The sequence below is a fragment of the Pseudarthrobacter sp. CCNWLW217 genome (assembly GCF_037203985.1).
Classification (GTDB): domain Bacteria; phylum Actinomycetota; class Actinomycetes; order Actinomycetales; family Micrococcaceae; genus Arthrobacter.
In genome coordinates this window covers 166,824-218,412 of record NZ_JBBCBT010000006.1, presented here as the reverse complement: position 1 = coordinate 218,412, position 51,589 = coordinate 166,824, and the positions used below count along the sequence as shown (strand labels likewise).

Genomic DNA, 51,589 nt, shown 5'->3' with positions numbered 1-51,589 from the left:
CAAAAAATACGCCATCCTCGCACCACTCACACCCCTCTTGAACCGCATCAACACGCTAATTCAACAGGGAATTGATGACCACGCCCTCATGGCCCGCGGCGAGCGCATCGCGGGACACCCGCTCAGCAACGTCCGCATCCGCCGTGATCACCCCCGGGATCCGGTGCGCCGGGGCGATGCGCTCAAGGACGCCGATCCGCGTGGCGAGCGGCTCATCGAGGAGGTCGCGCCCGTCGATATGCAGCACGTCGAAGAACCACGGGTGCAACACCGCGGCGCGCGCCGCATCCGCCCCGAACCTCGCCATGGTCTCCTGGAACGGCCGCGGGCCGCCGTCCTCGTCGAGGGTGAGGGTCTCGCCGTCGAGGATCACCTCACGGACCGGCAGTGCGCGCACTACCTCCACTACTTCGGGCAGCCGGTGGGTCACTTCAGCCAGGGTGCGTGTATAGATGCGCACATCGTCGCCGAGCCGATGCACCTGGATGCGGGCGCCGTCGAGCTTGTATTCCACGGACGCCTCCCCTGTTGCCTCCAGGGCTTCGCTGGCGCTGGCCGCAGTGGAGGCGAGCATGGGCTGCACCGGACGCCCGACGACGAGGCCGACGGCGTCAAGCTGGGCTGCTGTGCCCGTCATGGCCAGCAGGGCGGTCTGGCCGAGATCGCCGGAGAGCATCGCCGCGCGGCGTACGGCCTCCACGGGCCGGTCCGCGGCGCGGGCAACGGCGTCCGTCAGCACGCCCTCAAGTGCCCCAGTACGCAACTCACCGAGCAGCACGCCCGCAATGAAGGACTGCTCACGCTCGGTGGCTGCCGCCGTAAGGGTCCGGAGGATCGCGGCGCGTTCCGCCGCGGATCCGGCGCCTGCGATGAGGAGCAACCGGTCCAGTGCCGTATCGACGTCGGCAACGGTCAGGCTCGGCTCGGCGGCCGGCTCCCCCATGGCCGCCGACATGCCGCGCCAGCCGATCCCCACGCGGCCCTGCCGTGGCTTGGCGATCAGCAACCCAACGGCCGGCGCGATGTCCACGGGCCCAAGGCGGCGCAGCAGGCCAGCCAGTGCGTCGATCTTTGCGAGCCGGGAGCGGGTAGACGCGACGGCATCCGAGGTCCTCACGAGCTCGTCGAGCAGCATGGCACCAGTCTGCCACGCCGTCCGATAACGGGCACACGTGTAACTGTCGATGCTGGACAGGGCCGGGACCGCAGTTCCAGACTGGACGCATGGGAATCATCGTCGCGAACCTGTTCATCACCCTCGACGGCGTCTACCAGGGCCCCGGCGGCCGGGAGGAGGACACCGAGGGCGACTTCGCCTTCGGCGGCTGGCAGGCACCAGTGTCCGACGACGAGGCAGGCGCGGCCATCGGCGCCGAGATCGAACGCATCGACGCCCTGCTCCTGGGCCGGAAGACCTACGATATCTTCGCCGCCTACTGGCCCCACCAGTCCGACGACATTGGTGGCACCCTCAACAGCGTGCCCAAGTTCGTCGTTTCCAACAGCCTGACTGATCCGGCCTGGTCTGGCACCACGGTGCTGCCGAATGCCACCACTGCGGGCCGCCTCCGCGAGGAGTACGACCAAGTCCATATGTTCGGCAGCGGTGTCCTCATCCGTTCACTCCTCGCCGCGGACGTCCTGGACCGCCTCCACCTGTGGCTGTATCCGGTCACTTTGGGGCAAGGCAAGCGCCTCTTTGACGCCGGAACCATTCCCGCGACCTTCCGCCTCGCCGAGCCGGCGCGCAGCTTCCCGAAGGGGGCGGTGTCGCTGGTGTACGAGCGCGCGGGCGACGTCGAGACCCAGGAGATGGGCGCATAGTGCCGTAACCGGCCCAACCATGCACAACGGCACAAAAAACCGGCCCAGCAGATGCTGGACCGGTTTTTTGTGCAATGACGTACTGCGGTGGCCCTGGGCCCACGTCGTCCGTGGGCCCACACCGGCGAGGGCCCCAAGTCGAGCGAAGCGAGACTTGGGAGCCGGTGGGGACTAGTGGCTGTGGCCTGCGTGCTCGTCTTCTTCAGCGGGCTTCTCCACCACGAGGGTTTCGGTGGTGAGGACCAGCGCGGCGATGGACGCCGCGTTGCGCAGTGCTGCACGGGTGACCTTGACGGGGTCGATGACACCGGCGCCGATCAGGTCCTCGTACACGCCGGACTTGGCGTTGAAACCGTTGTTTGTCTCAAGCTCTGCAACCTTGGCCGTGACAACGTAGCCGTCGAACCCGGCGTTCTGGGCGATCCAGCGCAGCGGCTGGACCAGGGCGCGGCGGACGATGCCCACAGCAGCAGCGGCGTCGCCCTCGAGGGCCTTGACTGCAGGGTCCTCGTCGAGTGCCTTGAGCGCGTGGATCAGCGCGGAACCGCCGCCGGCGACGATGCCTTCTTCGAGGGCAGCGCGCGTGGAGGACACTGCATCTTCGATGCGGTGCTTCTTTTCCTTCAGCTCAACCTCGGTGGCTGCGCCAACCTTGATCACGCCGATGCCGCCGGCCAGCTTGGCCAGGCGTTCCTGGAGCTTTTCCTTGTCCCAGTCGGAGTCGGTGCGGGTCAGTTCGGCGCGCAGCTGGGAAACCCGGGCTGCGACGTCTTCTGCGGAACCGGCACCGTCAACGATGGTGGTGTTGTCCTTGGTCACCGTGATGCGGCGGGCGGTACCCAGCACCTCGAGGCCAACGGTATCCAGGCTGAGGCCCAGTTCCGGGGAGACAACCTGCGCACCGGTGAGGGTGGCGATGTCCTGCAGCATGGCCTTGCGGCGGTCGCCGAAGCCCGGAGCCTTGACGGCAACCACGTTCAGGGTGCCGCGGATACGGTTGACGATCAGCGTGGAGAGTGCTTCGCCTTCAACGTCTTCGGCAATGATGAACAGCGGCTTGGAGCTCTGCAGTGCCTTCTCCAGCAGCGGCAGGAAGTCCTGGACCGAGGAGATCTTGCCCTGGTTGATCAGGATGAGGGCGTCTTCGAGGACGGCTTCCTGACGTTCTGCGTCGGTGACGAAGTACGGGGACAGGTAGCCCTTGTCGAACTGCATGCCCTCGGTGAGGACCAGTTCGGTCTGCGTGGTGGAGGACTCTTCGATGGTGATGACACCATCCTTGCCAACCTTGCCGAAGGCTTCGGCGAGGAGCTCGCCGATTTCGTCGCTCTGGGCCGAGATGGCTGCAACGTTGGCAACCTGGGTGCCTTCAACCGGGCGGGCGTTCTCGAGCAAGCGGGCTGCAACGGCTTCGACGGAAACCTCGATACCGCGCTTGATCTGGCCAGGAGCAGCGCCGGCAGCAACGTTGCGCAGGCCTTCCTTGACCAGGGCCTGGGCCAGCACCGTTGCGGTGGTGGTGCCGTCGCCGGCAACATCGTTGGTCTTGGTGGCTACTTCCTTGGCCAGCTGGGCGCCAAGGTTCTCGTACGGGTCATCCAGCTCAACTTCGCGGGCAATGGTGACGCCGTCGTTGGTGATGGTGGGTGCTCCCCACTTTTTGTCGAGGACAACGTTGCGGCCACGGGGGCCGAGCGTCACCTTGACAGTGTTGGCGAGCTTGTCGATGCCGGCTTCAAGAGACCGGCGCGCAGCGTCGTTAAACGCAAGCTGCTTTGCCATGGTTGTGTCCTTTCAAGACAGAACCCCGCGCAGCTGACCAGCGGAATGCATGGTCAGCGGCACGGGGATCCAAAGAGTTACTTTACGACGATCGCCAGGACGTCGCGGGCGGACAGCACGAGGTACTCGGTGCCGCTGTGCTTGACTTCGGTTCCGCCGTACTTCGAGTAGATAACGACGTCGCCTTCAGCAACGTCCAGGGGAACGCGGTTGCCGTTGTCGTCAAAGCGGCCGGGGCCTACTGCAACAACTTCGCCTTCCTGCGGCTTCTCCTGTGCGGAGTCCGGGATGACCAGGCCGGAAGCCGTGGTCTGCTCGGCTTCGAGCGGGCGGACAACAATACGATCCTCAAGAGGCTTAATAGAGACCGACACTCGGACCTCTCCTTTTCGTCAGCAAATTCATGGACTGGAGAGCTGGGGCGCCGTGGCTGGCAAACCGTCGTCGCGGTGCCGGCAGCAGCCTGGCTGGCAGCTCTTCATGTGTTAGCACCCTCCTAGGGAGAGTGCTAATGACGACTCTATGTAAGGGGTTAGCACTCGGTCAAGGCGAGTGCCAGAATTTTGCCTCGGGTGAACAAGATCAGCGGCCTGCGAGGTCGTCGAAATCAACGTCCTCATCGCCTTCGTTGCCCTCATCACGGCCGTTGCCCCGCCGAAGATACAGGACGACGGCGCCGGCTACTGCGGCCAGCAGGGATATCACCAGGAGGATAACGCCGCCGAGCCGGGCCGCGGAGTACAGGTCCCTGATCTCGCGTGCCTCGTCCGTCGCGTCCTGGATATCCTTGCCGCCAACGGAGTACACGGTGGCGTTGAAGGTGTCCAGGAACAAGATGATCACCAGCAGGGCGGTGCAGACAATCGCCACGGCAACCCCGGCAATCAGTGCGGGACGGGCGAACTTCACCAGGCCTGGGGTGTTCGGATGTGGCTGTTCGGACGGCTGTAGGCCTGCGCTGTCTTCCATGCCTTCAACCCTATCGGCATCTCACCGTGGCGCTCCTCCACTACTCTTGAACGCATGGCTCAAGCACCGCAGGACCAGATCGCACCACTGCTCACGAGCGAAGGCTGGGACCTGCTGGCGTCCCTTGGCCCCTACCGCGAAGACACCTCATTCGAGCTGAATTCAACGCTTCGCAAGGCTGGCCACTCGCCCGCCCTGGTATCCGCGGTCCTCACGCAGTCCCGGCTGCGCACGAAGGCGGAACTGAAGTTCGGCGAGTTCGCCCGGAGCATGCTCTTCACTCAGGCCGGGCTGGAGCAGGCCACCCGGCTGAACGTCGCTGCCCGGCACGCCGAGCGTTTCGCCCACGCCGGCATCAGCCATGTGGCTGACCTCGGCTGCGGGCTCGCAGCCGACTCCTTGGCGCTGGCCTCGATGGACATCACCGTCACCGCCGTCGAAATGGACGAGACCACGGCCGCCTGCGCCACGGTGAACCTCATCCCGTTCCCCAACGCCACCGTGGTGCACTCCGATGCGACGTCCGTGCCGCTGGACGGGATCGACGGCGTCTGGCTGGATCCGGCCCGCCGCGTCACCTCCACGTCCGGAACCACACGGATCTGGGATCCGGAAGCTTTCTCACCGCCGCTGTCCTTTGTGGAGTCGCTTGCCGCGTCAGGCCGTGCGGTCGGGGTCAAAATGGGCCCCGGGATGCCCCACGAATCCGTGCCGGCGGACTGCGAGGCCCAGTGGGTCTCGGTGGGCGGCGACGTCACTGAGGTGACGCTGTGGTTCAACGCGGTGCGCAGGCCAGGCATCCGACGGGCCGCACTGCTCCTGGGTCCCCAGGGTGCCGCCGAAATCACCAGCGCCGAAGATTTCGGCGCTGGTCCCGCGGCACCGGTGGGCCCGGTGGAGGGCTACCTGTACGAGCCCGACGGCGCGGTGATCCGCGCAGGGCTGGTGGCGGACGTCGCCCTTGAACTGGGCGGGCACCTGGTGGACGAGCACATCGCCTACATTTGCGCTCCTGACCTGGTGGACACGCCGTTCGCGCGGGCCTACAAGGTTATGGAGGTCATGCCGTACAACGTCAAGGCACTCAAGGCCTGGGTCAAGGACAACGGCATCGGCGTGCTCGACATCAAAAAGCGCGGCACGTCAGTCACCCCGGAGGAACTGCGGAAGCAGCTATTTGCCGCAGGTAAGGGCGGCAAGAACAGCAAGAAGGCCGGAAACAAAACAGCCACCCTGGTCCTGACCCGCATCGGGGAGGACCGGGTGGCCATCGTGGTGGAACCGGCCTGAGAGCTACTGGGCGCGAGTGAATTCCTCCGCGGCCCTGACCTGCTCGTCGGCGGGCCGGACGCCGGTGTAAAGCACAAACTGCTCCAGTGCCTGGATGGTTGCTACTTCGGCCCCGGTGATCACTGGCTTTCCTGCGGCGCGCGCCGCCCTGATCAGCGGCGTCTCAGCGGGGAGTGCCACGACGTCGAACACCACTTTGGCTGCCGCGATCGTGCCTTCGGGGAAGGACAGGGAGTCCGCATCCGGACCGCCTTGCATACCTCCCGCCATACCAATAGGCGTGACATTGATGATCAGGTCCGCCGTGCCGCCGTCGAGCGCTGCGCGCCAACGGAACCCGTAGAGGTCGGCGAGGGCCCGCCCGGCGTCCTCGTTGCGCGCAATCACGGTGACGTCGGTGAAGCCGGCGTCGCGGAGGGCCGCCACGGTGGCCTTCGCCATGCCGCCGGCACCCTGGACCAGGACTGAGTAGCCCACGGGAACCGCGTGCGACCTAAGCAGCTGTTCAATGGCCGTGTAGTCCGTGTTGTAGGCCTTGAGGTGCCCGTCCGTGTTCACGATGGTGTTCACCGAATCGATGGCCTTGGCCGAAGGGTCCATCTCGTCCACGAGCGCGATCACGTCCTCCTTGTACGGCATGGAAACCGCACAGCCGCGGATCCCCAGTCCCCGGACGCCCGCAATGGCCTGGGCGAGGTCCGTCGGAGCGAAGGCCTTGTAGATCCAGTTCAGGCCCAGCTGGTCGTAGAGGTAGTTGTGGAAGCGGGTCCCGTTGTTGCTGGGCCGCGCCGACAGCGAGATGCAGAGGGTCATGTCTTTATTAAGAATGGGCACCGGTCCATTAAACGTGATTCAACCCAACTAAGTAGCAGCAGATGTCGTTATGAGGGTCCAAAACGACATCTGCTGCTACCCAGTTGGGTTAGGGGGGGCAGCCGGTGCCGGCCGGGAAGCTTCCGACGGCGGCGGGCAGCTTCCCCCGGGCCGTCGCCTTGCCTGCCAGCACGGCCGCCAGTGCGTCGAAGGCACCAGCGCTGCGTCCGTACAAGGCAACCTTGACCGGAGCCGCGGAGTCCTGCAGCGGCCAGGGCGCGTCGAGCGACACTGCGATGTCACCACCGGCAGGAGCACCGCCATAGCCGATGAGGCTGACTACAGGCCCCCCGCCAATAGCCAGCCCGGCCCTCGCAGCAGCGGCCTCGAACCGGGCCCTGTCCTGGGGCGAGCCACCGGACACCTGGACAGCGCCGGGCACCAGCGGCCCGCTGCAGGGTCCGGCCACCACTGTCACAGCGGCGGCGGAAACCCTGGCGGAGAGGTCCTGACCGCTTCCGGGGGGCGTCCCAGGGAAGGATGCAGGGGTCCTGCCACGCCAGACCATCATGGTCACGACCCGTTGCGCGGCTTCGTCCAAGCGTGCCGGCGACAGACGCCCGCCGGCCACGGCGCCCACGATGGACGCGTGGGCCTGTCCAACGTCCGTGGGCATCAGCAGCAGGTCGGCCCCGGCGGCGAGCGCAGCCACGGCAGCGGAGCCGTCCGGAAACTGCTTCTGGACAGCACCCATATTGAGGGCGTCCGTTACTGCTACGCCCTTGAAGCCCATGCCCCGGAGCGCGGCGTAGGTGTGCGCGGACAACGACGCCGGCACGCCAGGTTCCAGCGCAGGTACGGCGATGTGCCCCGTCATGACCATGGGCACACCGGCGGCGACGGCGGCCCGGAAGGGCTTCCAGTCGCGGGCTTCGAGGTCGGCAACAGTGGCTGGCTGCACCGGCAGGTCCTGGTGCGAGTCCACGGTCACCGAGCCGTGACCGGGGAAATGCTTCACTGTTGGGAGGACACCTGCCTCCTGCATCCCTTGGGAGAAAGCCACGCCCAGTGCCCCGGCCGTATCTGGGTTCCCTGACATGGACCGCGCACCGATGGTGGGATCCGCGGGGCCGATCGTGACGTCCGTGTCCGGTGCGAAGTCCACGTTGAAGCCCAGCGGCGCGAGTTCGGACGCCACCGCACGGCCGGCGTCCTTCGTGAGCGCAGCGTCCCCGCCCGCACCATAGCTCATGGGCGCCGGCCATTCAGTCAGGGGCGCACCGAGCCGGGACACCACGCCGCCCTCCTGGTCCACGCCAATGAGGCCGGGCCACGTCCGGCCGTCCGCGCGGGCTGCGGCAGCCAGGCGTGCGGTGGTGGCTGCCATGGCCGCCGGATCTACCTGCTTCTGCGCATCCACGGGAACGTTGTCCCCCATGATGATCGAGCCCGCCAGGTGCAGGCGCTCGATGGTGGCGGCGTGGGCTGTAGCGTCCGCGCCGGTGAAGAAGGGCATCAGGACCTGGCCGGCTTTCTGTTCCACCGTCATGGCGGCCACCGCCGCCGCGGCCGCATCCTTGTCGCGCTGCAGCGGACCCCAGCCGAGAGGCCTGGCCCCGGGATCAGGTGAGGCAGAGGGCGACGGCGGTGCCGGCGTCGTCGTTGGTTTGGCTGCAGACGGCGGCGGGCTGGGAGTGGAGGACTGGGAGGAAGGGGTGGGCGCCGGAGTGGGGACGCCCGTACAGGCGGCCAGGGTGGCCACTGCTGCCAAAATGAGGGTGGTTTTGTGAAAACTGTCACGGGTCCGCGGGAACAAGGCCATCAATACGATGCTACCCCTGCACTAGACTTGAACCACCCGTTCGCCCGTCCGGCCGCCGCCTGCCAGGGCAGTCCGCCGGGGCGGCGTGCGCCAGGGACAACCGAACAGTTAGGGGAACGCATGAAGATTGATTTCGCTTCATCGAGGCAATCAACTCTTGGTGTGGAATGGGAGCTGGCGCTCGTGGACGGCCAGACCGGGGAGCTCGCCTCCGTGGCCAACGAAGTACTCCGTGGCGTCGCCGCCAAACACCCGGAACTGAACGAGGACGACGAACACCCCCACATCAAGCAGGAACTGCTGCTGAACACAGTGGAGCTTGTCACCGGCATCTGCGAGACGGCCGGCGAAGCCAAGGAAGATCTCAGCAGGTCCCTGGCCGCGGTCCGCGAAATCACCGACCCCATGGGCGTGGAAGTCTTCTGTGCCGGGAGCCACCCCTTCAGCCCGCCCCAGCTGCAGCCCGTGACCGACAAAGCCCGGTACGCCAAGCTGATCGACCGTACCCAATGGTGGGGCCGGCAGATGGTCATTTATGGTGTGCACGTCCATGTGGGCCTTGACCGGCGCGAGAAGGCCCTTCCGGTGCTGGACGGCCTGGTCAACTATTTCCCGCACTTCCAGGCACTGTCTGCGTCGAGCCCGTTCTGGGGCGGCGAGGACACCGGCTATGCCTCACAGCGGGCGCTGATGTTCCAGCAGCTGCCCACCGCGGGGCTGCCGTTCCAGTTCGCCACCTGGGATGAATACGAGTCCTACGTCCAGGACATGTTCACCACGGGCGTGATCGACACCCTGTCCGAAATCCGCTGGGACATCCGTCCGGTTCCCAACCTGGGCACCATCGAAATGCGCATCTGCGACGGCCTGGCCACGCTGGAGGAAGTGGGCGCAATTGCCGCCCTCACACAGTGCCTGGTGGACGAGTTCTCCACCACTCTGGACAACGGCGGAACCATCCCCACCATGCCGCCGTGGCACGTCCAGGAAAACAAATGGCGTGCCGCCCGCTACGGCATGGAGGCCATCATCATCCTCGACGCCAAGGGCAGGGAGCAGTTGGTCACGGACCATCTGCTGGAGACCCTGAACCGGCTGGAGCCCGTGGCAGCCAAGCTCGGCTGTCCGGACGAGCTCGCCGACGTCGAGAAAATCATCAGCCGCGGCGCCGGCTACCAGCGCCAGCGCCGTGTGGCCTCCGAGAACGGCGGGAACCTGCAGGCCGTGGTGCTGGACCTGGTCAAACAGATGCGTAACGGCCCCACGGCCTGACCGCTGCGCGAGCTCTCTTAGCGTTGCTCTATCACTTGTGGTCCCTAAACCCTCGGTTTAGGGACCACAAGTGATAGAGCAACCGGGGAAATTCAGGCGGGAAGCGAAACCGCGGTGACCGGCATCGAGGAGTCCGGCGCGAAGCGGATCCCGCTGGGCGCCACTCCGGCCATGACCAGCTGTGCACCCAGGGCTGCGACCATGGCACCGTTGTCCGTGCAGAGGTCCAACGGCGGGACGTGCAGCTTGATCCCGGCGGACGCGCAGCGCTGGCCGGTCAGCTCGCGCAGCCTGGAATTGGCGGCGACGCCGCCGCCGAGCAGGACGTCCTTGATTCCGTTCTCCCGGCAGGCCAGCACGGCCTTTGAAGTGATCACGTCCACCACGGCTTCCTGGAAGGCAGCCGCGATGTCTGCCACCGGAACGTCTTCCCCGCGGGCTTCGAACTGCTCCACGCACCGGGCCACCGCGGTTTTGAGGCCGCTGAAGGACCAGTCATAGCGGTGCGGACCCGGTTCGTCGGCAGAGCCCATGTACTTGGACTGGGTGAGGCCGCGCGGGAAGCGGATGGCCTTGGCGTTGCCGGTCCTGGCCAGCTTGTCGATGGCGGGACCGCCCGGATAGCCGAGGCCCAGGATGCGGGCCACTTTGTCGTAGGCTTCGCCGGCGGCGTCGTCGATCGTGGAGCCCAGTAGCTGGACGTCGTCGGTGATGCTGTTGATTTTGAGGATCTCGGTGTGGCCGCCGGACACCAGGAGGGCGCCGAGGTTCTCCGGCAGCCGTGGGGCGCTGCCTGGCTGGCCGTCGAGCAGGCCCACGCCCACGTGGGCCACCAGATGGTTGATCGCGTATAGCGGCTTACCGGTGGCCACGGCCAGGGCCTTGGCCGCGCAGACGCCCACCATGAGGGCGCCTGCCAGTCCGGGTCCCGACGTGACCGCGATGGCATCCACGTCCTCCAGTTCCACACCGGCGTCGCCCAGGGCCTGCCGCAGCGTGGGCACGAAGGCATCCAGGTGTGCCCGGGAGGCAATCTCGGGGATCACTCCGCCGAAGCGCACGTGTTCGTCCATTGAGGAGGAAACCGTATTCGTCAGCAGCGTCGTCCCGCGGACAATTCCCACTCCGGTCTCGTCGCAGGAGGATTCGATGCCCAGCACCAGGGGCTGCGAGCGGTTCATGGCTGGTCTGCTTCCGTTGTGGTGGGTTCGTCCGGTGTCAGCTGGAGCCGCATGATCAGGGCGTCCACGCCGTCGCGGTAGTACCCGCGGCGCACATGGATCTGCTCAAACCCGAAGCGCAGGTACAGCTGCTGGGCCCGGGGGTTGTCCGCGCGGACCTCAAGCAGGACGTCCTGGGCGCCGCGCCCTGCTGCTTCCTCGATCAGCCGGGTCAGCAGGGCCGAGCCGATCCCCCGCCCCTCGAATTCAGGGACGACGGCGATGGTCTGGACGTCCGCGATGGGCTCGATGCACATCAGGCCGGCGTAGCCCACGATCCCGGAAGCCGCTTCGGCCACCAGATACCGGCGCGTGTCCGTCTGCGACAGCTCGTCGAAGAACATGTGGAGGGGCCACGCATCTGCGGGGAACAGCCGCTGTTCCAGGGCGTTGACCGTGGGCACGTCCTCCAGCGTCATGTCGCGCAGGACCACCCCGTCAACTCCGGGCACGGCCGGGGTGCTCACAGCGCCCGCTTCCGCGGCCCGGGCACCTGCGCATCGGATTCGCGGAGGTACAGGGGCGTTGAGTCAGGCAGCTCACCGCCAGCGGCGAGCCGCGCCAGCGCGAACTGGCCAAGGTACAGGGCATCGGGCTGTTCGGCGCTGAAGGCAGCGTTGGCCTTCAGTACGTCGGAGTACAGCCCTGCCCCGGCGCCGTAGGCGGGCAGGTCGGGGAGGTCCGCGGCGAAGCCCACGTGCGGGCCGTCCTCCAGCTGAGGCAGCTGGCCGTCCTGCAGGCTGTAGCGCGCCCAGTAGACCTCTTTCCGGCGTGCGTCCGTTACCACTAGGAATTCGCGCACCGCGTCAGTGGATTCGGCGACTTCCAAGGCAACAGCGTCCAGGCTCATCATGCCGTGCAGGGGCTTGTTCCAGACAAACGCCAATGTCCGCGCGGTGGCGATGCCGGACCGCAGGCCGGTGAACGGACCAGGACCCACGCCGGTGACGATGGCATCGACGTCGCTGCCTGAGACCCCTGCCGAGGCGAGCAGTTCATTAATGCCCGGCGCGAGCACCTCGGCGTGGCTCCTGGTGTCCTCGGTGGCGAAGCTGGCCACAACGCCCTCCAGCGCGTCATCGGACACCAGTGCGGCGCTGGCAACGGCGGATGTGTCGATGGCAAGAATAAGCATCAGGATGTCCCTTCGATGATTTCGCCGAGGACAGACCTTGACGCCCAGCGCGGACCGAAGCCGCGCATCACGATAGTGCGGGGCTCGTCATCGTCGTCGGTGTCAAAGTCCAGGACGTCGGGTTCACCCTCATGGGCTCCAGCCATAGCATGCGGTTGCGTTGGCGGCACACCGATAGCGCGGTGCAGGTCAATTTCGAGGCGGCTTTCGCTCAGGTGTTCCACCCGGCCGCGGCCCCATTCCACCACTGTCACGGCCGAATCCATGGTGTTTTCCAGGTCGATGTCGTCAATCTCCGACGCCGAGCCCAACCGGTATGCGTCCACGTGCACCAGGTCCGGGCCGCCGGGACGGGGACCGTCGGTCAGGTTGGGGTGGATCCGCACCAGTACAAAAGTGGGCGAGATGACGCCTGACCGTACGCCCAGCCCCTCCCCCAGGCCTTGGGTGAAGGTGGTCTTCCCGGCCCCCAGTTCGCCGGTCAGCACCAACAGGTCCCCGGCGTCCAGCACCGACGCCAAAGCCGCGCCGAGCTCATGCGTCTGGTCCGCCGTCGACACGCTGACGGTCCACTCCCAGTTGGCGCCGGGTTCCGGGCTGGCGCCGGCAGCAGGAAGGCTCATGGCGTGGGCTGCTTCGCGGAGACAGGCACGGCGGACTCGTTGATGAACTGGCGCGGAACCCGCGGGCTGATCCGGGTCACGATCTCATAGTTGTTGGTTCCGGCGGCGCGCGCCCAGTCATCTGCGGTAGGCCCGCCGTCGGAGCCGCTGCCAAAGATTTGTGCCTCGGCACCCAACATCCCGGCACCGGCCGGTCCCGCGTCGCCGAGGTCGAGCACCATCTGGTCCATGGCGATCCGGCCCACCACCGGATAGGTATGCCCAGCCACCCGGACTGGACCGCCCGTGGCTACGCGAGGTATGCCGTCCGCGTAGCCGACGGGGATCAGGGCCAGGGTGCTGGGGCTGGTGGTGTGGTAGCGCAGTCCGTAGGAAACCCCCTGTCCCTCCGGCACGTGTTTGCACTGCGACACGAGGGTCCGCAGTGTCATGGCCGGGCGGAGGCCCAGTTCGGCGGACGTCTGGCCTTCGAACGGGGAGAGGCCGTAGATGCCCAGGCCCACGCGGACGAGATCGAAGTGGGTGTCCGGCCGGGACAGCGTGGCCGGGGTGTTCGCAAGGTGGCGGACTTCCGGGTCCACGCCCGCATCCTCGGCCACGGCCAGCACCTCACGGAAGGCAGCGAGCTGGTGGTCCGTCTCGGGCCGTTCAGGCTCATCGGCGACGGAGAGGTGCGAGAAAATGCCCACTACCCGAAGGAGTCCTTGGTCCTGGTATTCGAGGGCCTCGCCCACCAGGTGGTCCCAGCCGTCCAGCGTGACGCCGTTCCGGCCCAAGCCCGTGTCCACCTTGAGGTGGATCCGGGCTGGGCGTTCCTGTTCGCGCGCGGCGGCAACAATCCTGTCCAGCTCCCAGCCGGAGCATCCGATGTCGATCCCGGCCGCCACTGCCGCGCCGAAGTTGCTTTCGGTGGTGTGGAGCCAGGCCAGCATCGGCGCATCGATGCCCGCGGTCCGGAGTGCGAGGGCTTCGGAGATGTGGGCGACGCCCAGCCATGAGGCCCCTGCTTCAAGGGCGGCACGGGCCACGGGAACCGCGCCGTGCCCGTACGCGTCGGCCTTCACCACCGCCATGACCTTCGCGGGCGACGCCGCGTCGGCGAGCCTGCGGACATTGTGGCGGATGGCGTCCAGGTCGATGATGGCGGAGCGTTCGTAGAGCGGATCCGCTCCTGGGGCTGCGCTGAAGTCACCGGTTGCTACGGGGTAAGTCACCTTAGTGATTCTAGTGCGGGCGGCCCAGCCGCATTTCACGGCCGGCTAAACGCTTGTCCCGGGAACCGGTAGCTCAGTGCCCAGGGACCCAGCGTCTCGGTGCCTCAGGCGCCTCAGGCGTCGGAAAGGTGGGCGATCGTGGCGGTGGCCCGGCGCTGGGCGGCCAGTGGAACGTCCCGGACAATCTCTTCGAGGAAGCCGTAGCGGCGGAGCCACTGGCTGCTCTGGCGTTCCCGCCGCGCGTTGGCCCGCTGCCACCAGTCGGCAATGTCCCCCCAGCCCGGAGCAGCCAGGGAGCCGCCCACCTCCTGCACGGCCAGTGACGCGCACAGGTTGGCGAAGCGCAGCCTGTTGCCCAGCGGCCAGCCCGCGAGGCTGCCCACGATGAACGCGGCGTCAAAGCAGTCACCGGCGCCAGTGGGATCGAAGGCCGAGACCGGCAAAGACGGAACCCATTCCTCCTCGCCCGTCTCCGAGTCCACCGCCATCGCCCCCTGCGCGCCCAGCGTCACCACTGCCACCGGCACGCGGTCCGCGAGAGCATAGAGCGCTGCCCAGGGATCATCCTTGCCGGTGAACGCCATGGCTTCGCGCTGGTTGGGCAGGAACGCGTGGAAGTACTGCAGGTTCTCCAGCCGGACCGGCGACCACTTGCCACTGGGGTCCCATCCGACGTCGCCGAAAAGCTTCACTCCGGACTCGTGGGCCGCAACGGCCCAGGGCTCGATTTCGAGGTCAAGTTCGGCGATCCCTGCGAGCGCCGGGGGCGGCGGCCCAATCAGCTCGGACGACGTCACGGGAGCCGGGTGTCCGTGGGTCACGAGCGAGCGGTCCTTTTGGACGCTCAGCGACACCGTGACCGGCGAGTGCCACCCCGGGATGCGCCGGGACAGGCTGAGGTCCACATGTTCCTGCCCGGCCAGGATTTTCCAGTTGTAGTCGCCATAGCCGTCGTCGCCGAACGCTGCCGCCAGGCCCGTTTTCAGGCCCAGCCTCGCCGCTGCGATGGCCTGGTTCGCCACGCCGCCGGGACAACTGCCCATTCCCTCGCTCCAGATCTCCGTTCCCGGTTCCGGCGCGTGGGGCAGTCCGGTAAAAATGATGTCCTGGAATACCGTGCCTGCGAGGATCAGGTCGAACTCACCGTCCGACGGCGAGCGGACGGCGGAGAGCGGGTCGAAGCGGCGGGCGGGGATCGCGTCCATGTCCGGCACGATACGCCCTGCCGCCCGCCAGCGATAGGGGCGGCCCGCCGTCGGGCCTAGACTGCTGGTTATGCGGCTCATGATCGCCGGCGGCGGCGGATTCCGGGTTCCCCTCGTGTACCGGGCGCTGCGCTCTGGCGCCTTCGCGGGGATGGCCGGCGAACTGGTGCTGTACGACGTCGACCCCTCCCGCCTCAGCGCCATCAAGGCAGTGCTCGAATCCATGCCCGCCCCGCCCCCAGGCGTTGAGGACCAGCCGCTTACGGTCCGCACCACCACGTCGCTGCCAGACGCGCTTCGCGGCACGGACATGGTGTTCGCCGCAATCCGGCCCGGCGGGACGGCCGGACGCATCGCAGATGAGCGTGTAGCGAAGGACCTGGGCCTGCTGGGCCAGGAAACCACCGGGGCCGGAGGGATCTCCTACGCCCTGCGCACCATTCCCAGGATGCTGGAACTAGCCCGCCAGATGGGCGAACACTGCCCGGATGCCTGGCTGATCAACTTCACCAATCCAGCCGGGATGGTCACCGAAGCCCTGTTGCCCGTCCTCGGGCCGAAGGCGATCGGCATCTGCGACTCGGCCGGCGCGCTGGTGCACCGTGCCGCGCGCGCCGTCGGAATTCCGCTGCAGGACGGAAGGCTCGACGGCGTGGGCTACTACGGGCTCAACCACCTCGGCTGGCTTTACCGGCTGGAGTCCGGCGGGCGGGACCTACTCCCCGGCCTGTTGTCAGACCCGGCGGCCCTTGGCACCTTCGAAGAGGGCCGGCTGTTCCCGCAGCCGTTCCTTGAGGGACTCGGTGCGCTTCCCAACGAGTACCTCTACTACTACTACCGGCGCGACAGCGCCGTGGCTGCCATGGGGGCCATGCCGCAGACCCGCGGCGAGTCCATCCACACGCAGCAGGCTGAGCTCTATCCACAGCTCGCCGCGGCCGGCGCCCGCGCCTACCGGCTCTGGGACGCCGCCCGCTTGTCGCGGGAGGAGGGTTACCTGGCCGAGGCCCGGATGCAGGGTGAGCAGCGTGCGGAAGAAGATCTCGCCGGCGGCGGCTATGAACGCGTGGCCCTGGCGGTGATGCGCGCTTTGGCGGGCGGCACCGGCGACGCCCAACTGATCCTCAACACCCGCAACACTGTTCCGCCCACGGGGGCAGCCCCTGCCCAACCGGCCATTCCGGGACTGCCGGCGGACGCCGTCGTCGAGGTCCCCTGCACCGTGACGGCCGACGGCGCGGTGCCGCTCCCGCAGTCGGCGCCCCGCCGGGAGCAACTGGGCCTGTTGCACCGGGTCAAGGCGGTGGAACAGCTCACCGTTGGGGCTGCCACGCACGGCGACCGGGCCGCCGCCCTCGACGCCTTCGCCCGGCACCCACTGGTGGACTCAACCCACCTGGCGGGTGAGTTGCTCGCCGGCTATGAGCGGGCGTTCCCGTCGCTGCAGGAACTCTGGCGCTGAGCACCTGTGGCTGCATTCACACACGCCACGTGGCCGCCGGGCTCCTGGCGGGAGGCCGGGCGTTAACGTCAGGAGTAGTGTTTTATCGGATGCATAACTGAGGGCGCGCATGCTGCGCCGGTGCTGGAAGGAGTTGCCGTGGCGCTGATTCGCAGGGTCGCCTTGCTCTCCCTCCACACCTCGCCGATGGAGCAGCCTGGCTCCGGCGATGCGGGCGGGATGAACGTCTACATCCGCGAACTTGCCTCCGCCCTGGCCGAAACCGGCGTGGAGGTGGAAATCTTCACCCGTTCCACCTCGGCCAACCAGCCCGCCGTCGAACATCCCGGTCCCGGGGTCTGCGTCCACAACGTCCTGGCCGGCCCTCCTCATAAGGTGCCCAAGGAGGAGCTTCCAGGCCTCCTGCACAGTATGGTGGCCGAGATCGAGCAGATCCGCCAGCGCCAGCCGCACGGCCGCTATGACGTCCTCCACTCCCACTACTGGGTCTCCGGCATCGCCGGCCTGGAGCTGTCCCAGCTTTGGGGAGTGCCGCTGGTCCACACGATGCACACCATGGCCAAGGTCAAGAACCTGCTCCTCGAATCCGGGGAGCAGCCGGAGCCGCGGCGGCGCGAGGTGGGCGAACACCGGATTGTCGACGGCGCCGCACGCCTGATTGCCAACACCAGCGCGGAGGCCGAGGAACTGGTTTCCCACTACGGTGCCGACTACGACAACATCGATATCGCCCCGCCGGGCGTTGACCTGGGCACGTTCACACCGGCCTTCCGTGCACGGTCGCGCTCTGAGCGGGGCATCCCGGCTGACACCTTCCACCTGCTGTTCGCCGGGCGCATCCAGCGGCTCAAAGGTCCGCAGATCCTGGTCAAGGCGGCGGCGAAGCTTCGCTCACGGCGCCCCGACATCAAGCTGCGGCTCACCATCCTCGGTGCGCTCAGCGGCAACAAGGACTTCAATCTGCGCCACTTGGTCTCGGATGCCGGAATGGACGACGTCGTCACGCACCTTCCCCCGGTGGGTGCACCGGAGTTGGCGGCCTGGTTCCGGGCCGCCGACGTCGTGGTGATGCCCTCGTTCAGCGAATCATTTGGGCTCGTCGCGCTTGAAGCCCAGGCCTGCGGGACGCCGGTGGTGGCCACCCGGGTGGGTGGGCTGTCCCGGGCGATCTTTAATGGGCGGACAGGACTGCTCGTCGATGGCCACCACGCCGAAGACTGGGCCGATGCGCTGGAGGCCCTGTACGACGATCCAGTGACTCGCGAGGACATGGGCCGGGCGGCCGCCATCCGGGCCCAGAACTCGGGATGGCAGCGCACCGCCGCCATCACGCTGGAAAGCTACCATGCCGCCGTCGATAACCACCTGGTAGGCCGCCTGATCCCGGCAGCCCCAGCACCCTGAGGCAGACGCCACCGCGCCCGCCCGAACCGCCTAACGAAGGACAAAGATGTCTGAACGGATTCCGCTCACCGACCTTGAAATCGCGCGCCAGGCGAAGATCAGGCCCATCGGCGAGGTGGCGGCAGCGGCAGGAATCAACGCGGACGCGCTGGAACTGTACGGACGGTACAAGGCCAAGATCGACCCCGCCCGGCTGGACGCTCCTGCCCCGGCCGGCAAAGTGGTGCTTGTCTCCGCGATGTCCCCCACGCCTGCGGGCGAAGGGAAATCGACTACCACGGTGGGCCTAGCCGATTCACTGGCCCGGGCCGGGCACAAGGTTATGATCGCCCTCCGGGAACCCTCGCTCGGACCTATCCTGGGCATGAAAGGCGGCGCGACCGGCGGAGGCTATTCCCAGGTCCTGCCGATGGACGAGATCAACCTGCACTTCACCGGCGACTTCCACGCCGTCACTTCAGCCAACAACGCCCTCATGGCACTCGTGGACAACCACATTTACCAGGGGAACGAGCTGGGCATCGATCCCCGGCGCATGACGTTCAAGCGGGTCCTGGACATGAACGACCGGTCGCTGCGGGAAGTGGTGATCGGGCTCGGCGGGCCCACCCAGGGTGTCCCCAGGCAAGACGGCTTCGACATCACCGTGGCATCGGAGATCATGGCGGTTTTCTGCCTCGCTACGGGCCTGGCTGACCTGCGCCGGCGCCTGGGCCAAATCACCTTCGGTTACACCTACGGACGCGAACCCGTTACCGTGGCGGACCTCGGCGTGCAGGGCGCGCTCACCCTGCTCCTCAAGGAAGCGATCAAACCCAACCTGGTTCAGACCATCGCCGGTACGCCGGCTCTGGTCCACGGCGGCCCATTCGCGAACATCGCACACGGCTGCAACTCGCTGATCGCAACCCAGACGGCCAGGCGGCTGGCGGACATCGTGGTCACCGAGGCGGGCTTCGGCGCCGACTTGGGTGCGGAGAAGTTTATGGACATTAAGGCCCGGAACGCGGGGGTAGCGCCGTCCGCCGTCGTTGTTGTTGCCACCGTCCGGGCACTGAAGATGCACGGCGGCGTAGCCAAGGACCGGCTGACGGAACCCGGCATCGAAGCGCTGCAGGCCGGCGTCGCCAACCTCCGCAGGCACGTGCGCAATGTGGAGAAATTCGGAGTGACGCCGGTGGTGGCCATCAACAAGTTCTCTTCCGACACGGCTGAGGAGCTCGACTGGCTCCTGGAGTGGTGCGCGGCGGAAGGAGTCCAGGCCGCGGTGGCGGACGTCTGGGGACGCGGCGGCGGTGGGGACGGGGGCGACGAACTGGCGGCCAAAGTGGCGGCCGCAGTTGCTGCGCCGAACAGCTTCCACCACTTGTATCCCCTGGACCTGCCGGTGGAGGAGAAAATCAGGACCATCGTCCAGGAAATCTACGGAGCGGACGGCGTGGACTTCTCCGTTCCTGCCCTGAAACGGCTGGCAGATATCGAGAAGAACGGCTGGTCCGGGCTGCCCGTCTGTATGGCCAAGACGCAGTACTCGTTCACCGACGAGGCATCCCGGCTGGGGGCGCCGAAGGGCTTCACCATCCACGTGCGCGACCTGATTCCCAAGACCGGTGCCGGGTTTATCGTGGCCCTCACCGGTGCGGTGATGACGATGCCCGGCCTGCCCGCCGCGCCGGCCGCGATGCGCATGGACGTGGACGACGCCGGCAATCCGGTAGGCCTCTCCTGATCATCAGCTTCCATACCGGTTTGCTCTATCACTCTGAGCCCTTATTTGACCCCTTTGTGTGCCAGAACTGATAGAGCAAGTCGGGCTGTGGATATCTTCTGCGGGCATTCGTGTATTCGGGCAACAATTGTGCTCATGCGCCCGTCCTCACCGCTGCCAGCTTCCCTTTCCTCGGTTCCGTTTACCGTGCATGAGGCACGGGCCGCAAGCCTGAGCCGGGGAAGGCTTCGTTCCTCCGACATTGCCTCCGCCGGGCGACTGCTCTATCTGCCGGCTGGGTGGGACTTTGAAATCAGAGGGCTCGCGAGGGCCTTGTCCGCAGCTACGCCGGGGGCCTGGATCTCGCATGTGACAGCGGCCTGCATCCTGGGACTGTGGCTGCCCACCTGGTTCCGCGACTACCGGGAACTCCATTTGAGCAAACCAAGACAGCTGCCGCCAGTACGGCGAAAGGGCGTGGTTGGCCACACCGTCCTGGCGTTTGATGAAGAGGTCATGGAGCTGGACGGGATTCGAATCTCCACACCGGCCCGGACCTGGCTTGACCTTGCTGGCATCCTGCCCTTGGAGGACCTGGTGGCCGTGGGCGACCAGCTGGTTCGGCAGCCGTTGCTTGGCCTTGAAGACCGTCGCGATCCGTGGTCGACGCTTACGCAACTGCAGGAAATGTTGAAGCGGCACCCAAAACTGAAGGGAATCGTTAAGGCGAGGGAAGCTGCAGAACTCATCCGTTCCGGCTCGGACTCTGCGCCCGAAACCTTCCTTCGGCTGGCCTTGACGGCGGCCGGCCTGCCGGAGCCGGAACTGCAACTGCGTGTTGAGCGTGAGAACCGCTGGTCGCCGGCCGCAGACATGGGGTACCGCGCGCAGCGTATTGCCATCCAGTACGACGGCGGCCATCACCTTACGCGCGAACAGCAGTCCATCGACAATCGCCGGGACGAATCATTCAATGCCGCAGGCTGGCGGTACTTCAAGTTCAACGCCGACGATTTGGCCAACGACTTCCGGGCGGCGGTACGCAAGGTTCGAGCGGCTCTGCACACGCGTTAAACGCCCGTTGCCCTATCAGTTGTGGTTGTTAAACCCCTGGTTTGGGGACCACAAGTGATAGGGCAACGCGAAAGCGTCCGGGGTGGGTTAGCGGTCCAGGTCGCCGCGGATGAAGGCCTCGACCTTTTCACGGGCGAGGTCGTCGTTGAACTGCTCGGGCGGGGACTTCATGAAGTAGCTCGACGCCGACAGCAGAGGGCCGCCGATGCCGCGGTCCAGCCCGATCTTGGCGGCGCGGATGGCGTCGATGATCACGCCGGCTGAGTTAGGTGAGTCCCAGACCTCCAGCTTGTACTCAAGGGACACCGGGGCGTCGCCGAAGTTGCGGCCCTCGAGGCGGACGAAGGCCCACTTGCGGTCATCGAGCCACTGGACGTAGTCGGACGGGCCGATGTGGACGTCCTTGGCAGCCAGCTCGGCTTCGACGTTCGAGGTAACAGCCTGGGTCTTGGAGATCTTCTTGGACTCGAGGCGGTCGCGCTCCAGCATGTTCTTGAAGTCCATGTTGCCGCCCACGTTGAGCTGGTAGGTGCGGTCCAGCGTCACGCCGCGATCTTCGAAGAGCTTGGCCATGACGCGGTGCGTGATGGTGGCACCGATCTGGCTCTTGATGTCATCGCCCACGATCGGCACACCAGCGGCAGTGAACTTGTCAGCCCAGGCCTTGGTGCCGGCGATGAACACGGGAAGCGCGTTGACGAAAGCAACCCCGGCATCGATCGCTGCCTGGGCGTAGAACTCAGCAGCTTCCTGCGACCCAACGGGCAGGTAGCAGACCATGACGTCGGCCTGGGCATCCTTGAGTGCCTGGACAACGTCAACGGGCTCTGCCGGGGACTGTTCAATGGTCTCAAGGTAGTACTTGCCGAGGCCGTCCAGGGTGTGGCCGCGCTGCACGGTCACGCCGGTGGGCGGGACGTCGGCGATCTTGATGGTGTTGTTTTCGCTGGCGAGGATTGCATCCGCGAGGTCAACGCCGACCTTCTTGCCATCCACATCGAAAGCGGCCACGAACTGGACGTCGTTGACGTGGTACTTGCCGAACTCCACGTGCATCAGGCCGGGGATCGTGGCCTCGGGATCGGCGTCACGGTAGTAGTGCACACCCTGGACGAGCGATGCGGCGCAGTTACCCACACCGACGATTGCAACACGAATCGGATTTGAAGACACGGAACTCCTTTGAGGACAAAACTTCAGCCGCCGGACGGTCATTGCCGGACCACGTACGACGGCGGACAGCAGGCAGCGCCATTCGGCGCCTTTTCATAGTACCCAACCGGGCGGGGGCCGGGTTTGTTCCCCGGCCCCCGCCTGTGGTTTCCATCGTGTGCAGAGAGTAAGTGTTACGTCGTCTGCCAGAGGTTGATGTCAGATTCCACAGCGAACTCGTCGATGGCGGCGAGTTCGTCAGTGGTGAACTTCAGGTTGTTGATCGCGGACAGGGTGTCCTCCAGCTGCCTGACGCTGGAGGCGCCAACCAGGGCAGAGGTGACCGGGGTGCCCTTCGGCTGGTCGCGCAGGATCCAGGCGATGGCCATCTGCGCCAGGGACTGGCCACGGCCTTCAGCAATGCCGTGCAGCCCGCGGATCCGGTCCAGCTTCTCGTCAGTGATGGCGTCCTCAGACAGGAAGCGTGCCTTGGCTGCACGGGAATCCGCGGGAATCCCGTTGAGGTACCGGTCCGTGAGCATGCCCTGGGCCAGCGGGGAGAACGCGATGGAACCGGCGCCCACCTCTTCGAGCGCCTCGTACAGGTTCGGCGTGCCGTTCTCCGTCCACCGGTTCAGCATGGAATAGCTGGGCTGGTGGATGAGCAGCGGGGTGCCGAGCTCTTTGAGGATGCGTGCGGCCTCGATGGTCTGCTCGGGCGTGTAGGACGAGATGCCGGCGTAAAGCGCCTTACCCGAGCGGACGGCGTAATCCAGGGCACCCATGGTCTCTTCCATCGGCGTCTCGGGGTCCGGACGGTGGCTGTAGAAGATGTCCACGTAGTCCAGCCCCATCCGCTGCAGCGACTGGTCAAGGCTTGAGATGAGATATTTGCGGGAGCCCCACTCGCCGTACGGGCCCGGCCACATGTAGTAGCCGGCCTTCGTGGAGATGACCAGTTCGTCGCGGTAGGGCTTGAAGTCGTCCGCGAGGTGGCGGCCGAAGTTGGTTTCGGCGGAGCCGTCCGGCGGACCGTAGTTATTGGCGAGGTCGAAGTGGTTCACGCCGAGGTCGAACGCGCGGCGGAGGATGGCCCGCTGTTCATCGAACCGCTTGTCGTCGCCGAAGTTGTGCCAAAGGCCCAGCGAGATTGCGGGGAGCTTCAGTCCGCTGCGGCCGACGCGGCGGTAGGGCATGGATTCATAGCGGTTTTCCGCGGCTGAATAAGTCATACGCTCCATCCTGCCAGCTGTGACGCACGCTACAGTCAGGAACGGCCTTGTTACGCCGCGGGCTGACACAAATCAGCCCGCGGCGCAGCCGGAACTATTGAGCCTTCACGACGGCGGCACTCCACGGCCCGAGGGCCAACGCACCGTTATCAGCGGCAGGCACCTCCTCGGTGGACAGCAGCACCGTTCCGTCCACGCGGTCAAGCGAAACCTTTTGCTCCGAGAGGTTCAGCAGCACCTCAACGGAGCCGCGGCGGAAACGCAGCCAGCCGGCGTCGTCGTCGAACTCCACCGTGGTTTCGGCAAACCCGAGGCCGGCCAATTCCTGATGCTCGCGGCGCAGTGCCGCGAGCGAACGGTACAGCTCCAGGAGCCTGGCGTGGTCGCCCTGCGCGGCCTCGGCCCAGTTGAGTTTGGAACGGCGGAAGGTTTCCGGGTCCTGCGGGTCAGGTACGACGGCGGGATCCCACCCCATCCGTTCGAACTCGCGGATCCTGCCTTCCGCGGTCGCCTTGCCCAGCTCAGGCTCGGGGTGCGAGGTGAAGAACTGCCAAGGTGTGGAGGCACCGAATTCCTCTCCCATGAACAGCATGGGCGTGAACGGCGACGTCATGGTCAGGACCGCAGCGACGGCCAACTGCCCGTAGGACAGGGATTGGGAGAGCCTGTCCCCCGTGGCGCGATTGCCGATCTGGTCGTGGTTCTGGTTGCAGACCACCAGGGCCGCAGGCTGCACGAGCGAGGCATTGATCGGCCTTCCGTGGTGCCGGCCGCGGAAGCTTGAGTAGCTGCCGTCGTGCAGGAAGCCGTCCGTGAGCACCTTTGCGAGAACCGAGAGTGACTGGAAGTCCTCGTAGTAGCCGGTGGTCTCCCCACTGACGTTGACGTGGACGGCGTGGTGGAAGTCGTCGCTCCACTGTCCGGCAAGGCCATAGCCGTTGGCGTCGCGGGGGTAGATCAGCCGCGGGTTGTTCAGGTCCGATTCGGCGATCAGGGTCTTGGGCAGGCCCGTTTCAGCCGAGACAGCATCGCCAAGCGCGCCGAGGTCTTCCAGGATGTGCACGGCCCGCTCGTCGCGGAGCGCGTGAACGGCGTCGAGTCGCAGGCCGTCCACGTGGTAGTCCCTCAGCCACAGCGCGGCGTTGTCCAGGATGTACTCGCGGACCACGTCCGAGCCATGGCCGTCCAGGTTGACTGAATCGCCCCAGGTGTTGGCGTCGCCCTGCTTGAGGTATGGCCCGAACCGCGACAGGTAGTTGCCGCTGGGTCCCAGGTGGTTGTAGACGACGTCCTGGATGACCCCGAGGCCGGCTGCATGGGCCGCGTCCACAAAGCGCTGGTAGGCCGCGGGCCCACCGTAGCCCTCGTGGACGGCGTACCACTGGACGCCGTCGTAGCCCCAGTTATGGGTCCCGTTGAAGCCGTTGACCGGCAGCAACTCCACGAAGTCGATGCCCAGGTCGGCAAGGTAGCCAAGCCTGCCGGCCGCTGCCTCAAGGGTCCCTTCCGGGGTGAAGGTCCCCACGTGGAGTTCGTAGATGACCGAGCCGCGGAGATCCTTGCCCTGCCAGCCGGCATCCTGCCAGTCATGGTCGCCGGGGCTGAACGTCCGGGACAGGGCGTGGACCCCGTCCGGCAGGCGCCGGGACCGGGGATCCGGCAACGGATGGGAGTCCCCGTCCAGCAGGTAGCCGTAGTCCACTTCGCCTTCCGTGGGGGCGTCCGGCGCGGACCACCAACCGTCGGCGCCGGGCGCGGTGTCCAGCTTCGCCATGGGGTAGTGCTGCCCGTTTGCCAGCAGGGTCACTGCTGAAACGTTTGGCGCCCAGACGTCAAAGCGGCCGGATCCGGTGTGGGTCAGGCTCATGAGTCGTCTCCGTCCGTAGTGACCAGCAAGGCCACCGGGTAGGTACCCAGGACGTCCGCGACTGAAACGGTGCCGGGCCCATGGCTCTTGCCGGTGAGTTCGTCCCGCATGGCGCTGGAAAGGTCGACGGCGGTGTCCCGCCATCCGCCGTCGGCTTCCAGCCCGGCGGGAAGCCGGGTGGCCAGGGTCAATGCCCCACCCCGGTCAAAGGCAAGAAGGTGGCCCGCTGCCGCCCCTGAGGCTTCGACAGGGACGTAGCTGTCGAAGAGCCCGGGGTTGTCGCGGCGCAGGCGGAGGGCACGGGAGGTGACCAGCAGTTTGCTGGCCTCCGTTCCCGCAGCGGGCAGGAGTCCGTCGTCCAGGCGGGCCAGTTCCTCTTCCCGTTGAGCGAAATCCACCGGGCGGCGGTTGTCGGGGTCGGTCAGTGACCGCTCCCAGAACTCGCTGCCCTGGTACACATCCGGAACTCCGGGCATGGTCAGCTGGATCAGCTTGGCCGCCAGCGAGTTGGAAGCAGCGAATGCATCGGTCCTCGCTACGAAGTCCTCGATCACTGCAGTGACACGGGCGTCGTCGAAGGCTGCGTCCACGGCGGCCCTGACTGTCGCTTCGAATTCCTCATTGGGCTCGGTCCACGTGGTGGAGTTTCCTGCCTCCCTGGCGGCCTTTTGCGCATAGCCCTGCAGCCGCTCGCGGGAGGCCGGCCACGCGCCGAAGACAGCCTGCCACAACAGGTTGGCGAAGGGGCCGTCGGGCACCGGCGCCAACTCCTGGAGCGTGGCGAGCGTGGCCGTCCAGTCGCCGGGAACCTCAGCGATGACCGAAATCCTTGCGCGGGCATCCTCGCTGCGTTTGGTGTCGTGCGTCGAGAGCGTGGTCATGGACTCCGGGAGTTCCTCGTGCCTCCGCCGCATCCGGTGGTGGAACTCCTCGGGGGTCAGCGAAAATTCCGTGGGTTCAGCCCCCACTTCGGTGAGCGTGCCCAGCCGGGTGTAGCGGTAGAACGCAGTGTCCTCCACACCCTTGGCCATCACCATGCCCGAAGTCTGTTGGAAGCGGACCGCGATTGCGGTGGTGGGATCCAGAAGGAGCGGCAGGAGCGTCCCGATGGCCACTTCGAGGTCCGGCCGGTGCGCTGCTGCCTGCTCGCAGGCATCCTTGAGCACTTCCGCCCCCACCGGCAGGTAGGACCGGTAGACCGGGAAGGAGGCGATGATTTCGGCGATGGCATCCGCTGCCTGGTCCTCCGCCAGCCCGTGGGAGCCTGGAACGAGCCGGGCAAGCCGCAGGACTTCGGACCGCAGGATGCCGTCAGCAATCATCCGCTTCGTGCCGCGGATCATGGCGGCATAATCCGCCGGTTCACCGGTCCCACGCAGCTGCGCATCCAACGCATCCAGGGCAGCCTCGCCGGCCGGGTCCACCAGGATCCGGTCAACCTCAGCTAGGGCGTCGTAACCGGTGGTCCCTTCGCAGGCGAACTCCCCCGGGAGGACCTCGCCGGGTTCCAGGATCTTTTCCACCAGCACGTACGCCCCACCAGTGAGGTCCTTGAGCCAGCGCAGGTAGCCGGCTGGATCTGCCAGTCCGTCCGGGTGATCCACGCGCAGGCCGTCCACCAGGCCCTCCCGGAACCAGCGGGCCACTTCGGCGTGGGCTTCCTCGAAGACCCTGGGGTCTTCGACGCGGATGCCGGCCAGGGTGCTGACCGCGAAGAACCTGCGATAGTTCAGTTCGCTGTCCGCCCGCCGCCAGGAGACCAGCTCATAGTGCTGGCGGTCGTGGACATCCCTCGGCGAATCACCTTCGGTATAGGAGCCCGCCGCCAAGGGGAAACGGTGGTCATAGTAGCGGAGTTCGCCATCCGTGACCTTGAGCTGGTCCACATCGTCATCGGAGCCCAGCACGGGTATCCGGATCCGGCCGCGGCCAAAGTCCCAGTCGACGTCGAACGCGTCCGCGTAACGCGAATCCCGCCCCTCTGCCAGCAGCGACCACCACCAGGGGTTCTGCGGTGGTGACGCCACACCCACGTGGTTGGGGACGATGTCCACCAGGACGCCCATGCCGTGTTCGCGGGCAGCCCTGGACAGGGCAAGCAGCCCGTCCGGGCCGCCGCGCTCAGGGTCAACCGCGGAGGGGTCGGTGACGTCATAGCCGTGGTCCGACCCCTGCTCAGCCGTCAGGATGGGTGAGAGGTAGACCCAGTCAACACCGAGGGACTTCAGGTATGGAACCTTGGCCGCTGCGTCAAAGAGGGTGAAGCTGCGGCGGATCTGCAGCCGGTATGTCGACGCCGGAATCCTCATTTTGCAGGGCCTTTCGGCTTGCTGACCTTCTTCGTTTTCTTTGGCTCCGGTACGGTCGGCGTGCTCAGCGCTTCGGTCTCGCTGGTGCTTGTCTGGGTCAGCGCAGCCAGGGACGCAGCTACGGAGTGGTCCGGTTCCGCCTCCTCCACCATGTGGGCCCTCAGGACTACCAAGGACTTGGCGTCAACAGGAATGGACTGGCCGGCCTTCACAGGTGCCGTGTCCGCGTTGTGGCCGGCGGTGTCGATGATGATGTCCCATGCAGGTGCGTATTCGTCATTGGGAAGAACGAACTTCACCATGTCGTCATGTGCGTTGAAGTACAGCAGGAAGTTCACATCGGTAATCCGGCGTCCTCGGACGTCCTTGCCTTGGATCCCGTCACCGTTGAGGAACATGCCTACCGAACGGCCGAAACCGCTGTCCCAGTCCTCAGGTTTCATGGTGTCGCCGTCGACGTCCAGCCATACGATGTCAGGCAGCCGTTCGCCTTCCCCCCTCAGCACGGGGCGTCCATCGAAGAACCGGCTCCGACGGAACGTGGGGTGCTTGGCGCGCAATGCGTTGACGGCGGAGGTGAACTCCACGAGGGGCTGGTCGATGTTCTCCCAGTTGATCCACGTCAGTTCGGAGTCCTGGCAATACCCGTTGTTGTTGCCCTGCTGGGTGCGTCCAAGCTCGTCGCCGTGCAACAGCATGGGGACACCCTGGGACAGCAGCAGGGATGCTATGAAGTTCCGCTGCTGGCGGGCGCGCAAGCCCAGGACAGCCGGATCGTCGGTGGGACCCTCGGCCCCGCAGTTCCAGGAACGGTTGTGGGATTCGCCGTCGTTATTGCCTTCGCCGTTCGCCTCGTTGTGCTTCTCGTTGTAAGACACCAGATCGGAGAGGGTAAAGCCATCGTGGGCCGTCACAAAGTTGATCGAAGCCACGGGGCGGCGGCCCGAGTGCTCGTAGAGGTCTGCGGAGCCGGTGATGCGTGAGGCGAATTCGCCCAGGGTGGCCGGCTCGCCGCGCCAGAAATCGCGGACGGTGTCGCGGTATTTTCCGTTCCATTCCGTCCACTGTGGCGGGAAGTTGCCCACCTGGTAACCGCCGGGCCCAACATCCCACGGCTCAGCGATGAGCTTGACCTGGGACACTACCGGGTCCTGCTGGATGAGTTCGAAGAAGGTGGAGAGTTTGTCGACGTCGTAGAACTCCCGGGCAAGGGTGGAGGCGAGGTCGAAGCGGAAGCCATCCACGTGCATTTCCGTGACCCAGTACCGCAGTGAGTCCATCAGCAGTTGCAGGGAGTGCGGCTGGCGCACGTTTAGCGAGTTGCCGGTACCGGTGTAGTCCATGTAGTGCTTTTCGTCGCCCTCCATCAGCCGGTAGTAGGAGGCGTTGTCGATGCCCTTGAAGGACAGCGTGGGGCCAAGGTGGTTGCCTTCGGCGGTGTGGTTGTAAACCACGTCCAGGATCACTTCGATGCCGGCCCGGTGCAGGGAGCGCACCATGGCCTTGAAGTCCTGGACCTGCTGGCCGGTGTCGCCGGTGGAACTGTAGGTGTTCTGCGGGGCGAAGAAGCCGATGGTGTTGTAGCCCCAGTAGTTGTTCAGGCCCTGGTCCTGGAGTGTGCCGTCATTGACGAACTGGTGCACCGGCATCAGTTCGATGGCGGTGACGCCGAGCTTCTGCAGGTGCGAGATGACGGAAGGGTGCGCCACCCCGGCGTAGGTGCCGCGCTGCTCCTCGGGGATCTCGGGGTGCAGCTGGGTCAGGCCCTTGACGTGGGCCTCGTAGATCACCGATTTGTGGTACGGAACCCGGAGGTTGTGGTCGCCGTCCCAGTCGAAGAACGGGTTGATGACCACGCCCATCATCATGTGCGGCGCGGAGTCCTCGTTGTTGATGGAATCCGGCTCGCCGAGGTTGTAGGAGAAGAGCGACGGGTCCCAGTCCACCTGCCCGTGCACTGCCTTGGCGTACGGGTCCAGGAGGAGCTTGTTAGGGTTGAACCGGTTTCCGGAAGCGGGGTCGTACGGACCGTGGACACGGTAGCCGTACTTCTGCCCTGGCTGCACCTGGGGGATGTAGCCGTGCCACACGTAGCCGTCCACTTCGTCCAGACCGAAGCGCGTCTCCACGCCGTCGTCGTCGAAGAGGCACAGCTCTACCTTTTCAGCACGTTCGCTGAACAGCGCGAAGTTCGTGCCGGTTCCATCAAAAGTGGCTCCCAGCGGATAAGCCGATCCGGGCCAGATTTCCATGCATGCTCCTCATCGTTGTTCGACCGCGCAGTCCGGACTTCCCGGTCCACGCCGCCGTGCAAAACCTATGCCTACCGTAACGGGTGGCTGTGACTGTTACGTTTCCGGCCGCCTATTAACTAAGCATGCTGACTTTACCCCAAGCTGCAGGTAAGGCATCCGCGATCCGGCCGGCCGTCAGTGGCCCGCCCCCGGACGCAGCGGCTCCGGCGCGGCCGTGCAGGCTCGCAGCCAGGGCGGCAATGGCAGCCCAGCGTTCGTCCGGATCGATGCCCGCATCACGGAAATGGCCGACGTCGGGCCCCAACTGTGCGAGCAGCGCACCAATGATTCCGGCCAGGACATCGCCGCTGCCGGCGGAGGCAAGCCAGGGCGTGCCGTCCGCCTGGCTGTAGAAGTCCTGGAAGGGGGACGCCACCAGGGTGGTGGCGCCTTTGAGGAGGACAGTGGCCTCCGTAAGCCCCGCGGCCAGCCGGACGGCCCCAAGAGTGTTCGCCTCCACTGCGGCGCGGCCCGAGTATGGATGGTCAGCATCCAGCCGCTGCAGCAGGGACGCCAGTTCGCCGGCATGGGGCGTGAGGACCACCTGAGGGGCAAGGATCAGTGGCAGGGCTGGGAGGGCACCGGCATCGGCGATAGTGGGCAGCCCCGAGTCCACGGCGTCACGCGCGCGCTGGAGCTGTTCGTGGTCATCCGGGCCCATACCGGAGCCCACCAGCCAGGCCTGGACATGGGTGCTGGCCACCGATCCGGTGCCGCACACGACCTCGGGACAGGACTGCCTGACCAGGTCGGCCACCTCGGGCGGGCCGAGGTACCGCACCATGCCCACGCCCGCGGCCAGGGCACCCCGGCAGGTCAGTGCGGCCGCTCCGGGATAGGTGGCGGATCCGGCCACCACGCCCAGGACGCCGCGCGAATATTTGTGGGATCGCCGGGCGGGCTGCGGGAGGAGCCGCGCCAGGTCGGCGGTTTCGAGCCGATGCAGGGCCGGCCATGGGAGATGCTCTTCGATTCCGATCGGGATCACCTCAAGGCGGCCGGCGTGGTCCGCCCCGGGATCGGCCAGCAGCCCTGCTTTCGCGGCCCCGAAGGTGACGGTCAGGCCGGCGGACAGTACCGGGCCGTGGACCTCGCCGGTGTCGGCGTCAACCCCACTGGGCACGTCGCAGGCCACCACAAGGGGTGCGTGTTGGCCGGACAGCGCGGCCACCAGTGCCGCCGGCGTTCCGCGAAGCCCTCCTTGGGCGCCCGTCCCCAGGACAGCATCGATCACGACGTCGGCGCGCCCCGTTTCGGCGGTCAGCTGGCTAAGCGTGGCGTCGGTGAGCCAGTGGACGCGGCCGCCGGCACGCTCAAAAGCAGCCAGCGCCTCCGGGTGCGCCGAATCAGCGGTGAGTACCGCCGTCGTTCGCATTCCCCGGGCGGCGAGGAAGGAAGCGGCGAAGAGACCGTCGCCGCCATTGTTCCCCTTGCCCGCCAGGACAGCCACGCTGGCACCGTAGAGCCGCTGGCCCCGGGCCTGCAGCTCGCGGACCACCGCGTTGGCGAGGCCGTGCGAGGCGCGCTGCATGAGGGCAGCCCCCAGGCCTGAGGCCAGCAGTGGCTGTTCGGCTTCCCTGATCTGGGTTCCGGTGTAGGCGCTGATCATGGCGTCAGGTCCGCAGGCCGGTTGAGCCTTGAGGCTCTCAGCCTTCAGCCAGGACAGTGGCCGTGGCTATCCCGCCGTCGTGGCTCATCGAGAGGTGCCAGCGCTTGACACCCTTGGACTCAGCCACCGCAAGCACAGTGCCCTTGACCTGGATGGTGGGCCCGTTCTGGTCCAGGCCGATCCAGCAGTCCTGCCAGTTCATGCCAGCCGGCGCGCCGAGGACCTTGGCCACAGCCTCCTTGGCTGCGAACCTCGCTGCCAGGGACCGGGTGTTCAGCTCCCGCTCCGCGGGGACAAACAACCGGTCCCGCAGCCCGGGGGTGCGTTCAAGCTGACGGCCGAACCGCTCGATGTCTACAACGTCTACGCCTATGCCAACAATCATGCGGCTTATTCTACGGTGACGCTCTTGGCCTCCCGGTGCGCCGTGCCCGGCATGCCGGGTCCCGTGCGGCACCGGGACCTGCGCAAATGCGTCACTTTTGGACCTCCGGCGCAGAGGGTACCCCGTGATTCCGGGCGACCCCTGTTTGAGTACCGGTAATAGTTACGCAAACCCGTTAGGAACAGGCACGAACGCAGAACGCCCCGGGCAACTGGCCCGGGGCGTTCTGTGGGAATCAACCGACTTGCTGACGTTCAGCCTGCGGTTACTCTACGGTGACGCTCTTGGCCAGGTTGCGTGGCTGGTCTACGTCGTACCCCTTGGCCGAGGCGAGTTCCAGGGCGAAGATCTGCAGCGGAACCGTGGTGAGGAGGGGCATCAACAGCGTGGGCGTCTCCGGAACGTAGAAGACGTGCTCGGCGTAAGCCTTCACGGCCTCGTCGCCTTCTTCAGCCACAACCAGGGTGCGGGCGCCCCGGGCGCGGACTTCCTGGATGTTGCTGACAACCTTGGCGTGCAGGGAATCACGGCCGCGCGGCGAGGGGACCACTACGAAGACCGGCTGGCCTTTGTCGATGAGGGCGATGGGGCCGTGCTTCAGCTCGCCGGCGGCAAAGCCCTCGGCGTGGATGTACGCGATTTCCTTGAGCTTGAGCGCGCCTTCCAGGGCAACCGGGTAACCCACGTGGCGTCCCAGGAACAGGACGGATTTCTCGTCCTTCATGCTGCGGGCCAGTTCGCGGAGCGGTCCTGAGTTGTCCAGGATGGTCTGGATCTTCGCGGGGATCTTGGACAAGTCTGCCAGGACGTCCTTGATCTGCCCGGAGAAGATGTTGCCACGCAGCTGCGCGAGGTACAGGCCGAGGAGGTAAGCGGCGGTGATCTGGGCCAGGAAAGCCTTCGTGGAGGCCACTGCAATTTCCGGACCCGCGTGGGTGTACAGCACAGCATCTGATTCGCGCGGGATAGTGGACCCGTTGGTGTTGCAGATCGAGATGGTCTTGGCGCCCTGCTCCCGGGCGTAGCGGACGGCCATCAGGGTGTCCATGGTTTCCCCGGACTGGCTGATCGAAACCACCAGCGTGTTGGCGTCCAGGATCGGATCGCGGTAGCGGAACTCGTGGGCAAGCTCCACTTCCGTGGGGATCCGGCACCAGTTCTCGATGGCGTACTTGGCCACCGTGCCGGCGTAGGCAGCGGTGCCGCAGGCCAGGACGATAATCTTGTTGACCTGTTTCAGCAGCTCGACGTCGATGCGGATTTCGTCCAGGGTCAACTTGCCGTTGATGTCCGAGCGGCCCAGCAGGGTCTGCGCCACGGCGTCGGGCTGGTCGTTGATCTCCTTCTCCATGAAGGAGCTGTAACCGCCCTTTTCAGCCGAGGCGGGGTCCCAGTCAACGTGGTATTCCTTGCCGGCGGCGAAGTTGCCGAAGAAATCGGTGATCTCCACGGTATCGGCGGTGATGGTGACGATCTGGTCCTGGCCCAGTTCCACCGCGCGGCGGGTGTAATCGATGAAGCCGGAGACGTCGGAACCAAGGAAGTTCTCGCCGTCGCCCAGTCCAACCACCAGCGGCGAGTTGCGGCGGGCGGCAACCACAACGTCCGGCTGGTCGGCGTGGACGGCAAGGAGCGTGAAGGCACCCTCGAGGCGCTGGCAGGCGAGCTGCATGGCCTTGGTCAGGCCGCCGTTGCTGGTGTCGCCGTGAAGTTTGGTGCGGAAGATGTCACCAAGGAGTGCGGCGGCCACTTCGGTGTCCGTCTCGGAAGCGAAGGTGACGCCCTTAGCCAGCAGCTCCAGCTTGAGCTCGGCGAAGTTTTCGATGATGCCGTTGTGGATCAGGGCCAGCTTGCCGCCGTCCGACAGGTGCGGGTGGGCATTCTGGTCCGTCGGGCCGCCGTGAGTGGCCCAGCGCGTGTGGCCGATGCCGGTCAGCGTTTCCGGCAGCGGATGGGCCTGAAGCTCATCAAGGAGGTTGCTCAGCTTTCCGGACTTCTTGCGGGACGAGATGACGCCGTCTGCTACAACAGCCACTCCCGCGGAGTCGTAACCCCGGTACTCAAGGCGGCGCAATCCTTCGAGGACTACATCCAGCGCACTGTGACCGGCAATTCCCTGGCCAGTCGAACGGCCTACATATCCTACGATTCCACACATAAGCTCCAGCTTATCGGCAGCCGCAAGGAGATCCGTAACTGATAGGGCCCGGCAAGCCAGCGACGGGCGCCGACTGCATGGCCGTGGAAGCGGACGGCCATGTCTTGCATTTCGCTCTCAGCCGCGTGAAGGGCAGAATCTCTAAAGTGACAGTGCAACGCAATGAAGCGAACGGCGAAGGCGTCTCCCCGTTCGTTGAGCTGGACCGGCAAACCTGGTCCCGGCTCGCAGCCCAGATGGAACAGCCTCTGAATGAGGAGGATATTGTCCGTCTGCGTGGCCTCGGCGATCCCCTGGATATGAAGGAGGTCCGCGAGGTCTATCTGCCGTTGTCCCGCCTCCTCCACCTGTATGTCGAAGCGGCTGGCCAGCTTCACGCCGCCACCACCACCTTCCTGGGCGAACAGACCCAGCGCACTCCTTTTGTCATCGGCGTCGCCGGCTCAGTCGCGGTGGGCAAGTCGACCATCGCCCGTGTACTCCGCGAGATGCTCCGGCGCTGGCCGGGGACGCCCAATGTGGAACTGATTACCACTGACGGGTTCCTCTACCCCCTGGCCGAGCTCAAGCGGCGCCAGCTGCTGGAGCGAAAGGGCTTCCCGGAGTCGTATGACCGGCGGGCGCTGTTGCGGTTCGTCAGCGAGATCAAGGGCGGCGCGGAGGAAGTCCGGGCTCCTTGGTACTCCCACGTCACGTACGACATCGTTCCGGACAAGGAAGTGGTGGTCCGCCGCCCGGACGTGCTCATCGTGGAGGGCCTGAACGTCCTCGCCCCGGCCCGCCCCCGCCACGACGGCCGCCAAGGGCTTGCCCTGAGCGACTTCTTCGACTTTTCGATCTATGTGGACGCCCCGACGTCCTACATCGAGGAGTGGTATGTGGAGCGGTTCCGGAAGCTCCAGAGCACGGCGTTCGCGCAGCCGGAATCCTACTTCCACCGGTATGCGACGCTCTCCGAAGCCGAGGCCGAGCGTACAGCCCGGGATATCTGGAAGCGCATCAACGAGCCCAACCTGGAGGAAAATGTCCTCCCCACGCGCGGCCGCGCGCAGCTGGTGCTGTCCAAGGACGCTGACCATTCCATCCGCCGTATGCTCCTGCGCAAGGTCTAGCACGCATGTGCCACGACTGTTCGGCTCTCGACGGCACGCCTGCGGCTGGCACGAGCCGGCGCAGCTTTGCCCGCTTCCTCGCAGCCGGTGCAGGGCTGACCGTACTGGCAGCCTGCACACCCGTCGCACCCGCCCAGGTGCCGCCGTCGTCGTCCACCACCCTCCCTCCTGCAGCTTCCCCTTCTCCGGTCGCGGTTGCCACTTCTGAAAGTCCGACGGCGGCAGTTGAGCCAGTGTCGGAGGCGCCGGTTGCGCCCTCTCCGGCTGCCACGCTCCCGCGGCAGTTCTCGCTGACCGATCCCGCCAGTCCCTGGCTGGTGGTCAACAAACACCGGCCTTTGGTTCCGGCCGAGTACATTCCCGCGGACCTGGTGCAGCCCAACGTCCGGGTCATTGTGTCCGGGGAAGCCGCCCTCCTGAACAGCACGACGGCGGCAGCCGCGGAAGCAATGTTCGCTGCGGCTGCGCAGGACGGGGTCAGCATCACCCTGGCGAGCGGCTACCGTTCCTACAGCACGCAGGTGGCCACGTACAACGGGTACGTGGCGGCACGGGGGCAGGCCGACGCGGACACCGCCAGCGCGAGGCCTGGGTATTCAGAGCACCAAACGGGCTGGTCCTTCGACATCGGCGACGGCGGCGGGGCGTGCGGCTTCCAGCCCTGCTTCGCGGACCAACCGGCCGCGGTCTGGGTCAGGGCCAACGGCCACCGGTTCGGCTTCATCGTCAGGTATCCGTGGATGTTCCACCCGATCACCGGGTACTACTACGAGCCGTGGCACCTGCGGTACATCGGCGTCGAGGCCGCCACGGACATGGCCAACCGTGGCATCAGCACGCTGGAGGAGTACTTCGGTGTGGAGGCTGCGCCGGGGTATCCCTGAACCAGGTCGTTTGGTTCCCGACACGCAGGCACAAATTAACACTCCTGTCACCGGGGGCTAACCCACCTGCGCTAGCTTGGATCCTATGCTCACCGGATTCAAGAATTTCATTATGAAGGGCAATGTCGTTGACCTTGCCGTCGCAGTAGTGATGGGCGCCGCCTTCGGCGCCGTCGTCACCTCGATTGTCGAAGGCCTGCTCACGCCACTGATCGGACGTCTGTTCAGTGCCAAGGGCATTGAGGAAATGCAGTGGGAGGGATTCATGTATGGATCCGTCATCTCCTCCATCATTTCCTTCCTCCTGATCGCCTCCGCCATCTACTTTGTGGTGGTCCTTCCGATGAACCACATGATTGAACGCCGCAACCGCCGGCTGGGAATCGACAAGGACGTTAAGGAAGAAGCGGCCGAAGACCCGCAGATCGCCCTGCTGACAGAGATCCGGGATTCGCTGCAGAGCCGGTCCAACTAGGTTTTTCCTACAACAAAGCGGCCCTTCCGGACGGAAGGGCCGCTTTGTTGTCTCTGGGATCAGTCTGTGACGAGTTCCAGTGCGAGCTCCGTGCGGACCACCTGGGCGAGGCGCTCGGCGATGGACTGTGCCGTCGCCTCGTCACCTGCCTCCACCATGACGCGGACCACGGGCTCAGTGCCTGAGGGGCGAAGCAGGACGCGTCCGGTATCGCCGAGTTCAGCTTCTGCGACGGCCACTGACGCCGCAAGGGTTTCAGAGCTGTGGACACGGGTCCGGTCCACGCCGCGGACGTTGATAAGGACCTGCGGGAGTTTGGTCATGACCGTGGCAAGCTGCTTGAGTGGACGGCCAGTCATGGCGATTTGGGCGGCTAGCTGCAAACCGGTAAGCACGCCGTCACCGGTGGTGGCGTGGTCGGCGAAGATCACGTGCCCGGACTGTTCGCCACCGAGGTTGTAACCGCCTTCGCGCATGCTTTCGAGGACGTACCGGTCCCCGACTGCTGTCTCGCGGATGCTGATGCCTGCTTCGCGGAGGGCAATCTTCAGGCCGAGGTTGCTCATGACCGTGGCCACCAAGACATCGTCCTTGAGCTTCCCAGCCGCCTTCAGTGCCACGGCGAGGATGGCCATGATCTGGTCGCCGTCTACTTCGTTGCCTTCATGGTCCACGGCAAGGCAGCGGTCGGCGTCGCCGTCGTGCGCGATACCCAGGTGCGCACCATGCTTCACCACGGCTTCCTTGAGCGGGCCAAGGTGCGTGGAGCCAACGCCGTCGTTGATGTTGTGGCCGTCGGGATCCGCGCCGATGACCACAACGTCAGCGCCGGCGTCCTTAAAGACCTGGGGCGAGCAGCCGCTGGCGGCGCCGTGCGCGCAGTCCAAGACCACCTTGATACCTTCCAGGCGGTGCGGCAGCGTGCGCAGCAGGTGCACGATGTAACGGTCCTCCGCATCGGAGAACCGTTGAATCCGGCCCACCTCGGCGCCGACGGGGCGAACCGGCTCGCTGTTCATCTGCGCCTCGATGGCATCCTCGACGTCGTCCGGGAGCTTCTGGCCGCCTCGGGCAAAGAACTTGATGCCATTGTCGGGCGCCGGGTTGTGGGACGCTGAAATCATCACGCCGAAGTCGGCGTCCAGGTCAGCCACAAGGTAGGCCGCAGCCGGCGTTGGGAGCACGCCGGCATCGTAGACATCGATGCCGGAGCTGGAGAGCCCTGCCTCGACGGCTGCGGCGATGAACTCGCCGCTCGCACGCGGGTCCCGGGCTACGACGGCACGGGGCCGGCTGCCGTTTGTATTGCGGTCATGGCCCAGTACGACGGCGGCCGCCTGGGCCAGCTGCATCGCCAGCTCCGCAGTGAGCAGACCGTTAGCCAGGCCCCGGACACCATCTGTTCCAAATAATCTAGACACCGGTCAAGTCTAGAGGATGGGGGCTCCGGGCCTCCTACCCGTGGCCAGGATCAAAAGGAGCCCAAGAACTCCGGCCAACATGAGGACGAGTCATCTGTCACGGCTGGAGGATCTCCGGCAATGACTCATTTCGCATGGCTAGCGTCGTGCCACAGCGGCGGCCTTCGCAGAGCGCATGCGATCCGTGACGACTTGGCCAGCGCCGCCCGCCAGCCGCTGGCTCGGTCTTTCCACCAGGCGAAAGAAGACCTCGGCTGCCAGTAGCGACAAGGGGAAAGCGATGAGCGCGACGTACAAGGGGTTTGTTGCGTGAAGAAGGAAGGCTACGGACACAACGATCGGTTCATGGACTAAGTAGAGGCTGAATGACCGTATTCCTAACCAGTGAACCACGGAATTATTGCCTATTGCGATGGTTGGTGACCATGCGATGAATGCAAAGATCAGGAGTGCGCCGCCAATGGAAGCCGTGGCGATAAAAACCGGCAGTTGGGGGAAAAGCCAGTGCGAACACAGCAGAATTAAGGAGGCTACAAGCAGGCCGGCCCATCCGAAAGGTCCTAGCTTCCGTCCCCACCGCTCCAAGACATCGCGCCTGGTGGCCATGAGGACACCGACTCCGAACATCGGAAGGAATACCGGAAGCGCCGCATACTGCACGTTCCCGACCGCGATAATAAGAAAAAGGCCCACAATGCCGAGAAGCCACGTACGCCGCATGCGAATGGCGACCACGACGTAAAAGGGCAAAAGTAGAGAAAAAAGCATCTCCCACTGGAGCGACCAGAGCGGCGAGTTGAGAGAACCGGCACCTCGTAGTAAGAAGGCATCAACGAGTACATTAGGCGCCTCGTCGTGCAGGTTCACCCACGAGCTGAATTCTGGGCTGGCCACCCGTGGAACTGTCCAAGCCATCAGCAGCGCGAAAATCAGGGAAGCCCAGACGGGTAAATAGATCCTGATCATACGCTTTGGAAAGTAGGCCCCCCAACGTGGTCGAGAGGCGCCAGTAAAGGGAATAGTCAGAACGAATCCTGACAGGATAAAGAAAACGTAAACTGCTTCCTTGCCGGCCCAGACCAGGTGAAGCGGTGTGAAAGTTGCCCACCAGACCCACGAGTCCATCGGTGCCACTCCACCGCTTTCGATGGCTCCAACGAGCTGCGGCGATACGAGGAGGCAGTGGTGTATTAGCACTACCAGCGCAGCAAGGCCCCTCAACCCATCGAGTGCCGTGTAGCGCGAGTGTACGCGGATGTTTTCGGAGTCCCCCATGCCCCAACATTAGGGGTCGGGGGAATCGGCGCACCTCAGTAGTGACTACGCATATCCCAGCACCGCTGTAAACGTGGACTACTTGGTTTCTTGAGGGGGTACTTGTCTTTCGGGAAAAGCCTCGCCACCGGTCGTGAACCACCCCTACCATTCGATGCATGACACCTAGCTATGGGGGCTTGGCGCTCGAAATTGTAGTACCGGTTTTCAATGAGGAAGCCGTACTCAAAAACAGCATCTCAAGGCTCGCCGAATACCTGACGCTCGAAATGCCGTCGACGTGGAAAATTACTATTGCGGACAATGCAAGCACCGACCGAACCCCGGAGATTGCTGCTCGACTCAGCGAGCAATTGCCCAACGTCGAGTACCGCCGTCTGGAAGTAAAAGGACGGGGGTACGCTCTCCGGGATGCCTGGGGAGCTTCTGAGGCAAAAGTTCTTGCCTACCTGGATGTAGACCTATCGACTGACCTTGCTGCTCTTCCGCCTTTGGTTGCTCCCCTCCTGTCCGGGCACTCCGATATTTCGATAGGCACCCGACTGGGACAGAGTTCACGGGTCAGCCGAGGTCCGAAGCGGGAATTCATTTCGCGTTCGTACAATTTCCTGCTGCGCCGGACAATGCAGGTGCGCTTTTCGGATGCGCAATGTGGCTTCAAGGCAATTCGCGCGGATGTCGCCAAACGCTTGCTTCCACATGTTGAGGACAACGGCTGGTTCTTTGACACTGAGCTGCTCATCATCGCGGAACGTTCTGGACTCCGTATCCACGAAATTCCCGTGGACTGGATCGACGATCCGGACAGCCGGGTAAATATCAAGCAGACGGCTTACGACGACCTCCGCGGTATGGTCCGGGTGGCCAGCTCGCTGGTAAGAGGGTCAATCCCTGTTCAGGCGATTTACGCCGAGCTCGGCCGGCGGCCTATCGTGCCGCCCGGCCGTCCCAGCTTCTTCGGGCAGGTGATCCGGTTTGGCCTTGTCGGTGTTGTCTCGACACTCGCCTTTGCACTGCTTTATTTGGTGTTACAAGGTCCTTTCGGCGCCCAACAGGCCAACTTCCTAGCCCTGCTCATGACGGCTGTCGGCAACACAGCTGCCAACCGACGATTCACATTTGGCATCAGCGGACCGGCCAAATTGTTTACCCAGCAATTCCAGGGTTTGATCGTATTTTTGCTGGCTTGGGGAATTACTTCATCCTCGCTACTTATACTCCACGCAGTCAACGGCGACGCCTCGCCCAGCTCGGAGTTGCTAACTCTGACGGCCGCCAACATCTTCGCAACCCTGATGCGGTTCGTTCTGCTCCGGATCTGGGTCTTCCGAGTACGACTCAGTGAAGGCCGGTCCGCGGTGCTTGCGCTCCGCCCAGCAGGACAGTCCGTCCGTTGAGCGTCGCTGAGGCGAGCCGCACTACGGCCGCGCTTGCCGTGAGCGTTGCCCGCAGGCCATTGCGGTGGGAGCAGTTTGGACTTGCTGTTCTCCTCGTGACGACGTCCGTGACGTTCCTGTGGGGGTTGGACCGCAATGGCTGGGCGAACCCGTACTACTCCGCGGCGGCCCAAGCAGGTTCCCAGGACTGGAAAGCCTTTTTCTTTGGGTCCCTCGATGCCGGCAACCTCATTACTATCGACAAACCGCCGCTCAGCATCTGGATCATGTCGCTCTCCGTCCGGCTCTTCGGACTCAATTCCTGGGCCCTTCTGGTCCCGCAAGCCCTCATGGGTATCGCGACAACCTGGTTGATCTATAAAATCATTCGCCGCAGCCACCCCGCCGCTCCCGCGTTGCTGGGCGGCCTGATCTACGCCAGCACGCCCGTGGTGCTTCTAATGTCACGGTTCAACAACCCTGAGCCATTGATGGGACTCTTAACAACTGCCGCCGTCTATTTCACCCTCAGGGCCATGGATAACAACCGCTGGGGCTGGTACATACTGGCAGGGGCCGCCTTGGGCCTCGGGTTCATGGCAAAGCAGATCCAGGCATTCCTCGTTATTCCCGCACTAGTACTTGCGGTGCTTCTGTTCGGAGCGGGCACCTTGGGCTCCCGATTTGTCCGGCTGTTGGTTGCGCTCACAACCTTGATTATCGCCGGCGGTTGGTGGATGGCCGTGGTAGACCTGACTCCGGCCGGTAACCGGCCTTATGTTGGCGGCTCTGCAACGAACAGCATGCTGGAATTGACTCTCGATTACAACGGATTGGCACGCTTTCTCCGGTTTGGCGCAGACCATCAGTCAGGAAAATCAGTCCCGCTAGCCGGGTCGGATGCTATCTACGACGGCGGCCCCGGACGTCTATTCAATGCAAATTTTGCACCCGAAGGTGCGTGGCTGCTTTTCACTGCGCTAATTTCTGCATTGGCCCTGATACTGCTCTGGCGGCAGTCCGGCACCGGCCGTCCAGCTACACGCCTGATGACCGTGGGCGTTGTGTGGCTGGTCTCCGTCTACGTTGTGGTGAGCTACATGGGCACGATGACCCACTCTTACTACATATTCTCCGTCGCGGCTCCGGTGGCGATCGTCGTTCCTCTGGGACTCAACCTGCTATGGAATCAACGGCAGAGGTTCGTCCCCCGCATGATCGGCGCCATTCTTGTTGCCGGGACCGGATACATAGGAATCCGGATTTTCCAGTACAGCAACGAGTGGGGGTTCTGGCCGCTCGTTGTGGCTGGCACTACATGCCTTGCGTCTGCGGCGTGGCTGGCCCCCGAAAAAAAGATCCCTCGGCCGGTGACTTTAGGGCTCGTAACGGTAGCAATAGTAATGTCGCCGGTTTCAACCGACATGATTACGTTGTCGAAACCCCAGTCCGGGACAAATCCCCTATCAGGACCAACGAGCAATAACCCTAATGCGCTTTCTGCTCATCTTGACGCTGCCCGCCTCGGGAATCCACCCTTGGCACGCCATCTGGGATTTGGCGTTCAGCCTTCAACGGATGTAACGACGCTACTTAAGGAAGCAGGCAATTCGGAATGGGCGGCCGCGACTTACACGGCGCAAAATGCGGCCCAGTATCAGCTCGCATCGCAAAGACCAGTAATTGCGCTGGGCGGGTGGCTTGGTCATGACCCAGCACCTACATTCGAGCGGTTCAAGATGCTTGTTGAGAAAAGGGAGATCGGTTACTTTATCTGGCAGCAACCGATCGTGGACGGAGTACCGCTTGGACGGGATGCCACCGCCATAACTGATTGGGTTCAGGCCAATTTCAAGGCGAAGGATGTTGACGGTGTCCGAATCTACGATCTTAGAAAATAAGGGCCTGGCCAGCATAGGCCAAAATCGACGGGGCCCTGGCCGACCTGCTTGGGAGACCGTCACCCTGATCATCATTCTGCTGGCAGCCTCCGTCCTTTATGTCTGGGGATTGGCTGGGAACGGCTGGGCGAATGCATACTACTCGGCTGCCGTCCAGGCTGGGCTTCATGACCCCGTATCCTACTTCTTCGGATCCGCGGACTGGGGAAACTCCGTATCGGTCGATAAGCCGCCTCTGAGTCTGTGGATCGTGGGACTGTCCGTCCGCATCTTTGGGCTGAACACTTGGGCCCTGCTGCTCCCCCAAGCCGCGATGACGATGGGCAGCACCTTTTTGATCTACCGTTTGGCCCGGAGGCACTTGCCCGCGTACGCGGCACTCCTTTCTGCCGCCGTTTTCGCCACCACACCCATCACCGTTCTGCTGGCACGATACAACAACCCGGATCCACTGATGGTGTTGCTGATGCTCGCGGCCCTTTACGCAGGGATCCGAGCCACTGAATCGGGACGAGTCCGGTGGCTGTTCGTGGTGGCGGGATTCCTCGCCCTCGGATTCCTTACGAAACAGCTTCAGGCATTCATGGTGTTGCCAGCTATCGTGTTGGTCTACTGCCTCTACGTCCGGCATTCCTGGAAGCAGCGGACCGCCGCACTTGCCATGGCTGGTCTCTTTCTGGCTGCAGGCTCCTTGGCTTTGCCGGTCGCCGTTGATCTGACGCCCCCTGGCTCGCGCCCCTATGTGGGCGGTTCAACGACCAACAGCATGCTTGAGCTGACACTTGGTTACAACGGTATCGATCGCATCATGCAAAAGGATGACGGGCGCTCTGCGGCGCTGACACCTCAAGAATTCCAGGGCGACGCTTCGGATGCGGGCCTTTTTCGCTTATTCAACTCAAACTATGGCCAAGAGTCCGGTTGGCTGTTGCTCCCTGCCTTCATGGTCTGCGTCGTCATCGTTGCCCAAGCGCTCCGGCGGCGCAGCGCCGTCACCCCGGCCTTCGCCTTGGGTGCAGCGGTCTGGATGCTCACGACATACTTCGTGCTCAGTTTCATGGGTAATAGCATCCATTCGTATTACACGGCTTCGATTGCGGCGCCTCTAGCGCTTTGTGTCGGAATAGGCAGCCACCTGCTTATTTCATCACCCAAATCAATACGGTGGCGTATCGGAAGCGCCGCGATAGTAGTTTTGAGCGCCATTTTCTCAAACGCAATGTGGCAACTGAGTGCTTCCTATCCGGAAGCCGCAGGAAGGGCATTGTTGATGACCGGACTGGCCGCGGGTGCAGTGCTCTCCGTACCAGCCCCTTTCACGTGGGTGAAGCCCGCTGCGGCGTGGCTGGGCATCGCTAGCCTGCTTGTTGGACCCGTCGCGTGTTCGGTCCTTACTCTGTCCAATCCGCAGCAGGGCTCCAACCCGCTTTCCGGGGGGCTCACGCGAAGCCCAACCAGCCTCAGTCGCTTCCTGGACGGGGTGAAGAATCACAATCCCGCGGCGGTTACCGGGCTGGCCATCGGCATCACCCCAAGCGCGACCGTGTCCGAGTATCTCAGGAACGCTCCGCCAGGCTGCACGTGGGTCGCGGCTACATATCCAGGACAGACTGCTGCCCGCTTCCAGCTGGACTTGGGGCGGCCGGTGATGCCACTCAGCGGATTTGCGGCGATGGACCCCAGCCCAACCGTTGGGCAGTTCAAGGAGCTGGCCCAAGCCGGACGCGTTTGCTATTTGGTTGTGCAACCCGAGCAACTCACGGTGCCCGGGACCAACGCCGAGCTCTTGGCGATCCATAAGTGGGTCACAGAGAACTTCAAGGCCGAACAAATTGATGGTGTGACGATCTACGACCTCGACGGCTAGAAAGGACACTATGGACCTGCAGCAGCACTGCTGGGCCGGCTTGAGGGCCGTTTTCCAAGGCCCATAACAAAAGCCCGCCCCGCCAATGGCGGGACGGGCTTTAGTGCAAGCGGATTAGCGCTTGGAGTACTGCTGAGCCTTGCGGGCCTTCTTGAGACCGGCCTTCTTGCGCTCGATGACGCGGGCGTCACGCGAGAGGTAACCGGCCTTCTTCAGCGTGGCGCGGTTGTTCTCGACGTCGATCTCGTTCAATGAACGGGCGATGCCGAGACGCAGTGCGCCGGCCTGGCCAGAAATGCCGCCGCCGTGGATGCGTGCAATGACGTCGTAGGCGCCTTCGAGATCCAGGATCTTGAAGGGCTCGTTGACGTCCTGCTGGTGCAACTTGTTCGGGAAGTAGTTGTCCAGCGCGCGGCCATTAATGGTCCATTTGCCGGAACCCGGTACAACGCGGACACGGGCAACGGCTTCCTTACGGCGGCCAACTGCTGCGCCGGCGACGGTCAGGGCCGGACGTTCCTTCTTCGGCGCAGCGGCATCCGCAGCTGAGCTTTCAGAGGTGTAGCTGGTCAGGGTTTCCTCAGCCTCAACGGCTTCGGTGGTCTCTTCGTTCTGAGCCACGGTTCTCCTTGTATAGATAAGTTGTTTGGTGGCCAGGACTACTGGGCGACCTGGGTGATTTCGAAAGTCTTGGGCTGCTGGGCGGCGTGGGGGTGTTCCGCACCGCGGTACACCTTGAGCTTGCCCAGCTGCTGTGCAGCGAGGGAGTTCTTCGGGAGCATGCCCTTGATGGCCTTCTCAACGGCGCGGACCGGGTTTGATTCCAGGAGTTCCGCGTAGTTGACGGAGGTCAGGCCGCCCGGGTAGCCGGAGTGGCGGTATGCGCGCTTCTGCTCCAGCTTGGCACCGGTCAGGGCTACCTTCTCAGCGTTGATGATGATGACGAAGTCGCCCATGTCCATGTGGGATGCAAAGGTGGCCTTGTGCTTGCCGCGCAGCAGGATTGCGGTCTGGCTGGCAAGACGACCAAGGACAACGTCTGTGGCGTCAATGACGTGCCACTGGCGGTTGATATCGCCGGGCTTCGGGGTGTACGTACGCACGGTTTTTGCCTCGTTCTTGTTCTGGCGTTCTTGTTTAGGTGTCACTCAAGCGTGTGCACCTACTATCTATGCGCTACCGGAACAGAGGTGAGGGCTCCATGTAACCAGTCATCCTGAAGTCCCGAATGTGCTCGTTGAGTAGTTATCCTGCAACCGGATTCTCAAGCGGGCACGCATCATCGAGATAGGACACGCACAACGACTACCAATATTAGCTTGAAGCAGGCTCCAGGGTCAAAATGGGGTAGCCGGGCGCTATTCGCAGCCAACCGGCCTGACGCACGCAGGGGGCACTGTGATTTCTTGGGGCGAAGCCGGTTCGGCCGGTCCGCTGTTGGTGGCCGGTGCTGCTCTCCTGGGACTCATTCTCTCCCCCGTGGCGGAGTGGCTCATTTTCAGGCTCCTTCCCCGACTGGGCGGGCTGCCAGCTCGCCGCACTCGGATTACGACGGCGATAGTCACGGGCACTGCCTGCGCCGCCTTCGCGCTACGCTTCGGGAGTGATTCTGCGCTGCCGGCATTTATTCTCATGGGCGTACTGGGAGTGCAGCTGGCGAGAATCGATATTTCGCTGCATCTGTTGCCGAATCCCTTGGTTCTCCTGCTTTTATTGGCCGGCGCAGGCTTGTTTATAGTTTCCATTCTGACCGGGGGGCCTTGGCCGGACGTCCTCCGCGCGGTGGCTGGTGGCGCAATTCTCGCCGTCTTCTACTTGATTCTTGCGATTATCTCGCCGGGAGCCATCGGAATGGGCGACGTCAAGCTGGCCGGACCGCTTGGGCTCTACTTGGGGTACTTAGGTTGGAGCCAAGTGCTTTACGGCGCCCTTCTCGGCTTTGTCCTGAACGGCATCTTTACTCTTTTCGTTGTGTTGAAAAACCGTCCATTGAAGCCCAGTGAAGTGGCCCACGGGCCCTCAATGCTTGCTTCCGTGCTCTGCATTTCTCTCCTGTCCAGTTAGTTTTGGCCGGTCCACACAAAGTGCAACAACAACTGCCTGTGTGACCAGACCCGAGTAGTAGTCCGTAGACGCTGCTCTTAAATTGAGTACATCTGCTTGGCTTCCGAGTACGCGCTCCGAAGACCCCGAAAAAAGTCGAGTACTACTACGCATTGTTGCTCCGGACCCCAAATGACAATCTCTTCTTAGCGAAGTCCAGCCGCTAAGGATTTATGGGGGCAGCTGGAAATTCGTTGAAAGTATCCATTTCCAATTTCATCGAATTAAGGACAATAAAATGACTTCTCTCATGGTCTCGATGCTCGCCTTTGTCGCCGGCGTCAAGGATCGGTTCTCCTCCGAAAAGGGCGCGACTGCAACTGAGTACTCGCTGCTCATTGCATTCATCGCTTTCCTCATCATTGCCGGCGTTACATTGTTCGGCAACGCACTCAACGCCTGGTTCTCCAACCTTGGCTCCACGGTGGGCGCTTGGACAGTCTAGTCCTCCGCGATCAACCAGTGTGGGCCGCTTACGCCAGTGGCGAAGCGGCCCACACTATTTAGTCGGCAGTACCAAATTTCAGGGGGAACGTTGAGGAAGCGCAAACAATCCACAGGTGAGCGGTCTCGCGGCGCAGTCGCCGTCGAATTTGCTCTTGTCGCACCGATTCTCCTGGCTCTGGTTGCCGGCATCGTCGAATTCTCACATGCTTTCAATCTTCAGATTTCGGTCACCCAGGCGGCGCGGGAAGCGGCCCGGACGATGGCCATCACCAACGATCAGGTCGAAGCCGAGACCGCAGCCGAAAACGGCGCACCAGGCCTCGACACCACAGCTTTTGTCTTTACGTTCACCCCTACCGCCTGCGTGGCCGACGGGACGATCAACGTGGAAATTTCATATACCGCTGACACCCTGACCGGCATCTTCGGCAGCGATGTCACTTTGGTTGGAGTAGGAGCAATGCGATGCGGTGGTTAGGGAAACCGAAGGTCGACAAAGAGCGCGGTGCTGCGGGCGTCCTGGTAGCGGTTCTCATGCTCGTGCTCGTTGGCGCCGGAGCCATGGCAGTTGATGTCGGACAAATCTACGCAGAACGGGCCCAACTCCAGAACGGTGCCGACGCCGGTGCCATGGCCGTCATGCAAGCCTGTCACGAGACAGGTTGTACTCAGGATGAGGCCGAAGATATCGCTGCAGCTCTCGCGGACGGCAATTCCAACGATGGATCATCGACGGTATTTGAGGTGGACATGTCCGTCCCCGACGAGGTGACGGTCAGGACAACCACCCGGGACGGAACGAGCGGCGCGGGTTTCCTGCGGCAGATGTTCTCTTCCGCACTTGATGCCCCGCCGGCCACCGTGGGCGCCCACGCTACTGCAGGTCTTGAGTTCCCTTCGGGGGGCTCAGCATTTCCCTTGGCAATTTCTGATTGTCAGTACGACCTGTCCTCTACTGCGGCCACTGGCGAAATCCAGCTGATTAAGTACAAGCCCGGCATGAGCGACTGCACGTCCACGTCCGGCCACACGATACCGGGTGGGTTTGGTTGGCTCGATCAAACGGACAGCGCGTGCCACGCGGAAACGGACAGCGGCGACAACGCAGACTCTGACACTGGCGCAGACTACCCAAGTACTGCCGCCTGCGACGCGATCATTCAATCCTGGAAGGACACGATCAACGGCGGGGGGACGGTCATGGGGACCTTCCCGGTCTACGACAACGCGGGCGGCAGTGGTGCAGGAGGTTGGTTCCACATTCGCGGTTACGCGACCTTCAATATCCAAGGGTGGAAATTCGGTGGCGGCAACACCGAGCCGAGAACCTTCCACAACAAAGCACCGCATGTGGCAGACCCCGCGGACGCCTGCACCGATCCGTGCCGCGGCATCATCGGACAGTTCGTCACATATGTATCCATTGATTCCGGCGGCGGCCTTCCCGGAGTCGGGGTAGACCTGGGAACCTCCAAAATCCGGCTCATCAACTAGTAAAGGCACTAACCATTTTCTAAGGGGAACACAAAATGAAAACACGCCTACTGGGAGGCATCGCCGCGCTGCTTGTGGCATTGATTGGAACGGTCATGCTGGTCATGTATGTTCAAAACGCCGATAAACGGGCCATGGCTGACACGGAGACGGAAAGCGTCTACGTCGTGGCGAAGCCCATAGCCGCCGGCACCGGCACGGATAAGCTGGCCGCATCCTTGGTAAAGAAGGAAGTCCCGAAACTGGCCCTGGCGTCAGACACCGTGACCAGCCTGGACGATCTCGGCGAAAAGGTCACGGCCGTCCCTCTGGTGCCAGGAGAGCAGCTGCTGACCTCCCGCATGGTGGACGCCAACTCCCTGCTCGGCCCCTCCAGGGTTCAGGTTCCTGAGGGCATGCAGGAGATCACCCTCAAACTCCCCATCGAACGAGTTGTGGGTGGTGTACTGAAGGCGGGCGACACCGTAGGCGTCTTCATTTCCCTCGACGACGCAACAACGAACGCCGCCACCGGGGAAGTCCTCAGCAAGTCCAGCGGTACGCAGCTCACGTTCCACAAGGTCCTGGTCACAGCGACACAGAACAGCAACGGCACCGCCGCTAAGTCGGAATCGGCGACTGCCACTGCAACAGACGGAGCCGTGCCGGCGAAGAAGGAAGCGGCCAGCGACGGGACGTATCTGGTTACTTTGGCCCGCAGCTCTGCGGACGCCGAACGGATCATCTTCGCCACCGAGTTCGGCAGCATCTATCTCTCCAAGGAACCAGGCAACGCCGAAGAGGGCACTGTTGGCATCGTAGATAAGACAAGGCTGTTCCGATGAGCCGCTTTGTCCTCATCACCCCTAATGGCGACTTCGAAAGCCGCACGCGCCTGGCCACTGTTGGTATGCACGGCTCGCTCCAGGCCTTCCAGGCCGACTACCTTCCGGAAGGGCCGCAAGACTTCCTCCGGCAACTCACTGGGGAACCGCCCGAGGTACTGATACTCGGTCCCGGGCTTCCCGTCGACGACTCTTTGAAACTTGCTTCGGTCATGGACCTCCAGTTCCCGGAAATCAGCGTGGTGTTGGTTGTACCCGAAACGTCCGAAGTGGTGATCAAGGCCATGCGCTCCGGGGTCCGCGACCTACTCGATCCAGGGGCCGATCCGGATGCCATCCGCGTCATGCTGGAACGGGCTAGCCTTGCTGCAGCAGGCCGACGTCGTGGCCTCGCCCCTGGCACATCTGAGCACGCAGACCACGGAAAAGGTGGCCGCATTATCGCCGTGATGTCCCCCAAGGGCGGGGTTGGCAAGACTACAGTCGCTACCAACCTTGCGATCGGCCTTGCTAAGGCAGCGCCGATGAGTGTTGTCGTCGTCGACCTCGATCTCCAGTTTGGCGATGTTGCCAGCGGACTGATGCTTGAGCCCGAACACACCATCACGGATGCTGTGGTGGGAGCTGCCAGCCAGGACTCGATGGTCCTGAAGACTTATCTCACCGTTCATCCGGCTGGCGTCTACGCGTTGTGTGCTCCACGCAATCCAGTGGAGATGGACAAGATCACCGCGGAACACGTCTCGCGCCTGCTCACTCAACTCCGGGAGGAGTTCCACTACGTCATCGTGGACACTGCACCGGGCCTCGGCGAGCACGTACTGGCAACGCTTGAACACGCCACCGACGCGGTGTGGATATGCGGAATGGATATTCCAAGCATCCGGGGACTCCGTACGGGGTTTCAGATCCTCAACGAACTGAACCTCATGCCGGCCCAGCGCCACGTTGTACTGAACATGGCTGATCGTCGCGGCGGACTGACGCTCCAGGATGTGGAGGCGACTATTGGAGCCCCCGTGGATGTGGTCCTGCCACGATCCAAATCGCTGCCTTACTCCACGAACAAGGGAATTCCTGTTCTTCAGGACGGCAGCCGTGATCCGGCGGCAAAGGGACTCCGCAAGCTGGTGGACCGATTCAAACCCGATTGGGATGCTCGAACGCACAAGCAACTGCACAGAAGGGCGGTAGTACAGTGAGCCTCACTGACCGGTTCCAGCAGCTTCGCGGCGAGGCCAAGCCCCTCGCCAAACAGCCCGAACACTCCAACCCCTATGCAGACGCCTTTCAGGCACCATCAGCGCCGACCACCCTGGGCAAGATCCAGGAGGCCAAGACAGCCGAAGCTGCCGCGAGTGCAGTAGTTGCCCTGGATATGCCGCAAACAGCAGCGGTTGCCAGTGAGGCGCTCAGCGCGCTCAAGGAGCGAGCCAGTCAGGCGCTTTACGAGAGACTTGGTTCTCGGATCACCGATTCTTCCCTGGAAGAAGCCGAGCTCCACCAGTTTGTGCGGGATGAGCTGAAAATTGTTGTGGACGAGGAACAGGTTCCTCTCTCGGGCGCTGAACGGCAAAGGCTGATCCGGGAGATCATCGACGATGTTCTCGGGCATGGACCTATTCAGCGATTCCTGGATGACCCGTCCATCACGGAAGTGATGGTCAACCGGTTCGACCAGGTCTATGTGGAACGCCAGGGCCGCCTTTTCATGACTGACACCAAGTTCAGCTCGGACGAGGCCCTGCGCAGGGTCATCGAGCGGATCGTATCCAAGGTCGGGCGCCGCATCGACGAGTCATCACCGTTGGTTGATGCCCGGCTCGCGGACGGCTCACGCGTCAACGCCATCATCCCGCCACTTGCAGTCAATGGCCCTGCACTGACCATCCGGAAGTTTGGCAGGGATCCGCTGACGGTCAACAATCTGATCGCTCTGGGCAGCCTCTCCCCCGAGATGGCTGAACTGCTCCAGGCATGTGTCCTCGCACGAATGAATATCATCGTGTCCGGCGGCACCGGCACCGGCAAGACGACGTTGCTCAATGTGTTGTCTTCATTTATTCCGGCAGACGACAGAATCGTCACTATTGAGGACGCGGTAGAACTCCAACTTCAGCAAGACCATGTGGTCCGGCTGGAGAGCCGTCCACAGAACATCGAAGGCAAGGGTGCGGTGTCCATCCGGGACCTGGTGAGGAACTCACTTCGTATGCGGCCAGATCGGATCGTAGTGGGCGAAGTCCGCGGTGGCGAATGTTTGGACATGCTTCAAGCCATGAACACCGGCCACGATGGGTCCATCTCGACGGTGCACGCCAACACACCCCGCGACGCGATCGCGAGGCTGGAAACCTTGGTGCTTATGGCGGGCATGGACATTCCACTCCGTGCCGTTCGTGAGCAGGTTGCATCAGCTATCAACCTGATCGTTCACATCTCGCGGCTCCGTGACGGCACGCGACGGGTTACGCACATCACCGAAGTCCAGGGAATGGAAGGGGACGTAGTCACCCTCCAGGACGCTTTCGTTTTCGATTATTCCGCCGGGGTTGACGCCAATGGCCGGTTTCTGGGCAAACCAGTT

Annotated in this window: 43 protein-coding genes and 1 pseudogene (1 of these 44 running past the window's edge); 20 read left to right on the top strand and 24 right to left on the bottom strand. The window is 64.2% G+C overall.

Features of this window, described 5'->3' with window-relative positions; genetic code table 11:
- Window positions 1-64 precede the first annotated feature (64 nt).
- A pseudogene (locus V9L18_RS09575) lies at window positions 65-1,135 on the bottom strand (ATP-dependent DNA ligase); the annotation flags it as partial.
- 89 nt (window positions 1,136-1,224) lie between these two features.
- Between V9L18_RS09575 and V9L18_RS09570 the strand changes: the two are divergent.
- Window positions 1,225-1,824, top strand: a complete 600-nt coding sequence (locus tag V9L18_RS09570; protein ID WP_337346931.1) for a dihydrofolate reductase family protein — start codon at window positions 1,225-1,227, stop codon at window positions 1,822-1,824.
- 171 nt (window positions 1,825-1,995) lie between these two features.
- Here V9L18_RS09570 and groL read toward each other — a convergent pair whose 3' ends face one another.
- From groL to V9L18_RS09555, 3 genes are all read right to left on the bottom strand, one after another.
- Window positions 1,996-3,606 (bottom strand): chaperonin GroEL, encoded by a 1,611-nt coding sequence (gene groL / locus V9L18_RS09565; protein WP_337346930.1) that lies wholly within the window; start codon window positions 3,604-3,606, stop codon window positions 1,996-1,998.
- A 77-nt stretch (window positions 3,607-3,683) separates the two neighbouring features.
- Entirely contained in the window at window positions 3,684-3,980 is a 297-nt protein-coding gene (gene groES, locus V9L18_RS09560) for a co-chaperone GroES (protein WP_050054380.1), read from the bottom strand.
- A 208-nt stretch (window positions 3,981-4,188) separates the two neighbouring features.
- Window positions 4,189-4,575 carry a hypothetical protein gene (locus tag V9L18_RS09555; protein WP_337346929.1) on the bottom strand — a complete coding sequence of 129 codons (387 nt, stop codon included), beginning with the start codon at window positions 4,573-4,575 and terminating at the stop codon, window positions 4,189-4,191.
- A 54-nt stretch (window positions 4,576-4,629) separates the two neighbouring features.
- On the opposite strand from V9L18_RS09555, the gene V9L18_RS09550 reads away from it, so the two are divergent.
- Window positions 4,630-5,865, top strand: coding sequence for a class I SAM-dependent methyltransferase (locus tag V9L18_RS09550; RefSeq protein ID WP_337346928.1), 1,236 nt, complete (start codon window positions 4,630-4,632; stop codon window positions 5,863-5,865).
- A 3-nt stretch (window positions 5,866-5,868) separates the two neighbouring features.
- Here V9L18_RS09550 and V9L18_RS09545 read toward each other — a convergent pair whose 3' ends face one another.
- Together V9L18_RS09545 and V9L18_RS09540 are read right to left on the bottom strand one after the other, a co-directional pair.
- Window positions 5,869-6,699, bottom strand: coding sequence for a shikimate 5-dehydrogenase (locus V9L18_RS09545; RefSeq protein WP_337346927.1), 831 nt, complete (start codon window positions 6,697-6,699; stop codon window positions 5,869-5,871).
- 88 nt (window positions 6,700-6,787) lie between these two features.
- On the bottom strand, window positions 6,788-8,227 hold the full coding sequence (locus V9L18_RS09540) for a glycoside hydrolase family 3 protein (protein ID WP_337346936.1): 1,440 nt from the start codon (window positions 8,225-8,227) through the stop codon (window positions 6,788-6,790).
- Between the two features lie 393 nt (window positions 8,228-8,620).
- Here V9L18_RS09540 and V9L18_RS09535 point away from each other — a divergent pair, with 393 nt between their 5' ends.
- Window positions 8,621-9,772, top strand: coding sequence for a glutamate--cysteine ligase (locus tag V9L18_RS09535; RefSeq protein ID WP_337346926.1), 1,152 nt, complete (start codon window positions 8,621-8,623; stop codon window positions 9,770-9,772).
- A gap of 92 nt (window positions 9,773-9,864) precedes the next feature.
- Here V9L18_RS09535 and tsaD read toward each other — a convergent pair whose 3' ends face one another.
- The 6 genes from tsaD to V9L18_RS09505 all read right to left on the bottom strand — a co-directional run bounded on the left by tsaD (window position 9,865) and on the right by V9L18_RS09505 (window position 15,169).
- Window positions 9,865-10,953, bottom strand: coding sequence for a tRNA (adenosine(37)-N6)-threonylcarbamoyltransferase complex transferase subunit TsaD (tsaD, locus tag V9L18_RS09530; RefSeq protein ID WP_337346925.1), 1,089 nt, complete (start codon window positions 10,951-10,953; stop codon window positions 9,865-9,867).
- Window positions 10,950-11,411 carry a ribosomal protein S18-alanine N-acetyltransferase gene (gene rimI, locus V9L18_RS09525; RefSeq protein ID WP_337346935.1) on the bottom strand — a complete coding sequence of 154 codons (462 nt, stop codon included), beginning with the start codon at window positions 11,409-11,411 and terminating at the stop codon, window positions 10,950-10,952. The genes tsaD and rimI overlap by 4 nt, the downstream gene beginning before the upstream one ends.
- Window positions 11,412-11,455: 44 nt before the next feature.
- Entirely contained in the window at window positions 11,456-12,127 is a 672-nt protein-coding gene (tsaB, locus tag V9L18_RS09520; RefSeq protein ID WP_337346924.1) for a tRNA (adenosine(37)-N6)-threonylcarbamoyltransferase complex dimerization subunit type 1 TsaB, read from the bottom strand.
- Window positions 12,127-12,750: a tRNA (adenosine(37)-N6)-threonylcarbamoyltransferase complex ATPase subunit type 1 TsaE gene (gene tsaE, locus V9L18_RS09515; protein WP_337346923.1), complete on the bottom strand. Its 624-nt coding sequence runs from the start codon at window positions 12,748-12,750 to the stop codon at window positions 12,127-12,129. The genes tsaB and tsaE overlap by 1 nt, the downstream gene beginning before the upstream one ends.
- On the bottom strand, window positions 12,747-13,964 hold the full coding sequence (gene alr / locus V9L18_RS09510; RefSeq protein WP_337346922.1) for an alanine racemase: 1,218 nt from the start codon (window positions 13,962-13,964) through the stop codon (window positions 12,747-12,749). Before alr ends, tsaE begins: the two co-directional genes overlap by 4 nt.
- Before the next feature lie 113 nt (window positions 13,965-14,077).
- A complete protein-coding gene (locus V9L18_RS09505; protein ID WP_337346921.1) occupies window positions 14,078-15,169 on the bottom strand; it encodes a PfkB family carbohydrate kinase in 1,092 nt (363 codons plus the stop codon).
- 70 nt (window positions 15,170-15,239) lie between these two features.
- Between V9L18_RS09505 and V9L18_RS09500 the strand changes: the two genes are divergently transcribed.
- The 4 genes from V9L18_RS09500 to V9L18_RS09485 all read left to right on the top strand — a co-directional run bounded on the left by V9L18_RS09500 (window position 15,240) and on the right by V9L18_RS09485 (window position 20,817).
- Window positions 15,240-16,631: a family 4 glycosyl hydrolase gene (locus tag V9L18_RS09500; RefSeq protein ID WP_337346920.1), complete on the top strand. Its 1,392-nt coding sequence runs from the start codon at window positions 15,240-15,242 to the stop codon at window positions 16,629-16,631.
- Between the two features lie 138 nt (window positions 16,632-16,769).
- On the top strand, window positions 16,770-18,035 hold the full coding sequence (gene mshA / locus V9L18_RS09495) for a D-inositol-3-phosphate glycosyltransferase (RefSeq protein ID WP_337346919.1): 1,266 nt from the start codon (window positions 16,770-16,772) through the stop codon (window positions 18,033-18,035).
- 46 nt (window positions 18,036-18,081) lie between these two features.
- Entirely contained in the window at window positions 18,082-19,764 is a 1,683-nt protein-coding gene (locus V9L18_RS09490) for a formate--tetrahydrofolate ligase (protein WP_337346918.1), read from the top strand.
- Window positions 19,765-19,899: 135 nt separating this feature from the next.
- A complete protein-coding gene (locus tag V9L18_RS09485) occupies window positions 19,900-20,817 on the top strand; it encodes a DUF559 domain-containing protein (RefSeq protein ID WP_337346917.1) in 918 nt (305 codons plus the stop codon).
- 87 nt (window positions 20,818-20,904) lie between these two features.
- Here V9L18_RS09485 and V9L18_RS09480 read toward each other — a convergent pair whose 3' ends face one another.
- The 8 genes from V9L18_RS09480 to glmS all read right to left on the bottom strand — a co-directional run bounded on the left by V9L18_RS09480 (window position 20,905) and on the right by glmS (window position 33,823).
- The gene (locus V9L18_RS09480) at window positions 20,905-21,990 is read right to left on the bottom strand and encodes an inositol-3-phosphate synthase (protein WP_337346916.1); all 1,086 of its coding nucleotides are present in this window, start codon (window positions 21,988-21,990) and stop codon (window positions 20,905-20,907) included.
- Window positions 21,991-22,163: 173 nt separating this feature from the next.
- A complete protein-coding gene (gene mgrA, locus V9L18_RS09475) occupies window positions 22,164-23,201 on the bottom strand; it encodes an L-glyceraldehyde 3-phosphate reductase (protein ID WP_337346915.1) in 1,038 nt (345 codons plus the stop codon).
- Window positions 23,202-23,295: 94 nt separating this feature from the next.
- Window positions 23,296-25,068 (bottom strand): malto-oligosyltrehalose trehalohydrolase, encoded by a 1,773-nt coding sequence (gene treZ / locus V9L18_RS09470; RefSeq protein WP_337346914.1) that lies wholly within the window; start codon window positions 25,066-25,068, stop codon window positions 23,296-23,298.
- Complete coding sequence (treY, locus tag V9L18_RS09465; protein ID WP_337346913.1) at window positions 25,065-27,377, bottom strand: malto-oligosyltrehalose synthase; 2,313 nt, start codon at window positions 27,375-27,377, stop codon at window positions 25,065-25,067. Before treY ends, treZ begins: the two co-directional genes overlap by 4 nt.
- Complete coding sequence (glgX, locus tag V9L18_RS09460; protein WP_337346912.1) at window positions 27,374-29,629, bottom strand: glycogen debranching protein GlgX; 2,256 nt, start codon at window positions 29,627-29,629, stop codon at window positions 27,374-27,376. Before glgX ends, treY begins: the two co-directional genes overlap by 4 nt.
- Before the next feature lie 115 nt (window positions 29,630-29,744).
- Window positions 29,745-31,280, bottom strand: a complete 1,536-nt coding sequence (locus V9L18_RS09455) for an NAD(P)H-hydrate epimerase (protein ID WP_337346911.1) — start codon at window positions 31,278-31,280, stop codon at window positions 29,745-29,747.
- A 37-nt stretch (window positions 31,281-31,317) separates the two neighbouring features.
- Complete coding sequence (locus V9L18_RS09450) at window positions 31,318-31,665, bottom strand: holo-ACP synthase (RefSeq protein ID WP_011692749.1); 348 nt, start codon at window positions 31,663-31,665, stop codon at window positions 31,318-31,320.
- A 265-nt stretch (window positions 31,666-31,930) separates the two neighbouring features.
- The gene (gene glmS / locus V9L18_RS09445; RefSeq protein ID WP_337346910.1) at window positions 31,931-33,823 is read right to left on the bottom strand and encodes a glutamine--fructose-6-phosphate transaminase (isomerizing); all 1,893 of its coding nucleotides are present in this window, start codon (window positions 33,821-33,823) and stop codon (window positions 31,931-31,933) included.
- A gap of 146 nt (window positions 33,824-33,969) precedes the next feature.
- Here glmS and coaA point away from each other — a divergent pair, with 146 nt between their 5' ends.
- The 3 genes from coaA (at window position 33,970) to mscL (ending at window position 36,294) form a co-directional block, all read left to right on the top strand.
- Window positions 33,970-34,935 carry a type I pantothenate kinase gene (gene coaA / locus V9L18_RS09440; protein WP_337346909.1) on the top strand — a complete coding sequence of 322 codons (966 nt, stop codon included), beginning with the start codon at window positions 33,970-33,972 and terminating at the stop codon, window positions 34,933-34,935.
- A 5-nt stretch (window positions 34,936-34,940) separates the two neighbouring features.
- The gene (locus tag V9L18_RS09435) at window positions 34,941-35,819 is read left to right on the top strand and encodes a M15 family metallopeptidase (protein WP_337346908.1); all 879 of its coding nucleotides are present in this window, start codon (window positions 34,941-34,943) and stop codon (window positions 35,817-35,819) included.
- A gap of 85 nt (window positions 35,820-35,904) precedes the next feature.
- Window positions 35,905-36,294, top strand: a complete 390-nt coding sequence (mscL, locus tag V9L18_RS09430) for a large conductance mechanosensitive channel protein MscL (protein WP_337346907.1) — start codon at window positions 35,905-35,907, stop codon at window positions 36,292-36,294.
- A gap of 59 nt (window positions 36,295-36,353) precedes the next feature.
- Here the strand turns inward: mscL and glmM are convergent, their stop codons facing one another.
- Window positions 36,354-37,715, bottom strand: coding sequence for a phosphoglucosamine mutase (gene glmM, locus V9L18_RS09425; protein WP_337346906.1), 1,362 nt, complete (start codon window positions 37,713-37,715; stop codon window positions 36,354-36,356).
- A 138-nt stretch (window positions 37,716-37,853) separates the two neighbouring features.
- Window positions 37,854-38,990 (bottom strand): acyltransferase family protein, encoded by a 1,137-nt coding sequence (locus V9L18_RS09420; RefSeq protein WP_337346905.1) that lies wholly within the window; start codon window positions 38,988-38,990, stop codon window positions 37,854-37,856.
- Between the two features lie 158 nt (window positions 38,991-39,148).
- Between V9L18_RS09420 and V9L18_RS09415 the strand changes: the two genes are divergently transcribed.
- The 3 genes from V9L18_RS09415 to V9L18_RS09405 are packed head-to-tail and all read left to right on the top strand — an operon-like array spanning window position 39,149 to window position 44,134.
- Window positions 39,149-40,387, top strand: a complete 1,239-nt coding sequence (locus V9L18_RS09415) for a bifunctional glycosyltransferase family 2/GtrA family protein (protein WP_337346904.1) — start codon at window positions 39,149-39,151, stop codon at window positions 40,385-40,387.
- Entirely contained in the window at window positions 40,384-42,267 is a 1,884-nt protein-coding gene (locus tag V9L18_RS09410; RefSeq protein WP_337346903.1) for an ArnT family glycosyltransferase, read from the top strand. Before V9L18_RS09415 ends, V9L18_RS09410 begins: the two co-directional genes overlap by 4 nt.
- On the top strand, window positions 42,239-44,134 hold the full coding sequence (locus tag V9L18_RS09405) for an ArnT family glycosyltransferase (RefSeq protein ID WP_337346902.1): 1,896 nt from the start codon (window positions 42,239-42,241) through the stop codon (window positions 44,132-44,134). Before V9L18_RS09410 ends, V9L18_RS09405 begins: the two co-directional genes overlap by 29 nt.
- A gap of 114 nt (window positions 44,135-44,248) precedes the next feature.
- Here the strand turns inward: V9L18_RS09405 and rpsI are convergent, their stop codons facing one another.
- Together rpsI and rplM are read right to left on the bottom strand one after the other, a co-directional pair.
- On the bottom strand, window positions 44,249-44,755 hold the full coding sequence (gene rpsI, locus V9L18_RS09400; RefSeq protein ID WP_050684362.1) for a 30S ribosomal protein S9: 507 nt from the start codon (window positions 44,753-44,755) through the stop codon (window positions 44,249-44,251).
- Window positions 44,756-44,793: 38 nt separating this feature from the next.
- A complete protein-coding gene (gene rplM, locus V9L18_RS09395; protein ID WP_015937805.1) occupies window positions 44,794-45,237 on the bottom strand; it encodes a 50S ribosomal protein L13 in 444 nt (147 codons plus the stop codon).
- Between the two features lie 295 nt (window positions 45,238-45,532).
- Here rplM and V9L18_RS09390 point away from each other — a divergent pair, with 295 nt between their 5' ends.
- The 7 genes from V9L18_RS09390 to V9L18_RS09360 all read left to right on the top strand — a co-directional run.
- Window positions 45,533-46,198 carry a prepilin peptidase gene (locus V9L18_RS09390; protein ID WP_337346901.1) on the top strand — a complete coding sequence of 222 codons (666 nt, stop codon included), beginning with the start codon at window positions 45,533-45,535 and terminating at the stop codon, window positions 46,196-46,198.
- A gap of 277 nt (window positions 46,199-46,475) precedes the next feature.
- Window positions 46,476-46,682, top strand: a complete 207-nt coding sequence (locus V9L18_RS09385; protein ID WP_337346900.1) for a Flp family type IVb pilin — start codon at window positions 46,476-46,478, stop codon at window positions 46,680-46,682.
- Window positions 46,683-46,772: 90 nt separating this feature from the next.
- Window positions 46,773-47,162 carry a TadE/TadG family type IV pilus assembly protein gene (locus tag V9L18_RS09380; RefSeq protein ID WP_337346899.1) on the top strand — a complete coding sequence of 130 codons (390 nt, stop codon included), beginning with the start codon at window positions 46,773-46,775 and terminating at the stop codon, window positions 47,160-47,162.
- On the top strand, window positions 47,150-48,178 hold the full coding sequence (locus V9L18_RS09375; protein WP_337346898.1) for a pilus assembly protein TadG-related protein: 1,029 nt from the start codon (window positions 47,150-47,152) through the stop codon (window positions 48,176-48,178). Before V9L18_RS09380 ends, V9L18_RS09375 begins: the two co-directional genes overlap by 13 nt.
- 35 nt (window positions 48,179-48,213) lie before the next feature.
- Window positions 48,214-49,002, top strand: a complete 789-nt coding sequence (gene cpaB, locus V9L18_RS09370) for a Flp pilus assembly protein CpaB (protein WP_337346897.1) — start codon at window positions 48,214-48,216, stop codon at window positions 49,000-49,002.
- Complete coding sequence (locus V9L18_RS09365; protein ID WP_337346896.1) at window positions 48,999-50,204, top strand: AAA family ATPase; 1,206 nt, start codon at window positions 48,999-49,001, stop codon at window positions 50,202-50,204. The genes cpaB and V9L18_RS09365 overlap by 4 nt, the downstream gene beginning before the upstream one ends.
- Window positions 50,201-51,589, top strand: the 5' portion of a protein-coding gene (locus V9L18_RS09360) for a CpaF family protein (protein WP_443197939.1). The gene runs 114 nt beyond the window's last position; only the first 1,389 of its 1,503 coding nucleotides appear in the window; the start codon lies at window positions 50,201-50,203; its stop codon lies beyond the right edge, outside the window. Before V9L18_RS09365 ends, V9L18_RS09360 begins: the two co-directional genes overlap by 4 nt.

Coding starts and splice junctions, on each gene's coding strand:
- rimI (WP_337346935.1), bottom strand. CDS start 11,411: ATGACGCTGGAGGACGTGCCCACGGTCAACGCCCTGGAACAGCGGCTG.
- V9L18_RS09485 (WP_337346917.1), top strand. CDS start 19,900: ATGCGCCCGTCCTCACCGCTGCCAGCTTCCCTTTCCTCGGTTCCGTTT.
- treZ (WP_337346914.1), bottom strand. CDS start 25,068: ATGAGCCTGACCCACACCGGATCCGGCCGCTTTGACGTCTGGGCGCCA.
- tsaB (WP_337346924.1), bottom strand. CDS start 12,127: ATGCTTATTCTTGCCATCGACACATCCGCCGTTGCCAGCGCCGCACTG.
- tsaD (WP_337346925.1), bottom strand. CDS start 10,953: ATGAACCGCTCGCAGCCCCTGGTGCTGGGCATCGAATCCTCCTGCGAC.
- V9L18_RS09570 (WP_337346931.1), top strand. CDS start 1,225: ATGGGAATCATCGTCGCGAACCTGTTCATCACCCTCGACGGCGTCTAC.
- V9L18_RS09500 (WP_337346920.1), top strand. CDS start 15,240: ATGCGGCTCATGATCGCCGGCGGCGGCGGATTCCGGGTTCCCCTCGTG.
- treY (WP_337346913.1), bottom strand. CDS start 27,377: ATGAGGATTCCGGCGTCGACATACCGGCTGCAGATCCGCCGCAGCTTC.
- V9L18_RS09435 (WP_337346908.1), top strand. CDS start 34,941: ATGTGCCACGACTGTTCGGCTCTCGACGGCACGCCTGCGGCTGGCACG.
- V9L18_RS09375 (WP_337346898.1), top strand. CDS start 47,150: ATGCGGTGGTTAGGGAAACCGAAGGTCGACAAAGAGCGCGGTGCTGCG.
- V9L18_RS09455 (WP_337346911.1), bottom strand. CDS start 31,280: ATGATCAGCGCCTACACCGGAACCCAGATCAGGGAAGCCGAACAGCCA.
- V9L18_RS09420 (WP_337346905.1), bottom strand. CDS start 38,990: ATGGGGGACTCCGAAAACATCCGCGTACACTCGCGCTACACGGCACTC.
- V9L18_RS09535 (WP_337346926.1), top strand. CDS start 8,621: ATGAAGATTGATTTCGCTTCATCGAGGCAATCAACTCTTGGTGTGGAA.
- V9L18_RS09365 (WP_337346896.1), top strand. CDS start 48,999: ATGAGCCGCTTTGTCCTCATCACCCCTAATGGCGACTTCGAAAGCCGC.
- groL (WP_337346930.1), bottom strand. CDS start 3,606: ATGGCAAAGCAGCTTGCGTTTAACGACGCTGCGCGCCGGTCTCTTGAA.
- V9L18_RS09505 (WP_337346921.1), bottom strand. CDS start 15,169: ATGGACGCGATCCCCGCCCGCCGCTTCGACCCGCTCTCCGCCGTCCGC.
- glgX (WP_337346912.1), bottom strand. CDS start 29,629: ATGGAAATCTGGCCCGGATCGGCTTATCCGCTGGGAGCCACTTTTGAT.
- V9L18_RS09555 (WP_337346929.1), bottom strand. CDS start 4,575: ATGGAAGACAGCGCAGGCCTACAGCCGTCCGAACAGCCACATCCGAAC.
- mgrA (WP_337346915.1), bottom strand. CDS start 23,201: ATGACTTATTCAGCCGCGGAAAACCGCTATGAATCCATGCCCTACCGC.
- V9L18_RS09450 (WP_011692749.1), bottom strand. CDS start 31,665: ATGATTGTTGGCATAGGCGTAGACGTTGTAGACATCGAGCGGTTCGGC.
- V9L18_RS09540 (WP_337346936.1), bottom strand. CDS start 8,227: ATGACGGTGGAACAGAAAGCCGGCCAGGTCCTGATGCCCTTCTTCACC.
- tsaE (WP_337346923.1), bottom strand. CDS start 12,750: ATGAGCCTTCCTGCTGCCGGCGCCAGCCCGGAACCCGGCGCCAACTGG.
- V9L18_RS09385 (WP_337346900.1), top strand. CDS start 46,476: ATGACTTCTCTCATGGTCTCGATGCTCGCCTTTGTCGCCGGCGTCAAG.
- cpaB (WP_337346897.1), top strand. CDS start 48,214: ATGAAAACACGCCTACTGGGAGGCATCGCCGCGCTGCTTGTGGCATTG.
- V9L18_RS09490 (WP_337346918.1), top strand. CDS start 18,082: ATGTCTGAACGGATTCCGCTCACCGACCTTGAAATCGCGCGCCAGGCG.
- mscL (WP_337346907.1), top strand. CDS start 35,905: ATGCTCACCGGATTCAAGAATTTCATTATGAAGGGCAATGTCGTTGAC.
- glmS (WP_337346910.1), bottom strand. CDS start 33,823: ATGTGTGGAATCGTAGGATATGTAGGCCGTTCGACTGGCCAGGGAATT.
- V9L18_RS09415 (WP_337346904.1), top strand. CDS start 39,149: ATGACACCTAGCTATGGGGGCTTGGCGCTCGAAATTGTAGTACCGGTT.
- V9L18_RS09550 (WP_337346928.1), top strand. CDS start 4,630: ATGGCTCAAGCACCGCAGGACCAGATCGCACCACTGCTCACGAGCGAA.